This window comes from Bradyrhizobium sp. UNPF46 (assembly GCF_006658625.1).
Classification (GTDB): Bacteria; Pseudomonadota; Alphaproteobacteria; order Rhizobiales; family Xanthobacteraceae; genus Bradyrhizobium; species Bradyrhizobium nitroreducens.
In genome coordinates this window covers 1-56,792 of record NZ_LFJB01000043.1, presented here as the reverse complement: position 1 = coordinate 56,792, position 56,792 = coordinate 1, and the positions used below count along the sequence as shown (strand labels likewise).

Genomic DNA, 56,792 nt, shown 5'->3' with positions numbered 1-56,792 from the left:
GACCGTGCACATCTACGGCAAGGGCGCGCCGCGCCCGGGCCGCAAGATGGGCCACGTCACCGAAGTGCTTCCTACCACGGGCAAGTAACGGGGACCGCAGCAATCGCTGCGATCCCGCTTTGGGACTACGCCGTCTTCGCGCCTGCGACGACGCCAGCGGGCTCCTCGCTGAGCCAGCGATAGATCACCCCGCCCAGCGCGCCGCCGATCAGCGGTGCAACCCAGAACAGCCAGAGCTGCGCCGTCGCCCAGCCACCGACGAACAGCGCAGGGCCCGTGCTGCGCGCCGGGTTCACCGACGTATTGGTGACGGGGATGCTGACGAGATGGATCATCACCAGCGCTAGTCCGATCGCGAGCGGCGCGAAGCCCGCGGGCGCGCGGCCATGCGTGGCGCCCATGATGATGAACAGGAACATCATGGTCATCACCACTTCGGTCAGGAAGCACACGATCATGCTGTACTGGCCGGGCGAATGCGCATCATAGCCGTTGGACGCGAAGCCCTTGCTGACGTCGAATCCGGGAGCCCCGCTCGCGATGACGTAGAGGAGCCACGCCGCCACGATCGCACCAGCCACCTGGGCGATCACATAGGGCAGGATCTGCCCGGCGGGAAAACGGCCGCCGGCGGCAAGACCGACGGTCACCGCCGGGTTGAGATGGCAACCCGAGATATGGCCGATCGCGTAGGCCATGGTGACCACGCTGAGTCCGAACGCGAGGGAAACGCCGACCAGGCCGATTCCGACCTGGGGAAAGCCGGCCGCGATCACCGCGCTGCCGCAGCCTGCGAATGTGAGCCAGAAGGTGCCGATGGCCTCAGCGGCGTATTTCTTGATATCCATGTGTCGTCCCCTGCTTTCAAAGATTTCCGGAACAAAGCCCCGGAAACGGCCCCACCCTTGGCGTCAAATCTCCCAAATCAGGGCCGCACGGCGGTATTTTGCCTCATTTAATGGCTGAACTTGGCCCGAATCCCCGCCTGGCCGGTGGACATCGCTGGTTTTGTCTGATACATCCGCGCCCTCAAGGTTAAGGGCTTGCGCGTTTCGCCATCCCCTTCGTCTTACCAGAATTCAAATCCGATCCACTGAAGAGGATGCCGCGTGCAGGTTCTCGTTCGCGATAACAATGTCGATCAAGCTCTCAAGGCGCTGAAGAAGAAGATGCAGCGCGAGGGTATTTTCCGCGAGATGAAGCTCCGCGGCCATTATGAGAAGCCCTCCGAGAAGAAGGCCCGCGAAAAGGCCGAAGCCGTGCGCCGCGCGCGCAAGCTGGCCCGCAAGAAGCTGCAGCGCGAAGGCCTGCTGCCGATGAAGCCGAAGCCGGTGTTCGGCGCCGGTCCTGGTGGTGATCGCGGCGGTCGCAGCGGCCCGGGTGCTGGTCCGCGCGGACCGCGCTGATCTTTCCAATCTTGCAGGATTTCAGTTTCCGATGACGCGGGCCCCTGGCCCGCGTTATTGTTTGTGAGCGGTGCCTTTCTGGGACGGGGTACTGCCGATGCGGCACCAGCGCGAGCGAACCGTAAATGGCCTCCCCTTTTCCCGAGCGCGGCTTGGTGCGGCAACGCCGGATCTGGCAACAGCCGTTCGCGCTGGCTTTGATGGGGATGGCGCTGTGCGGCTGCTCGTTCGATCTGGGATCTCTGACGCCGGAGAAGGACAAGCCGCAGGAGGCCCCCAAGGCAGCGGCGCCCGCTGAGAGCGCGGTGAGTGCCGCCAACGTCACCGAAGCTCAGGCCCACACCGCAAAGGCCCAATCCCTGGCAAAATCAGGCGAGACCGCCGCGGCGCTCGACGAGTTCGATCGCGCCGTCGGGCTCGACCCCTACAATGCCCAGGCGCTCTATGGCCGCGCGCTGATCTATCAGAGCAAGAACCAGCACGACTTCGCGATCGCCGATTTCAGCACCGCAAACGGACTCACCCCCCAGAAGGTCGAGCCGCTGCTTGGCCGCGCGACCAGCTATCTCGCGCTCGGCAAGGTCAAGGAAGCGGCAGCCGATCTGGATGAGGCCTCCGAGGCCGATCCGCACAACGCGCAGGTCTGGACCACCCGCGGACAGGCCTATGAACGCCTGGGCGACAAGGCCAAGGCGGCGGCGTCCTACACCAGGGCCGTCTCGCTGCGTCCACGCGACGATGCCGCGCGCAGCGGTCTCGCCCGCGTCGGCGGCTGACGGTCCGGGCCAGCGCAGGCGCCGGCTTAATCGGGGGTGGCGCCCTTCGGCAGAACCGAGTGGAACATCGACTTCATGCCCGACAGCACGTCATCGGCGACATTGGTCTTCTTCGGCCGCGGCATGGAGCCACCGGCGTCGGCGCGCAGGTCGAGCGGCGGCGCGATCACCGGCACGGGAATGTCGGCCGGGGGCGTCATCCGATTCGGATCGTCGTTGCCGACCGAGGCCGTATAGGGCGGCGACGAACCACCATTGCCATAGCTCTCGGGCGAAGGCGTGGATACCGTGATCGGCGGCGGCAGCGGGCGGATCGCCGCGGGCTCCGTCGTGATGACGCGCGGAGCCTCGGGGACGCGGGTGGCTTCGCGCACTGCGGGGTCTGGGGTCCGCTCGGCCGGCTTGATCTCGGCAGCCTTTGCCTCGGCAGCCTTGGCCTCGGCAGCCTTCTCAGCAGCTTTGCCTTCCGGCGACTTGCGAAGACGCTCGATGGCGGCACGTGCCAGATCGTTGGCGTCGGGGGTCGCAGCCGGGGACGTCACGGCCGGGGCGGAATTGGCCTCCACCACCGGAGCGGTGGCTGCCGGGGTCGACTTCGCCGCGGCCTTCTCACGCGCCGGGGAGCGGCCATGCGAGGCGTTCTCGGCGGGCGTTACCTCCGCAGCCTTGGCCTCGGGCTTGTCGGCAGCGGCCTTGTCCGTCACGCCCTTGTCGGAAACGCTCTTCTCCGAGATGCCCTTGGCCTTGACGCCGGGCGTCGGAAGGTTGGCGGTGTCCGTCGGCTTGCCGTCCTTGCCTGCCTCGGCAGGCGCAACGACGGCCGAAGGGGTGTCCGGCGCCGGCTTGGCGTTGATGTAGTGGTTAACGATGTAGGCCCCGATGATCGTCGCGAGCACCGAGGGGAAAATATCCATCGAGATTTTAGCGAGGTATTTCAGCATTTCTCGGCCACTCCCCGCGCGATCAGATGCGGGAACTTTGGGGCATTGTAAGGGATCAACTGCGACGGATCGATGGCAAGTCTTAAGGCCGGAGTTACGGCTTTAGCTCGATCTCAAGGAACACGATCTCGGTTGAGGTTTCGTTAAGTACGTCGTGTTGGACGCCGGCCTTGCGGAAGTAGGATTTCCCGGCCGCGAGCTGCGCCTTGGAGCGCTCGCCGTTGGGCGCCACGATGGTCATTTCTCCGGCGGCGACGGGAACAATCACGTAGTCCATGCCGTGGGTGTGATGGCCGGTGGCGCTGCCGGGAGCGAGCCGCCATTCGGTCACCCGGACCTGCTCGTTGTCGACCTGGACCTCGGATCTGGCGGCAAGCATCGGAAACTCTCCTTCTGACGCGATCCGGGCCCGAAGGGCCGCGTGAAGCGCAAATTGGGTTCAGGGCACGAAAACCATGAAAACGTAGACGGCAAATACCACCATATGGACCAGCCCGAACAGGACGTTTGTTCTGCCCGTGCCGAAGGTCAGCATGCTCAGAAGGAAGGTCAGGAGCAAAAGCACGCTGCCCTGGGCGTTGAGGCCGAGCTTGAGCTCCTTGTCGAGCGCGTAGGTGGCGACGCCGACCGCCGGGATGGTCAAGCCGATCGTCGCCAGGGACGAGCCAAGCGCGAGGTTGATGCTCTTCTGGAGATCGTTCTTGCGGGCCGCCGCGACCGCCGCGACGCCTTCCGGCATCAGAATCAGGAGCGCGACCAGGAGACCGGCAAAGGCCGGCGGCGCACCGATTCGGACCGCGACGGCATCGACCACCAGCGAGAACTTCTTGGCGAGCAGCACGACCGCCAGCAGCGCAATCAGCAGCAGCACGACGCTGAGCGCGAGCATCCGGCCCGACAGATACGCCTCGCCGGCGCTCCCCCCGGGGCGCTCATGGACGAAGTAATCCTTGTGCAGGACGGTCTGGGTGTAGAGGAATACCCCGTACAGCGCGAGCGTGACGACGTCGACGAAACCGAGCTGAACCGAGGAATAGACCGGTCCCGGCGTCGTGGTGGTGTAATTCGGCATGATCAGGGTGATGGTCGCGAGCGCGAACAGGACGCTGAGATAGACGTTGGCGCCGGAGAGCTGAAAACCCTGCTCGCGATAGCGCAGGCCGCCGATGAAGATGCAGAGCCCGACGAGGCCGTTGCAGACGATCATGACCACGGCGAACACGGTATCCCGCGCCAGTTCCGGCGCCGGCTTGTCGCCCAGCATGATCGTGGTGATCAGCGCCACCTCGATGATGGTCACCGAAAGCGTCAGCACCAGCGTGCCATAGGGTTCGCCGACCCGTTCGGCGATCACTTCGGCATGATGAACCGCGGCGAATACCGTGCCGAACAGGATCACCAGCAGCACGGTCGCGAAAACGAGCCCGCTCAGCGAAAGCGTGAACGCGTAGTCCGTCGCGCTGACGGCCGCGAACATCAGCACCGCCAGCCCCGGAAAGAGCCAGGCCGACCGGGGCATCGGATTATGCGCGCTCATTCACCGCTTCCATTTGCTTCAATGAGCAGTAGCAAATCGGCCGGCAGATTCAATGCCAGCGCAGGATCGGGGCGACCGGCAGGAACGTCAGCAGCAGGAACAGCGGGATCAGCACGGCACCGGCGCGCAAGAGATAGCCGAAGAAGCTCGGCATCTCGATGCCGTTCTCGCTGGCGATGCTGCTCACCATGAAGTTCGGCGCGTTACCGATATAGGTGAGCGCCCCCATGTAGACCGCGCCCATGGAGATGGACGCGAGCGTGCCCGACATCTCGTGCATCAGCGTCTGCGGATCGCCGCCGGCGAGCTGGAAGAACAAGAGATAGGTCGGCGCATTGTCGAGGAATGCCGACATCAGGCCGGTAAACCAGAAATAGGCGACCTCGCGCGGCGCTCCGTCCGGCCCCGTCACGGCCGACAACAGCCAGGCGAATGCGCCATGATGGCCGGCATTGAGCATGGCGATGACCGGGATGATGGCGACGAAGATGCCCGCGAACAGCTTTGCGACCTCGCGGATCGGCTCCCAGGTGAAACCGTTGGCCTGCCTGTGCTCGTCCGGCGTCAGCCACACCGACAGTGCCGCAACGGCCAGCAGCACCACATTGCGGACGACGTCCTCCAGTTCCAACTTGGTGCCGAGAATGTCGAACGCAATGCCGGGCTTCCACATCGCCGACGCCAGCAGACTCACGACGATGGCCGCGATCAGCACCAGGTTGACGAGGCCGCGGATCCGCACCGGTTCCAAAGGGCCGACCTCGGGCGGCGACGGCTCGCTGCGGAAGCGCCAGATATCGACGGCGACGAAGATGGCGAGCAGCAGCCCGGCAACGATGGCGGTCTGCAGCCAGATGGTCCGCGTGGTCCAGAAGAAATCGACCCCGTGCAGGAAGCCGACGAACAAGGGAGGATCGCCGAGCGGGCTCAACGCGCCGCCGACATTGGCGACCAGGATGATGAAGAAGACGACGACATGGGCGTTGTGGCGCCGCGGCCGGTTGGCGCGGATCAAGGGACGGATCAGGATCATCGCGGCACCCGTGGTGCCGACGAGGCTCGCCCCCAACGTGCCGAGGGCGAGGATGCCGGCATTGGTCGCCGGCGTGGCCCTGATGTCGCCGGTAATGAGAATGCCGCCGGCCACGACATAGAGCGAGAACAACAGCACGATGAAGCCGAGATATTCGGCGAGCATGGCATGGACGAGCGCCGCCAGCGTCGACATGCCGCCGGCGAAGACGACGAGCGAGGCAAGGGCCAGCAGCGACCAGGCGGCGGCGATCTTGCCGTAGTGATGATGCCAGAATTTCGCAAACAGCAGAGGTCCGAGGGCGATCGACAGCAACAGACCGGTGAAAGGCAGCGCGTAGGGCCAGCGCATCGCCGCGCCGTCAAGCCCGGTCGCGGCGAAGGCGTTCTGCGGCAGCAGCACCAGGCAGGAGACCGCGAGCGCGGAACCGTAACGTGCGAACAAAGTGTCAACCGCCAATGAAATCTCTCGCTGTTTCGATCGCGCCATATTGATCGAGATCGTCGTGCCCGCCGCCTGCCATGCGAACGAACCGCTTGGGATCATGGGCGAGTGCGAACAGACGCTCTCCGAACACGATCGGAATGGCAAGATCATCGGTGCCATGCATCACGAGGAGCGGCACAGTGACGCGCGCGATGCGCCGGTCGGAACGAAACGGATCACGCATCAGAAGGCGGACCGGAACGAACCAGAACGATGAAGCCGCAATGTCGGCCGTCGACGTATAGGGAGCCTCCAGGATCAGCCTGCCAACGCGATGCTCCGAGGCGACGGCAACCGCCACGCCCGTCCCGAGCGAAAAGCCCCAGGCAACGATCCGTTCCGCCGCATAGCGGGCGGTGGTGAAGGCGTAGGCGGCTGCGGCATCGCGCAGCAGGCCCTGTTCGCTCGGCGAACCGCTGGAGCCGGCATAGCCGCGATAGGACAGCGCAACGAGGCCGGTACCGTCAGCCGTCATCGCCTTGAAGCGGCTGACGCCGCCGGCGAGAAAATCGCCATTGCCCGGAAAGTACAGGATCACGGGGCGCCCCGGCCTCGCCGGCACGTGCCAGACGATCACCTTCTCGCCATCGGAGCTGGTCAGAACATGCTCTTCCGCCTCGGCGAGGCCCGCCGCATCCGGTGCAGTGCGACCGACGGGCGGAATCGGAAACAGCATCTCGCGCTGCCGGACGTAGAGCACGACGAGACCGGCGCAATAGACGGTCACGAGCAGGATAGCGATCCACTTGACGATGGCGATCATTGTGCGGTCAGCCCCCGGTGCAGGCTCAGGGCTTGCGACGGCTCCGCAGCAATTTCATGACGTCGGGCCGGAGGCTCGCAGGAACGTCGCGACAGCCGCACGCCACCTTATGGGTGGCGTGCCATGCGACACGCTGCTCGCGCGTCGCTTTGGGCGGCATGCGATGCGACCGGTGCCATTCCTTGTTGATGGCCACGGTCCATTCTCTCGCGCGCTACATCGCCTTGACGATGTTCTCGGTGACCTTCTTGGCGTCGCCGAGCAGCATCATGGTGTTGTCGCGGTAGAACAGCGGATTGTCGATGCCGGCATAGCCCGAGGCCAGCGAGCGCTTGATGAACATCACGGTGCCGGCCTTCCAGACCTGGAGCACGGGCATGCCGTAGATCGGCGAGGTCTTGTCCTCCTCGGCCGCCGGATTGGTGACGTCGTTGGCGCCGATCACGAAGGCGATGTCGGCCTGCGCGAATTCGGAGTTGATGTCCTCGAGCTCGAACACTTCGTCATACGGCACGTTGGCTTCAGCCAGCAGCACGTTCATATGGCCCGGCATGCGGCCCGCGACCGGGTGAATGGCGTACTTCACCTCGACGCCTTCCTTCTTCAGGATGTCGCCCATTTCACGCAGCGCGTGCTGCGCCTGCGCCACCGCCATGCCGTAGCCGGGCACGATGATGACCTTCTGCGCGTTCTTCATGATGAAGGCCGCATCATCGGCCGAGCCGAGCTTGGCCGGCTTCTGCTCACCGCCGCCACCGCCGGCCGCGGCGGTCTCGCCGCCGAAGCCGCCGAGGATGACCGAGATGAAGGACCGGTTCATCGCGTGGCACATGATGTACGACAAGATCGCGCCTGACGAGCCGACCAGCGCGCCGGTGATGATCAGCGCGGAATTGCCGAGCGTGAAGCCGATGCCGGCCGCAGCCCAGCCGGAGTAGGAGTTCAGCATCGAGATCACGACAGGCATGTCGGCGCCGCCGATCGGGATGATCATGAGCACGCCGAGCGCCAGCGCCAGGATGGTGATCAGCCAAAAATCGACCGCACTGCCGGAACGAACCAGGCCGAAGATGAAGAACACCAGCGCCAATGCCAGCACGATGTTGATGATGTGGCGGAATGGCAGGATGATCGGCGCGCCGCTCATGCGAGCGGACAGCTTCAGGAACGCGATCACCGAGCCGGTGAAGGTCAGCGCGCCGATGGCGACGCCGAGCGACATTTCGACCAGACTGGAGGCATGGATGTTGCCGGGCGTGCCGATGTCGAAGGCTTCCGGTGCGTAGAACGCGCCGGCGGCGACCAGCACCGCGGCCATGCCGACCAGCGAGTGGAAGGCGGCGACCAGCTCCGGCATCGAGGTCATCGGCACGCGGCGGGCGATCACCGCGCCGATGCCGCCGCCGATCGCGACCGCGAGAATGACCAGCACCCACGCCACGCCGTCGGCCGGCGGATGGCTTGCGAGCGTGGTGGCGACCGCGATCGCCATGCCGATCATGCCGAACAGATTGCCCTGGCGCGACGAAGCCGGGCTCGACAGCCCGCGCAGCGACAGGATGAACAGCACTCCCGCCACGAGATACAAAAATGCAGAGAGGTTAGCGCTCATCTCAGGTCCCCATTATCCCATCAGCCCGAGTGGCCGCTTACTTCGACTTCTTCTTGTACATCGCCAGCATGCGCTGGGTGACAAGGAAGCCGCCAAAGATGTTGACGCAGGCGAAGATGAGCGCGACGAAACCGAAGCCGCGCGCCCAGCCCGAGCCGCTCGAAACCATGCCGACGCCGACCGCGAGCAGCGCGCCGACCACGATCACCGAGGAGATCGCGTTGGTCACGCTCATCAGCGGCGTGTGCAGGGCGGGGGTCACCGACCACACCACGAAATAGCCGACGAAGACGGCGAGGACGAAGATCGACAGCCGGAAGATGAAGGGGTCGACGACCTGTGCAGCATGCTCCATGGCGGGTCTCCTTAAGCCTTCGGCTGGAAGTTCGGGTGGATGACGGCGCCGTCTCTCGTGAGCGCAGTGGCCTTGACCAGTTCGTCGTCCCAGTTGACGGCGAGCTTCTTCTCTTTCTTGTCGACCATGGTCTCGATGAAGGAGAACAGGTTGCGCGCATAAAGGCTGGAGGCCGAGGCCGCGACGCGCCCGGCGACATTGGTGTAGCCGACGATCTTGATGCCATCGAGGTCGACGACCTCGCCAGGCTTCGCGCCCTCGACGTTGCCGCCGCGCTCGACGGCGAGATCGACCAGCACCGAGCCCGGCTTCATCGACTTGACCATCTCGCCGGACACGAGCTTCGGCGCCGGACGGCCCGGGATCAGGGCAGTCGTGATCACGATGTCCTGCTTCTTGATGTGCTCGGCGGTGAGCGCGGCCTGCTTGGCCTGGTATTCCTTGGACATCTCCTTGGCATAGCCGCCGGCGGTCTGCGCGTTCTTGAACTCCTCGTCCTCGACGGCGAGGAATTTTGCGCCGAGCGATTCGACCTGCTCCTTGGTGGCGGGACGCACGTCGGTCGCGGTCACGACGGCGCCCAGACGGCGCGCGGTCGCGATCGCCTGCAGGCCGGCGACGCCGACGCCCATCACGAACACTTTTGCAGCGGGCACGGTGCCGGCAGCCGTCATCATCATCGGGAAGGCGCGGCCGAAGGCCTCGGCGCCCTCGATCACGGCGCGGTAACCGGCAAGGTTCGCCTGCGAGGACAGCACGTCCATCACCTGCGCGCGGGTGATGCGCGGCATCAGCTCCATTGCGAAGGCGGAGACACCGGCATCGGCGATCGTCTTCAGCGCGGCCTCGTTGCCATAGGGATCCATGATGGCGATGACGAGCGCGCCGCGCTTGTACTGCGACAGCTCCGACGCTTCGGGACGCTTCACCTTGATGATGATGTCGGCATCCTTCAGTGCATCCGCACTGACGGTGGCACCGGCGGCGATAAATTCTGAATCCGGCAGGCCCGATTTGAGGCCGGCGCCCGGCTCGACGGCGATCTCGGCGCCCAACGCCCTAAACTTCTTCACCGTATCGGGCGAAGCGGCGACACGCGGCTCCGACGGATCGATTTCCTTGGCAACGGCGATCTTCATAGGTCCTCCGGCGGCGCGGGACAGCGCGCGCGCAAACTTGAGCGTTACTCCCGCGGCGTTCGATACCGGTTTTGGCACCGGCTTGGATGCAAATATTCTGGGCAGCTGCCGCCGCTGGCGTGTGCAGCTGCCGACAGATCAGGTCAGGAAGATCGCCATCAGGATCACGATGAGCGCGACCGAGGCCGTGCCGTACTTCACCAGCTTGATGAAGCCCTCGTAGGTCTGCTCGTGGGCAACGTAGTCGTTGCCGTCGGCGGTGCTGTACGCCACTTCGCTATGATCAGCCATGGAATGTCCCCAGTCGAAAGTTCAATTCTTAGGCTGGGATACCGCAAACTTTCGGGCAGGGCAACGGCAGGCGGGCGCGGTTTTCCTGCAAATCAGGCCATTTGGAATTCCAATTGTCACGAATCGGGCTCTCGCACTGCTCAGCCCCGATCGATCATCGTGGCGGCAAGGCTCGCGGTCTAGCGCTGGAGCGGTTGGAGGCCGAGCGCCGCGCGCACCTCGTCGACAGCCTTCTCCCCGGCCCCGGTGAACCGCGCCATCCGCGGGGCCGTGCCGGGACCGACCGCCACGGAGTGCTCGCCGGCCAGGAAGCCATGGGTCATGTGAAACCCAAGCGCGCGATAGACCTCGAACTGCTCCTCCGAGAAGAACTGATCCCCGGTGGTCTCATGGGGAAACGTGTCATTCCGCCGCGCATAGTCGCGGATGTAGTCGTTCTCGTCGCTGGAGAGCGAGGACTTGATATAGACGAGATAGCCCTTGTCATTGCCGCCATAGTCGATGACGCCGATCGCCACGTGAACGTGGTCCTTTGCCGCCTCGTCCGAGGCGGCGGCGGTCTGCGCGGACTTGCTGTCGGCATTCTCGGCCATGATGGCGCGCGTGCGGTCGCGAATCGGCGTCCAGGGCAAATCGATGCGGACGCCGAGATCGATGCGGGCATAACGCTGGAGCTTCATCAGAGAGGCGAAATTCATCGGTGCGTCGGCTTCGGCATCGACCGCGATGATCACCCTGCAGCGCCGGCGCAGCAGCTCGTAGACGCCGAGATTTTCGATGTGACCTCCGTCGGTGAGATAGACACCGTCGCTGTTCTCGTAGAGACGGCCCGAGATTTCCGACCACAGGAACAGCGGCGTGGAGCGGCGCTGCGGCCGGGCCGTCGCCCCGACATAGCGCGGATTGCTCAGCCAGTAGCCCAGCCGCACGTTGAGCAGGGCGAGCGTCGGCGTCAGCGCCTTGATCGAGTTCGAGCCCATGTTCGACGCCGCCGCCGCCCCCGAGATCGCCATGGCGGTGGCGAGGTCGAGGCTTTGCTCGAGGCGCTCGACGGCCGGGGTCCTGGCGTAGCGCGTCGCCTCGCTGCCGACATGGAGCGGCGAGAAGACGAAGAAGTCGGCATTGCGACCGCGCCGGTTGGCGAAGTCCGAGCCCTGGATGTTCAGCGCGGTGTTGATGAGGTGATAGGGCGCCCCCAGCTTCGGCGCGGCCGGTTGATCGCCCGGCACGGCGCCGTCATTAGCAACCGCGTAGAGCTCACTCAACTTCATGCGGTCGAGCGGCTTGAAATCACGCCCCTGGTCGAGGCTCGCCTCGGTACGCGCGATATTGCCGTCCGCCGATCGGTCTGGGTCGAACAGAAAGGCCTTGCTCAGCCGATCCCGGTACAGCCGGTGCAGCGAATTCGCGTTGGGCGTCAAGGACCAGGAGATCGCAAACAGCAGCAGGCCGACGAGCGCATACAGGATCACCACGGGCAGGCTGTGCGAATACCCCGAGCCTCCATCCGTCCAATGGAATTGTCTTGCGACATTGAGCGCGGCAAATCTGAGCCAGGCCGGCACGTGAGATACCGGCGTCAGCCATTCCATCGTCGCCGCCGGTGCGGCGGGCTGTGGCGTGATCTCGGCAGAGAACGTGCCCGCACCCGCGTCGAATGCGATCTTGCCGGCCAGATTGCCCGATGCGGGCACGGTCGATTTGTTGGCGGCAAGGCAGCTCCTCTGCCCGAGGTTGGCGAGAGGCGCCTGGCATTTCTCGATCGGGTCATTGGCGATGCCCCAATAGGACAAATAGAGATAGGCGACCCAGATGATCAGCGGCAGCGCGAGGCCCGCGATCCACAGCGCGACCTTGGCAGCGATCGCGAGCACCAGCGAGCCCCATTGCGAGGATACGCTGTTGCCCTTGAGGAATTCGGCGAATTGCTGCCTGAAGGCCATGACGAACACGCCGATCGGCGCGGCGATTGCAGCGAGGGACTTGATCCAGGTGACCGCGACGCCACCGACCGGGCTGCCGATCGCATCGCCGTCGACGACATCGAACATCTGCGAGAGCATGAACGGCTGGAACTCGAAGAACGCGATCACGGCAAGCAGCACCAGGAAGGTCGCGCCGGCGGTCGGCCAATGCGAACGAAACTCCTGACGCTTTTCGGGGCTCGCAAGTGATTGCTTGAGCGCCCAGACGAAGAACAAGCCGACGCCGATGATCGCGGTCGCAAGCGTCAGCGCGAAATGCTTGATTTGCAGGACGCGCGCGAAGTCGCAGGCGATGCCGAGCAGGAACGCGATGCTCGCGGCATAGGTGAGGAAGACGGTCGGGCCGATGCCGCGCTCGGCGCGCGCGAGCAGATAGGCAATTCCGCCGCAGGCGAGCAGCACCAGCGCGACGATCGTGCCGATCGCCGCGAAGCCGAAGCGGTCCGCGATCCAGCCGAAATGGTGCAGCTCACACTGCGGCAGAGCGCCGTCGGCGAGATCGACACCGAAGAAATTCGCAACCGTCAGGCAACTTCGCAGCGGCGTCGACCAGATCGTGACGGCGGCGAGCAGCAGCACGACGGGTAATGTCAGCCCGATATTGGCGATCAGGCCGCGCGCCACGATCGCGATCCCGGTCAGGAGGTCGCGGAAGCCGGCCGGGATCAGATAGTTGGAGTAATTCCTGATATGGCCGACCGACGGCGTATCGCTGATCTCACTGGCGGTCGCCGTGCCGCCGGCCGGCCGCTGGCCGAACACGAAACGCCCCGTCACCGTCATGGTCGTGCTGAGCGAGGTGCCGATATAACCGCCGCCCGACACGGTGGAGAGATAGTCGATCCGCCCGATCAGATCGTGGTGGTTCAACGCCTGGAGTACGCCGAGACACATGGCCGAGGAGCGGATGCCGCCGCCCGACAGAGCGAGCCCGACGACGTCGAGCATCTGGCAGGCTTCGACACCGCCTGGATCGATCTGCCGCGTCTTCCCGCGGCGCGTGTTGATCGCCTCGATCTCGTCGCGAACGATCTGCTGATGCTTCTCGCACCAGGGCGTTTCTTCCTCGAAGGCTGCGGCGTTCCACGCTGCTTCAGGTCGCGGGACCTGTCCCTGATCGGGCATGTGCGCCTCCCCAGCGGCAAATCACGATCAACAATCAAGAGTTGAAAAACACAACAAAGTATCTACGAGGTTAGTCTCGCCGCGAGCCCGAACGTTCAATACCGGCGAGCAGGATCTCGAGGCCGGTCTCGAATGTCGCGCGGAAATGCGCCGGCTGGAAATAGGGCGCAGCCGCTGCGAGATGCTTGAATTGCGCGGCGATGGTCTTGTCCGGAACCGGTTCCGCGGATGAAGGACCGCGTGCGTAGCCCGCCGTCTCATCCAGCGCCGCGCCCGTGAGGTAATAGCCGAGTTCACGAAAATAGATCGCCGCCTCGCGATCGGAAAAGCCGGCCTCGCGCAGGATGCCGATGATGCCGTCGATATAGGCGACGCCGGCGGGCGTGTTGAGCCGATGCACCGCGAAGAACGGAAAGAACGCCGGGTGCCTGAGCGCCATGGCTCGGAAGCCGTGAGCGGCCCGGCGCAGGCGCTCGCGCCAGTCCCATTGCGGCTCCATCACCACGCGCGCGTCCGCGAGCATCATGTCGATGAGCGCATCCATCAGATGCGCCTTGCTCGGAAAGTGATGATAGATGCTCATCGCCTCGCAGCCGAGCTCCTCGCCGAGCCGGCGCGTCGAGAACTTGGCCAGCCCCTCGCGGTCGACCAGCGTCATCGCGGCGGCCGCAATCCGCTCGCGCGACAGCCCCCTTCCCCCTTCACCTGCAACCCGACGCTTCCGCGGGGCGGGCGAGGTTTTCCGGCCCGCTTTGGCTTTTCTGCTCATGACATCCGAATCGAAAACACTTGCAACCTTACACCGCAAGGCGGTATCGTGGAACTAACTTACACCGTAAGGTTGGAGCGAAAGCGATGACCGCGATTGATCTGTTTGGCCTGCTGGTGCCGGCGACCTATCTCGCGATGCTCGCCATCGAGCGCCTGATCCCGGCACGACAGTTTCCGGACATTCCCTATTGGCGGCTCAGGGGTTTCTGCTTCCTGACGGTGCAGGGCCTGCTGGCCACCCTGACCCCGTTGCTGATCCCGGAGGCCTGGCTGGACCGGCACAGGCTGATGAACCTCACCGGCCTCGGCGTCGTCGGCGGTGCAGTGCTCGGCTATTTTGTGCTGTCACTCGTCAATTACGGCTGGCACCGTAGCGCGCACACCTTTCCCGTGATGTGGCGGCTGTTCCACCAGATCCATCACAGCCCGCAACGCATGGACATGTCCGGCGCGGCGCTGTTCCATCCGCTGGAGACGATCGCATTCTTTGCGATCGCGTCGGTGGTGACGACGCTGGTCCTCGGGCTCGATCCGATCGCAGCGGCTGCGACCGGCTACATTGCCGCCTTCTACGGCTACTTCCAGCACATGAACGTGCGGACGCCGCAATGGCTCGGCTTCATCATCCAACGGCCGGAAGCGCATTGCGTCCATCATCAGCGCGACGTGCATGCCTTCAATTACGGCGACTTGCCGATCTGGGATCTCTTGTTCGGCACCTTTCGCAATCCGGCGAGTTTCTCGGGCGCGGTCGGCTTCGACGCGCCGGCAACCAACCGGTTTGGTGCGATGCTGGGCTTCGTCGACGTGAACGAACCCGCGGCCGGGCAGAACAACCTCGGCCGCGGCCCCAACGCAAGCAGCTGACGCGAATGGTCTGCGCGCTCAGCCCATCGCCTCGAGCTCGTCGATCATGCCGGCGATGACCGCAAGACCTCCATCCCAGAACTTTGGGTCCTTGGCATCGAGCCCGAACGGCCGCAGCAGCTCGGAATAATGCTTGGTGCCGCCGGCGGCGAGCATGTCGAGATAGCGTTCGGCAAAGCCCTCGGCCGCGTTCTCGTACACGGCATAGAGCGAGTTCACGAGGCAATCGCCGAAGGCATAGGCATAGACGTAGAACGGCGAATGGATGAAGTGCGGGATATACATCCAGTAGTTCTCGTAGCCCGCCTTGATCTCGATCGCCGGACCGAGGCTTTCGCCCTGCACCGAAAGCCAGATCTCGCCGAGCCGCGTCGCGGTGAGCTCGCCGTTCTTGCGCTCGGTGTGGACCGCGCGCTCGAAGGAGTAGAACGCGATCTGCCGCACCACGGTGTTGATCATGTCCTCGACCTTGCCGGCGAGCAGCGCCTGGCGCTGTTTTGCATTCTTGGTCTGGGCCAAGAGCCGCCTGAAAGTGAGCATCTCGCCGAACACGCTTGCGGTCTCCGCCAGCGTCAGCGGCGTCGGCGCCATCAACGCGCCGTTCCTCGCTGCCAGCACCTGATGCACGCCATGGCCGAGCTCGTGGGCGAGCGTCATCACGTCGCGCGGCTTGCCCTGGTAGTTCATGAGCACGTAAGGGTGCGCGGACGGCGTCGTCGGATGCGAGAACGCACCCGGCGCCTTGCCCGGCCGCACCGGCGCGTCGATCCAGCGATCGGTGAAGAAGCGCTCGGCGATATCAGCCATTTTGGGCGAGAAGCCACGATAGGCCGTCAGCACCATGCTGCGCGCGTCCGGCCAGCCGATGGTATCGGTCGCCGCAAAAGGCAGCGGCGCGTTGCGATCCCAATAAGCGAGCCGCTTCTTGCCAAACCACTTCGCCTTCAGCGCGTAATAGCGATGCGACAGCTTTGGATAGGCCGCGCGGACCGAGGCGACCAGCGCATCCACCACCTCGCGCTCGACGCGGTTGTTGAGATGCCGGGAATCCGCGACGTCCTTGAAGCCGCGCCAGCGGTCGGAGATGTCCTTGTCCTTGGCAAGCGTGTTGGTGATCAGCGCAAAGGTACGCTCATTGGCCTTGAAGGTTTTTGCCAGCGCTTCCGCCGCGCTCTTGCGCTTTGAGCCGTCGCGGTCCTGCAACAGATTGAGCGTCGGCTCGATCGCGAGCTCCTTGGATCCGACCTTGAAACGCAATCCGGAGATGGTCTGGTCGAACAGCCGGTTGAAGGCGGAATAGCCGGTCTGCGCCTTTTCCAGGAACAGCTGCTCGAGCTTGTCGTCGAGCTGATACGGCTTCTCCTTGCGCAGGTCCTCGATCCACGGGCGGTAGTGCGCGAGCTCGGGGGTTTGCATCGCGCGGTTCAAAATATCGTCATCGACGCGATTGAGCTCGAGCGCAAAGAACAGAAGATGCGTGGACGCTGCCGTCAACCGCTCGGAGACATCGCCGTAAAACTTTGAAATCGCAGGGTCCACGCTGTCACCGGCATGGACGAGGCCGGCATAGGAGCCGAGGCGGCCGGCGAGATCGTCGATCGCCTCATAGCGTCGCACGGCTTCCGCGAGCCATTTTCCGCCATCTTCGTTTGCTGTCCCTGTCGCGAGCTTGCCCTTGTAGTCGGTCTCGAAGGCGACGCAGTCGGCATCCATCCTTTCGAGATCGCGTGCCACTTCCGGCGCATCGATCCCGGAATAGAGATCGGCGAGGTTCCACTCGGGAAGCTTGCCGGTCTTGCTCGCGGGCTTCGCGAGTGACGTTTTGGAGGACTTTGCCTTGGGTACGGATTTGGCTGCAGATTTCTTGGCGGCGGATTTCTTGACGGCAGATGTTTTGGCGGCAGGCTTGCGGAGAGCGTTCTTGGAGCGCGAAGTCATTGTGTGGGAAACCTGTGTTCAACAATCGCGACGGCGGGCGGGGGCATCAAGGTTTAAGAGTGCGTTAATCGGCTTCGGCCAGAGTGACCCGATTCGAGACAGATAGTAGTAGCGTGCGGGGAGCACCATGGCTGCCAGTATTTTGATCGCCGACGACGACGCCGTAGCCCGCCGGCTGGTCGAGAACATGGTGCAGAAATGCGGCTATGAGACGGTCGTCGTTGACTCCGGCGACGCCGCGATCGCCGCGCTCACGGCCCCGGACGCGCCGGCCATCGACGCCGTGATCCTCGATCTCGTGATGCCCGGCCTCGACGGTATGGGCGTGCTGGCAAAAATCCGCGAAGCGGGCCTCAGCGTGCCCGTCATCGTGCAGACCGCCCATGGCGGCATCGACAATGTGATCTCGGCGATGCGCGCAGGCGCGGCCGATTTCGTGGTCAAGCCGGTCGGTGTGGAGCGGCTCCAGGTCTCGCTTCGCAATGCTCTCAACGCCTCCGCGCTCAAGGGCGAATTGCAGCGCATCCGGCACAGCCGCGAGGGGCGACTGACCTTCTCCGACATCATCACCCGCGCCGAGGCCATGGCGCCGGTCATGCGCGCCGCGCAGAAGGCCGCGAACTCCGCCATTCCCGTGCTGATCGAAGGCGATTCAGGCGTCGGCAAAGAGATGTTCGCGCGCGCCATCCATGGCAGCGGCGAGCGCAAGACAAAGCCCTTCGTCGCGGTCAATTGCGGCGCGATCCCCGACAACCTCGTCGAGTCCATTCTGTTCGGCCATGAAAAGGGTGCCTTCACCGGCGCCACCGAGCGGCACATGGGCAAGTTCGTCGAGGCCCATGGCGGCACGCTGTTTCTGGACGAGGTCAGCGAGCTGCCGCTGACCGCGCAGGTCAAGCTGCTGCGCGCGCTCCAGGAAGGCGCAGTGGAGGCCGTCGGCGGCCGCAAGCCCGTCAAGGTCGACGTCCGCATCGTCTCGGCAACCAACCGCAAGCTGCTGGAGCGCGTGAAGCAGGGGCACTTCCGGGAAGACCTGTTCTATCGCCTGCACGTCCTGCCGCTGACGATCCCCTCGCTCCGGGCCCGGCGCGAAGACATCCCGCATCTGCTCCGGCATTTCCTGGCGCGCTTTGCCGCCGAGGAGAACCGCCAGATCACCGGCATCAGTGGCGAGGCCATGGCTCATCTCGCCCAGCTCGACTGGCCCGGCAACATCCGCCAGCTCGAGAACGCGGTCTACCGCGCGGTGGTGATGAGCGACGGCGACCAGCTCGGCCTCAATGATTTCCCCCTGCTCGCCTCGCAGCCACAACCCGTCAACGAAATTCCGACCGCGCCGCTGATGCTCGAGCCGGCGGCGACCCCGTCGGTGGTATCGGGTAACGAAATACCGATCGCTCCACTCCCCGCCGCGGGAACTCTGGCCATGCTGACCCCGACCGGCGATGTCCGTCCTCTCGACGACATGGAGAACGAGATCATCCGCTTCGCGATCTCGCACTATCGCGGCCAAATGTCCGAGGTGGCCCGCCGCCTCAAAATCGGCCGGTCCACCCTCTACCGCAAACTCGACGAAGCCGGGGTTCCCGGGCATGGCGGGAAAAGCGGCGAGGAGACGCACTGAGCCTCATGCGAACGGAGGTTCGCGAGACGAGGCCAGACCGGCTGTAAGCCGTTCGCATGACGACAGAATTCGACCGCGCCTTGAACCGTGACTTGGAAGTGACAGACACAGGGAAAAGCGCGCGGGGCAAGCGCACAATCCGTTGCCAAGAGGCCTCCTTGAAGTCAGTTTGGCGTGAGTTGTCCCGGTTAGCGCTGGCTGCAAAATCGGGGCCTGTATATCGTCTGCGTCAGAATCGTTGCGTGCAGGCGTGCAACTTTCGAGAGGCCGGCGCGATTTAGCCGAAGCTCATTAGGCGATAACGAAGCTGTTCCATGAGGGACAGTTCACCCGAGGGGTGCGACACAATGCGGAACTGTTTGAACCACCGTGCAGGCTTCGACCGTGTCTTGATGACGGTCGCGGCAACCTTCCTCACGGTGTCGGCCAGCTCAGCCCTGGCGCAGGATCAGGCGCGCAGCAGCGCCGCCGAGCTCGCGATCGAAGCCGCGATCCCGCGTCCCGAGCCGGCCAACGTCCCGCCCCCGACCGCAGCCGATATCAAGCTCGAGACTACCGCAACGGTGCAGGACTCCGCCAAGGTGTCGACGCAGGAGCCCGTCAAGGCTGACGCCGCACCGGCCCCGAACAAGGTCGAGACCAAGCCTTCCGACGTCGCCACCACGCCTGCCACCGAGACGCCGAAGAGCGAAACGGCCAAGACCGAGCCTGCCAAGACCGAGCCTGCCAAGACCGAACCTGCCAAGACCGAGCCCGCCAAGGCCGATACGGCGACGGCGACGCCCGCCGCGCCTGCGGTCCCCGCTGCGGCTCCGGCCGCCGAGCCGGTGAAGGCCGCGAGCAACGTTCCCGCCGCGGACCAGCCGGTCGCCGACAAGCTCAAGGACATGATCGGCGCCAAGACGTCGCGCTATTTCGACCGCAAGAACGAGCGCGCGGCGATCGAGAAATTTTACGGCGCACGCGACTTCGCGCCGGTCTGGACCCAGGGCGGCAGCCTGACCGCCGCGGCCAAGGGCGTCATCGCCCGGCTGAAGGACGCGGCTTCCGACGGCCTCAACCCCGCCGACTATGCGGTGCCGGATTTCGCCAGCGCCACCACACCCGATGCGCTCGCCGATGCCGAGCTGAAGCTCACCGCCAGCATGTTCGACTATGCGCGCCAGGCCCAGAGCGGCCGCATGCATTGGTCGCAGGTCTCTGGAGACATCCTCTATCCCGAGCATCCGGTCGACCCGAACGAAGTGCTCGCCAAGATCACCACCGCGACCGACGCCTCCGCTGCGCTCGACAGCTACAATCCGCCGCACAAGCTCTACAAGGAGCTGAAGGCCAAGCTCGCGGAGCTGCGCGGTCAGGGCAACGGCCCGGTGATCGAGATCGCCGACGGCCCGTCGCTCAAATACACCCCGGCGACCAAGAAGCAGGCTGAGATCGTCGTGGAAGATCCGCGCGTGCCGCAGCTCCGCGCCAAGCTCGGCCTTGCCGAGAACGCCAGCGACACCCGCTATGACGCAGCGGTCGCCGACGCCGTGCGAAAATTCCAGAGCGGCGCCGAGATGAAGGCGACCGGCATCCTCGACGACAAGACGGTCAAGGCGCTCAACACCCCGAAGCGCGACAAGCAGATCGACGTGGTGCTGGTCAACATGGAGCGCTGGCGCTGGCTGCCGCGCGACCTCGGTGCGCCCGCGCTGGGCGATGCCTATGTCATCCTCAATATTCCCGACTACACGCTGAAGGTGATGCAGCGCGGCCAGCAGGTCTGGACCACCCGCGTCGTCACCGGCAAGCCGGGCACGCATGCGACCCCGCTGCTGACCGAGACGATGAAGTACATCACGGTCAACCCGACCTGGAACGTGCCGCCGTCGATCGTCTACAACGAATACCTGCCGGCGCTGCAGCAGGATCCGACCGTGCTCCAGCGCATGGGCCTCAAGCTCGAACAGAACCGTGACGGCTCGGTGCACATCTCGCAGCCGCCCGGCGAGGCCAACGCGCTCGGCCGCATCCGCTTCAACTTCCCGAACAAGTTCCTGGTCTATCAGCACGACACGCCGGACAAGAACCTGTTCGCCAGGGAAGATCGCGCCTTCAGCCATGGCTGCATGCGCGTGCAAAATCCGGATCAATATGCGTCCGTGCTGCTCAACATCGCCATGCCGAACGATAAGTACACGCCTGAGCGCGTGCGCAGCATGTACGGCAAGAGCGAGATCGACCTGAAATTCCCGACTCCGATCCCGGTCAACATCACCTATCAGACCGCCTTCGTGGACGACGCCGGCAAGCTGCAATTCCGCAAGGACGTCTATGGCCGCGACGCGACCATGATCAACATCCTGAAGAACAACCGCGGCAAGGATCTCGAGGCCGTCGTTGCGCACTCGCAGCCGAGCTATTCGCGCCCGGCAACGACCCTGCCCTCGGGCGTTGCGGTAGCCAACAATGGCGGCGGCTTCGGCTCGTCCGGTCCGAACTTCTTCGAACGGCTGTTCGGGGCGCCCACCCCGCCGCCGGCCCCGGTCGGCCGCCGGCCGCAACAGCAGCGGGTGTTCACCCGTTAAGCCTCAGGCGGCTCGCTTTTGCGAATTCTGAAACAAAATCAACGGCCCCGTCCCCTGGATGGGGCCGTTTAACGTTAACCATTGTCTACCTGGGCCCGGGCAGCGGGCGTTTTTTTGCCACAGTCAACCGGTTAGGATTGTATTCTGACTTGGTTTGGGGGCGGGAAGGTCAACCTCGAATTAACCTTCTCGCTTTAAGAAAGCGTTCATCCTCTTTCGCGCGCTAACGGGGTTGGCGGGAGAGTCCATTTTGAACGCTGGTCGACTGGGTGGGCTCATACGTGCTGACTGGTCTCGCACGCCAATTCGCTGTGCTGTCGTTGTCCCATGCGGGAGTGAAGGTCGGATCCAGGATCGGCCTCGCTGCCGCATTGCTGCTGGCTGCCGCCGGCTCGGTTCATAACGCCGCCGCGCTGAACGAGACCAAGACGCTTTCCTTCCACCACACCCATTCCGGCGAAGACATCACCGTCACCTTCAAGCGCGATGGCCGCTACGACGAGGGAGCGCTGAAGCAGCTCAACCACTTCCTGCGCGACTGGCGCACCCAGGACGAGACGGTCATGGACCGTCGCCTCTTCGACATCCTCTGGGAAGTCTACCGCGACGTCGACGGCAAGCAGCCGATCCAGATCATCTCCTCCTACCGCTCCCCCGCCACCAACGCCATGCTTCGCCGCCGCTCCTCCGGGGTGGCGCGCTTCAGCCAGCACATGCTGGGACATGCGATGGACTTCTACATTCCGGGCGTGGCGCTGGAGCAGATCCGCTTCGCCGGCCTGCGCCTGCAGCGCGGCGGCGTCGGCTTCTATCCGACCTCGGGCTCGCCCTTCGTGCACCTGGACACCGGCAGCATCCGGCATTGGCCGCGCATGACGCATGACCAGCTCGCCCGCGTCTTCCCGGACGGCAAGACGGTGCATCTGCCGACCGACGGCGTGCCGCTGAAGGGCTATGAGGTCGCCAAGGCCGAGATCGAGCGACGCGGCAGCGGCGACGATGCAGGCAGCAAGCCGAATTTCTTTGCCGCGCTGTTCAAGGGCAAGTCGGCCGCGCCGGCCGCCAGCAGCGACGAGGATGACGAGGGCGCGCCTGCGCCTGCCGCGAAGCCGGCGGCGCCGACCGTCGCCGCAGCCGCAGCCAAGCCCGCCGAACCGGTACCGACGCCCCGTGCCAAGCCGCAGATCGCCAATACGATCCAGCTCGCCTCGGCCGATGCTCAGCTCGTCACGCCGCCCAAGCCGAAGCCCGCGCCGGTGGCTGACAAGCCCGCGGCCGGCAGCAAGCCGGAGACCCCGGCCGACATCATCAATGCCCGCGGCTTCTGGGATGACGTCCCCGCCACACCGCAGCAGGCGACGCCGGCGCAAATCGCGGCGCTGAAGGCCCGCCAGGCCCTTGCCGCCGCCACCGATCCGCAACCAACCGCCAGCGTGTCCAACGCGGCGCTCCAGGCGCTGGCTTTCGCGCCGGCCGCCTCCCCGGTCGACCGGGCCAATGTCGTCGCCGCCTCGGCGCCGATCCCGCGGTCCGCCCGCCCCCGCAACGTCGCCCAGGCGACCGAGATCAACACGGTGGTCGGCAAGAGCATCGACGGGATGGTCGCGACCGCGACCCGCCTCTCCGCCGCGAAGGGCGAGAGCGTCTGGCTCAAGATCGTGATGCTGTCGCCGAGCGCCAGCCGTGCGATGTCGGTGACGCTGATGGGCGAGCTCGATACCGCGGCGCTGCGTGGCTATTTCGTCAAGCCGCACAGCGTGATCGCGATGGGCTTTGCCGATGACCCGATGCAAGGCCTGTCCTGCGACAGTTTCTCAGGCAGTGCGACCGCAAAGCTCCAGACAACGTCGTTCGTCGTCCGCACCGCCGCGCTGCGCTGATAGACGCGGCTATCTCCCAGTATTCAGTCTCGTAGCCCGTACCGCGGCTTCTTCCCCCGCCGGTCGAGATGGTACGTCAGCGCCAGCGACAGGCAGATCGATAGCTCCAGCTTCGGCAGCTTGCCCGTCACCGGCAACAGCAATGCCCGGGTCTGCCGGTATTCAAACTGATCGGGAAAGCGCTCGCGAAAATCGTCGACCAACGTCGTCTTGCAGTTGAAGAGAATGGCGGCGTGGTCGGAATCCTTCAGACGTCCAAGCCGGATCGTCGAACCGCTGCCTGTCTCGGCGGTCAGATAGGCCGGCTCGCCCCATTTCAGGGTCTCGGTGAGCCGGCCGACCTCCTCGTGTGCCGCAGCCGTCGCGAAGACCAGCGAACGCACCTGGAGCAGCCGCTTGCCGATCGGCGCGGGAAGCGCACCGAGGGCACGGCTCACCTCGCGCGGCAGCGGCGGCGCGGTCACGGCGGTCTCCGTTCACAGACGAAGTGCAACATCGCCGGTTGTAGCGATGGAGCGGAAGCGTAATCCGGGGAAGCTTCCCTGCAGCAAGAACCCGGACTTCGCTGCGCTTGATCCGGGTTACGGCGGCAATGCCTGAGGCGCGGCGCCTCAGATCATCCCCAGCGCCTGCATGTAGGTCTCAAGAATCGTCTCGGCCTCGGCGCGCTCGTTGGGGTCCTGCTTGCGCAGGCGCACGATGGTGCGCAGCGCCTTGACGTCGTAGCCGTTGCCCTTGCTCTCGGCGTAGACGTCGCGAATGTCGTCGGAGATCGCCTTCTTCTCTTCCTCCAGCCGCTCGATGCGCTCGATGATGGATTTGAGCTGGTCCTTGGCAAATTTCGTCGCGGGCTCGTCGTCGCGGACGGCGGCGGTGGTGGCCATCTTGGTACTCCAAATGGAACTGGCAAAACGAGGTGACGCCGGCATCCTCACCGCGCGTGCTGGCTAGAACCCTTAGGGTTGGCGCCCCCCACGTTCAAGCAAGCATCACGCTCGTCCACAGCGCGCCCACACCTTCCTGAGGCGGGGCGAAGAAAGCTGTTGTGTGATGCGACTCAGGGCCGCGCGAACTCAATGCCCGTGGTCGTGGGGATGAACCTTCTTCATCGTCTCGATCTGCTCGGGCGTCGCCGTGCCCTGGTACTTCGCTTTCCAGGTCTCATAGGGCATGCCGTAGACCGCCTCCCGGCTCTCGTCCTTGCTCAGGGCCGCGCCTTGCGCGTCGGCGGCTTCCTTGAGCCAGTTGGACAGGCAGTTGCGGCAGAAGCCCGCCAGGTTCATCAGATCGATGTTCTGGACGTCGGTCCGGGTCTTCAGATGTTCGACCAGACGCCGAAAAGCGGCCGCCTCGAGCTCGGTTCTGGTCTTGTCGTCGATTGCCATGGCTGTATCCCTTGGTATCCCCTTGGAGTCTCCTTGGGCCTGACCCGTCGGGGTCACCCTTACGGGATCAGGTGGGCTCTGTCACAGATTTTGCCATATCCCGGCGCAAACCGGCCCAAGCCGGCGTTGCCCCCTCCGGGGTGGTTCCCGGGCCTACGCCAAATCGTCAATGATCTGGTATAGCTACCGCGACAATGATTGCCGAATCTCCCCGCCCCCCGCTTCGCCTGCTCGCCCGGTTGGTCCCGGTGCTGGTGATCGCCTGGCTGTGCCTCTTCAGCAGCCCGGCTTCTGCCGATTTCCGGCTCTGCAACAACACTTCGAGCCGGGTCGGCATTGCGCTCGGCTACAAGGACGCCGAGGGCTGGACCACCGAAGGCTGGTGGAACATCTCCTCGCGGTCCTGCGAGACCCTGCTGCGGGGAACGCTGGTCGCCCGATACTATTACATCTACGCGATCGACTACGATCGCGGCGGGGAATGGTCGGGGCAGGCCTTCATGTGCTCGCGCGACAAGGAGTTCACCATCCGCGGCACCGAGGACTGCCTCGCACGCGGCTACGACCGGACCGGCTATTTCGAGGTCGACACCGGCGAGCAGCGGGCATGGACGGTGCAGCTGACCGACGCCAATGAGCAGCCGGCGCAACAGCGCGTGCCTGGCCTGCCCGGTCCGGTTGGTCCGGGCGGAGTTCCGGGTTTGCCCAATGGCCCGCCCGGTGGTACGCCCCCCGCCGCGCCTGGCCTCCCGCCAGCCGCCGCCCCGCCCCCGTCTGGAAGTAAGCCATGAGGCGTCTTCGCCGTATCAAGATTCTCGCGACCCTGGGACCCGCCTCTTCAGACCTCGCGATGATCCGCCGCCTGTTCGAGGCCGGCGCCGACCTGTTTCGCATCAACATGAGCCACACCTCGCATGACAAGATGCGGGAGCTGGTGGCGACGATCCGCAATGTCGAGTCGAGCTACGGCCGGCCGATCGGCATCCTGGTCGACCTCCAGGGCCCGAAGCTCCGGCTCGGCGCCTTCGCCGAGGGCTCGGTCCAGCTCCAGAACGGCCAGACCTTCACGCTTGATTCCGACAAGGCGCCCGGCGATGCCACGCGCGTCCATCTTCCGCATCCGGAGATCCTGGCCGCGCTGCGGCCCGGCCACGCGCTGCTGCTCGACGACGGCAAGGTGCGCCTGATCGCCGAGGAGACCTCGAAGGAGCATGCGGTGACGCGTGTCGTGGTCGGCGGCAAGATGAGCGACCGCAAGGGCGTCAGCCTGCCCGACACCGATTTGCCGGTCTCCGCCATGACGCCGAAGGATCGGGCCGACCTCGAGGCCGCGCTGGTCACCGGCGTCGACTGGATCGCGCTGTCCTTCGTGCAGCGCGCCGACGACGTGCTCGAAGCCAAGAAGATGATCCGCGGCCGCGCCGCCGTGATGGCCAAGATCGAGAAGCCGCAGGCGATCGATCGCCTTGCTGACATCATCGAGGCCTCCGACGCGCTGATGGTGGCGCGCGGCGACCTCGGCGTCGAGCTGCCGCTGGAGCGCGTGCCGAGCCTGCAGAAGCAAATGACGCGGATGGCCCGCCGCGCCGGCAAGCCAGTGGTGATCGCGACGCAGATGCTGGAATCGATGATCCAGTCGCCGGTGCCCACCCGCGCCGAAGTCTCCGACGTCGCCACCGCCGTCTATGAGGGCGCCGACGCCATCATGCTGTCGGCGGAATCGGCGGCCGGAAAATTTCCGGTCGAGGCGGTCTCGACCATGAACCGCATCGGCGAGGAGGTCGAGCGCGACCCGATTTATCGTTCCGTGCTCACCGCGCAGCGTCCGGCGCCGGAAGCCACCGCGGGCGATGCCATCGCGGACGCCGCGCGGCAGATCGCCGAGACCTTGGACCTGCCCGCCTTGATCTGCTGGACCTCATCGGGCTCGACCGCCGTGCGCGTGGCGCGCGAGCGGCCGAAGCCGCCGATCGTGGCGATCACGCCCAACATCACCGCAGGACGGCGGCTTGCCGTCGTCTGGGGCGTGCATTGCGTGGTGGCTGAAGATGCTCGCGACCAGGACGACATGGTGAGCCGGGCGGGCCAGATCGCGTTCCGCGACGGCTTCGTCCGCGCCGGCCAGCGCGTGCTCATCGTCGCCGGCGTTCCGCTCGGCATTCCCGGCACCACCAACATGGTGCGCATCGCGTCCGTCGGCCCCGAGGGCGACGCGGACATGTAGGCCCGCTGGCGCGGCCAAAACCAAAATCTCGAAAACAACCCCATGCACAGTAGCCGGCATCTTCGGCGATCGTGCGCGGGTTTTGTGAAAAGGTGTGCTCAGGGAATGACCTGAGCGGGGCCAGGCCGCCACCGCCGTCGCGCGGCGATTTTACGCCCCCACTAGCGCCTTCGTCGTCGGCAGCAGTGTCTGCTGCACCACCAGACCACGGGCGCGGGCGTCCATGACGCCGACGGCGCGCAGCGCCAGCAGCGTCACGGTCTGCACCGCATCGCGCATCTTGACGGGATCATCGAGATTGTCGGGCGCGAGCGGGCCGACCAGGGCCTCGTGCAGCGCGCCGAGCAGAGCGGTGGCGGCGAGCGCGGTGTCCTGCGCCGGCAGGTGGCCGGCACGCACCGCAGCGTCGATCCTGGCCGCAATCTCGCCGGCAATCTCCCGCCGGCTGGCGAGCCTGGAGGCGCTGACATCGACATCGACAGGCTCGGCCAGGATGCCCCAGGCCAGCCGGCGCTGCGACAGCGTATGGACAGCTACCGTCGTCACGGCCGCGGCCAGTGCCGAGGACGGCCCCGGCGCGGCATCGGCAGCCCGGCGGATCGCCGCGAGCTCGTCGCGGGAGACCTCTGCAATAAGTTCGGAGATCAGCTCGGCCTTGGAGGGGAAGTAACGGTAGACCGTTCCAGCCGCGACATTGGCCCGGACCGCGACCGGGGCGATCTGCACTGCCGCCATCCCGCCTTCCGCCGCAGCCTCCCGCGCCGCCGCGAGAATCGCGCTGCGCCGCGCCGCAAGGCGCTTAACCACTTGATGCGTCCGCCGATAAACCATGGCGCGCTTCCTGTCCCACACGCCTGCCGCACGCCCTGCGGCCGAACGCTTCGTCACGTCAAAAGATGCAAATCGCCCCGCAAGGACTGAACAACTATTCAGGGTAGATGACAAGATGGGAAATGCGTGGCGCGCCACGGCGGCCGGACTGGAGCGTCGCCCCTGGTCGTGAAGGCCTCGCCACGAGCTGCCCAAGGGGACTGGCGAGGTTGCTGGGCTCCAGGAGACGAGCTGCTATTGCGCGATGTCCGCCTGGAAAGACCGCCGCTCGATCTCAGCCCCTTTTCGGCGGAGGACAAAGGTTGCCGTATAGGTGCCGGGCGGCCAGACGGAGCCTCCGCGCTTCCTTCCGGCCGAGATGAAATATTGGGCCTGGTCCCGCGGCAGCTTCGGTGCGCGGTACTCCGCGATGACTTGCCCCTGAGGTGACCTCAACTCGATGGCCTGCTCGTCTTCCGCCTGAAGTCCGATTGCGCGAACATACGCAACCAGAGCGGCAGAATGAGAGCCGGGCGGAGATTGCTTCACCTCTCCGGTCTCGATCTCGTCCATGGTCATCGCTCGATCAGCGAAGCCGACGTTGATGATCTCGGTCGGCCGATAGTTCGAAACGGACTCCAGCGCGGGCTGCCACAGCGAACGACCGCCGCTGCACTCGCCTTTCGCCCCTTCGGCAAAGGGATCCACGACGACCCCGTCATGCCTCACCGTGAAATGCAGGTGTGGAAACTCGGCGTTTCCGGACAGACCCACCAGCCCAAGTGCCTGCCCGGAGCTTACCCTGTCACCAGGTTTAACTCTGACACTTCCTTTGGCCATGTGGCAGTACTGCGTGCTCCAGCCATTTCCATGTTCGACGACCGCGCCGTTGCCGCATTCCTTGCCGGCTATTGCGGCTTTGCCGACGACCTTGACCGATACGTCATCCATGCCGTCGCGCGTGTGGGCAACGCGCCCGGGGGCGGCGGCAACGACTTCGACGCCACTTCTCTGAACGTCCAGATCGGGCAGCCGGATGTCGGTGCCATCGTGACCGTCATAGGTTCGGTGACCGCATCGAAAGTCCGAGATCTTGTCGGAGGCATCATGGTCGACGTAGTTCTGGATGAAACAGGTCGTTCCCAGGCTGCAAGCCACCGGCCAAGCGAAAAGCTGCAGCTCGGAGCCGCGAGCCACCGACGCGCAAGTGATGACCGAGCAGACCACCAATACAGACACAAGCGCTCTCATCCGATCCGTCCGCTCTGACGAAGGGGCGCGCGACAAAGTGTGGTCTGGAAGCGAGACTTTCATTCCTGATGTCCCAAGAACCTTGGCCAACATCGGTACACTGTGAAGCCAACAGTACCGGGAAGGATCACCCACGAAGGCGACGATCCATCCCTATCAGCCGGATTTGTGCCGCTCAAGCCAAGCCCGCATCTCTCGTGCGATGAAAACGAATCCCAAGCAGCCTATCAGAATGAACAGCAGATGAAGCCCAAACAAGCCGACGAAGTTGAATGGATGGTCGGCAAACGTGATCAGCTGATGGTGACTGCGCTCGCCTCTGCTACGAAAATTCGCCCAGAGCGTTCCGGCAGAGTGCCACTGGCTCAGCCTGTAGACGCTATGCACCCCCGCTATAATCGCTATTACGGCACCGACGAACGGCATGGGGACGTGCAATCTGACCTTCACGGGTCTCACTTGGTGTTTGGCTCCTGGGCCTCGAGGAGCAGGTCATCGCAGAGCATCGTCGGAACGAGGCCTCTTCGTCCGCGCCCCACGTTCGTATCGGCGCAGCTGAAGATCGATATCATTGCGCGAAGTTTGCGCGCCCGCCAAGCCGTCAAATTCGTCGTGCTCAGAATCGTTCGGGACTCGGCATATGTCGTCTTCCCCAATTTTGCCGAGAGGTTCGCGAAGGAACCGACTTCGAAAGTGGTGGCAAATTGCCGCAAGCAAAACGAGCGCGATCTCATTCGCTGTCTCACTGCGGTCATTGGCAGACGAGTCGACCGCGATTGAACAGCGATCGAATGAGCGTCTTCAAATGCTTGGACTTGCAGGTTCCAATTTGATTTGAATCTTCGCTGCTTCGCGTGTCAGCGCGCCACGTCCCCGGAAAAGCAAGAGGTTGTGTGGCGCTCCTTTACATCTCGAAGTTCTCATGTAGTGTCCGCAACCGGACGTTGATGTCGGCCCGCGCGCAGTGTGCAGGCGGCATCGATGTTCGGGGACCGTGGTCGTGACTGGCGTTTGGAATACGTTCAGAGACTGTTTGCGCGGCGCAGGTTCATTGCGTGCTCACCAAGGCCACCCGGCCAATTTATCGCCAGGTAATGTCGAGAGTTTGAACTGCTCTTCGCTGCTGCGAGGCCGCGGGCGATGCTCTCATGCGCGAACGGAGTGTGCGACATGAAGTGGCTCATGAGCTGCACAATCCCAATCGTTTCTTTTCTTTTGCTAACATCCGATGGCGCGGCCGCCACTGAACTATTCTCGGTGCGGTGTGAAGGTGGCGCTCCGGTCCGCCCCTACTTCGCGACGTTCGACATCGATGCAAAGGCGGTCGTATTTGAAACGCCACCGATGAATGTCGAAGCATATTCCGGGATAAATCTACGCGCTGGAGAGATCATTTCCACGGAAAATGGAAAAGTCGGATTCGTCATTTCCGTCCTGCCAGGAAGACTCGACCTGATCTTCGATCGCAATCAAAAGACGATGACTTGGCCAGGACTAGACGACCCAACCTTCCGGCCGACATTGATACACCAATGTACCATTACCCCGCCGAGAAGCATTTTGAGCTTCCGGGTCCGCGATCCAATTCAGCACCCGATCTCCGTCCGCTGTGAAGACGCGGGGTATATGTATTTCACGATGGATGCTGCTTCGAAACAAGCGCTCTTCGAGCGCGGTAAGGAAGGAAGGCTCTACGAAGGTGAGGTGACGGATGTAGGCCAGGATGAGATCGTGCTGTCGATGAATTTCGACATTCCTCGCCAGGTCGTATGGAGCAAAAGTCATCAGACCATCACGATCGAAGGCATTGAGGGCGATGCATCACGGCCGCGGGGCGTCATGCAATGTCAAGAAGTCGCGCCTCGAACGATGATCGTCTACCACGCGAGACTCTGGCGACGTTGAGCACGGGCTTCGGATAGGCCGGTTGCGATAGTCTCATCCGTTTCAATCAATCGAGAGATAAATAGAACAATTAGCTGGCCGTGTCTCGGCCTGTCGATGAATGACGTCACTACAAACTAATTTGGGAGAAGAGTCATTGAATCCTCCGAGATCTGGCTGGCGAATGTCATGCCGGGTCAGATCACATTCGCGGACGACTTCATCCTGAGTTGACCGCCGCATCGGCCGTGCTCTGCATGTGGGCGCCGTGGCCGGTGCGCGGCCTTGGCGGCATCTCGGCCGCGCTCAACCTGCTGATGATCGTTGGCGACGCCGGTGATCGGCGCGCATGACATCATCGACGTCGCTGCCGGTATCGCGCTCGCCGAGGCCTCGATCTGGGTCGCGACATTCTACCTCGACCGGACTGGCAAGCATCGCCCAAGAAACTTGAGAGGTCGACCTGACAAGCCGGCCCAAAGAAAAGAGCCCCGTCGAGGACGGGGCTCCCGGAAATCTCTAGATCCGTCCGCTCTTACTTGAGGCTGGACGAGATCGAGGTGAACTTGGTGTTCAGCGTGGTGCCGAGGTTGTTGACGACGGTGATGATCGCCAGCGCGATGCCGGCGGCGATCAGGCCGTATTCAATGGCGGTGGCGCCGGATTCATCCTTCACGAAACGCGCAACGAGGTTCTTCATAGAGTGCTCCAAATGAGTACACGAGGCTACAACTGATCTGGTCTTTTCGGCTTCCCAGCGCCGCCCGACCATGGAACCGAACGTAGAGGCAAAGAATTGCGCCGCAGTTAATTCGACTGCGTAAAGACCGAGCGGTTTGTGCGTATTCGGCGATGGTAAATCGAAATCTAAAACAATCCGTTAAATTGTCGGGACATGAAGGCGGCCTGAGGCTGCTGGTTTACCCGAAGTTATGACCGCCGTGGTCCAATGCCGCCCGCTCGAACCGAAGCGCACGGGATGAATCGCTCGTCGCGCTTCGGGTGAGAACAACAGAATGACGAGGCGGCATGTCCCTTTCCTTTGCCAACAGCATCGCGGTGCAGAGCCGCGCGAGGGCTCTGGTGCCGCTGTGCGTCGGTGCCGGCGCCTACCTGTTCTACCTCTTTGTCGGCGACACGCTGCTTTCTGACTCCGACTCGTTCTGGCAGATCAAGATCGGGCAATGGATCCTCGACCACGGCGCCATGCCCACGACCGACTTCTATTCCTTCACGCGAACGGGCGCCCCGTGGATCTCGACGTCCTGGCTGTCGCAAGTGCTGTTCGCCTGGTCCCATGCGCAATGGGGCTGGGCGGGTCCGGTCATCATCACCGCGATCGGGATCGCGCTCACGGTCGCCATCTTCGTCTATCTGCTCGACGCGCAGATCGAAGCCCCGCGTGCCGTGCTGTTCGCGATGCTGGCGCTGCTGCTGTCGATCCACCACGTGCTGGCGCGGCCGCATATCCTGGCGCTGCCCGTCATGGTGGCGTGGGTGGGCCTGTTGATGGCGGCTGCCGACCGCAGGAGCGCGCCATCCTGGTATTGGCTGCCGCTGATGGCGCTCTGGGCCAATCTGCATGGCGGCTTCGTGCTGGGACTCGCGCTGATCGGCCCGATCTCGCTGGAGGCGGTCGAGCATGCCGAGAAAGGACGACGGCTCCAGCTCTTCACGCGCTGGGTGCTGTTCGGCATCGCCGCGCTGATCGCGAGCTGCTGCACGCCCTATGGCTGGCGCACGCTTCAAGGCGCGACCAACATCCTCGGCCTCGGCGAATTGCTCTCGCTGATCTTCGAATGGATGCCGGCGAACTTCGCCACGTTCAACGCGTTCGAAGGCGCCCTGCTCGGCCTGATCGCATTCGGCTATTATCGCGGTCTCGTGCTGTCGGCGCCGCGGATCTTCCTGATCCTGTTTCTGACCTGGAGCGCGCTGACCCATGTCAGAAGCATCGAGGCCTTTGCATTCCTGGTGCCGCTGGTGCTGGCAAAGCCGCTCGGCCAGATGTTCCCGCGCGCTCCAGCCGACGCCACCGGCGCGGACCGATGGCCGGCCCGCTACGTCACCGTCACAGGCGCGCTGATGATCGTGGCGGCAAGCTGGACCTCGACGGTGCTCTACATGGGACACCACCGCTTCGCCTTCACGATGGCGCAGACGCCCGTTGCGGCCGTCGACCTGCTCGAGAAGCTCAAGCCGCAGCGCATCTTCAATGCCTATCAGTTCGGCGGCTATCTGATCTCGCGCGACATTCCCGTCTTCGTCGACGGACGCGCCGAGCTCTACGGCGAGAAATTCGTCATGGACTTCTTCAAGGCGACCGAGGGCAAGAAGCCCGAATTGCTGCCGCGCCTGCTGGATGAGTACAAGATCGACGCGACGCTCCTGGTCGCCGATGCGCCGGGCCCGCAGATCCTCGACCAGCTCAAGGGCTGGAAGCGGATCTACACGGACGATATCGCCGTGATCCACGTGCGAGACCCCGCAGACGGCGCGACCGCGGCGCCGTCGAAGTGAGGAGCTGCTTCGCGGGCTGGAAAACGAGAGACATGCTTTCAATGGTGACGCCGGCGCGAGCTGGCACGCCACGCCGAGACCTCAGCGACCCCATGACATGGCTCCTTCCAGCAAGCCGCCTCTGACAATTCCGGCTCATTCCGGCTCGGAGCGAACCGTCGCGATCATCGTTCTCGCGGTGCTGGCGGCGGTCTCGTTTCTGCCGGTGCTGCTGACCCCCATTCCCGCGATGGTCGATTATCCCAACCATCTCGCCCGCATGTACATTCTGAGCCAGAACGGCGCCCCCGATGCCAATCCGCATTACGAAGTGGCGTGGGCATTCTATCCCAATCTCGGAATGGATCTGCTGGTCCCGCAATTGGCGCGGCTGACGGGCGTCGAGACTGCCACGCGGCTGTTTCTGCTGCTGAGCCAATTGCTGATCGTAGGCGGCGCGCTTCTGCTCGAATGGGTCCGGAAGGGACGGGTCCATCTCGCCGGCTTCGCTGCGCTGGCCTTTCTCTACTGTCTGCCGTTCAGCTGGGGCTTCGTGAATTTCGAGTTCGGGCTGGGCCTCGCACTGTGGGGCATCGCCGTCTATCTGATGCTGGCGGACGGCCCCTGGCCGCTGCGCTTCGCCGCCAATCTGCTCTTCGTCACCGCGCTATATGTGGCGCATTTCTTTTCGCTCGGCATTTACGGCGCGACGCTTGGTGTTTTCGAGCTGTCGCGTATCCGCGGCCGGCAGATGTCGTACCCCGTCGCGGCCGCGCGGCTTGGCGCGCTGGCTCTCCCGGCACTTGCGCTGTTTGCGATCATGCACGTCACGGCAGGCTCGATCGGAAGCGAGGGCACGAGCTGGTTCCCCGGATTCAAGCCGGTCTGGCCGCTCCGCATCATGAACGGCTACAATCTGACGGTCGCGGCCGCGACAGGGCTGGCGCTGATGATCGCGTTGCTGCTCGCCGCACGGCGCGGCGTCCTCAGGCTCGAGCCGGCCGGGATCTGGCTCGCGACCGGCTTTGCGCTGCTCTATCTGGTCATTCCCTCAAAACTGTTCGGGACCTCGTTCGTCGATCTTCGCGTGATTCCGGCTGCGGCTCTGATCCTGCCGGCCTTCTGCTCGCTGTCGCTGCCGAACCGGGCCTGGGGAATGGCTGCGCTCGCTGGGATCAGCGGCATCATACTGCTCAATCTCGCCGTCGTCCTTTCGGTCTGGCTGCCTTACCGCGCCGACTATGCGGCCATCATCGCCTCGTTCCAGAAGATCGATCGCGGCTCGCGCGTTCTCGTCGGAAGCATAGGCGACAATGGCGATCCGCCCTTCGCCGACCTCACCTCCTATCCGATGTATTATGCGCCGACGCTGGCCGTGCACTATGCCAACGCATTCGTGCCCAACCTGTTCACGGAAACGGGCAAGCAACCCGTGCGGCCACGTGAGGCCGTGCGCAATATTGCCATTCCCTATGGAGGTCCGGTGCCGTCGGACCTGCTTGCCGCGATCGCGACGGGCCGGCCGCCGGCAGACGCGCCGCCGTTTGTCCGCACCTGGTACCGGGACTTCGACTTCCTCTATGTGCTGGGATCGCCGGCCGCAAATCCGCTGCCGGATCTGCTGGAGGTGCTGGAGACCTCGGAACGATTTGTCCTCTACAGGATCCGCCGCAAGCCCTAGGCCGAAGCCGCGGCCGCCCGAGAGTGGTTAACCACCATCCCGATCCTCCCTCCCCGCGATGCCCGGGGCCGTAGACACTTAATGGTTGCGGCAAGGCGACCTTAACCACCGGCTCCTAGACTTCCGCCCCTGCAACCCAGCCGGAATCCCTCGCATGGCGGCCAATTCCAGATCGATCCGCTACAGCCTCGTCATCCCCGTGTTCAACGAGGAAGCCGTGCTGCCGGTCCTCCTGCGCCGGCTGGACCAGGTCATGTCCCGGCTCGACGGGCCGGCGGAAGCGATCTTCGTCGACGACGGCAGCCGCGATTCCAGCTCGATCGTGCTGCGGGCGCTCGCCGCGCGCGACGCGCGCTTTCGCTACATCGGTCTGTCGCGAAATTTCGGCCATCAGATCGCCATCACCGCCGGCATGGACGCCGCGCAAGGTGACGCGATCATCGTCATGGATGCCGACCTGCAGGACCCGCCCGAAGTGATCGAGCAATTGATCGCGAAATGGAAGGAAGGCAACGACATCGTCCACGCCCGCCGCCTGTCGCGTGAGGGCGAAAGCCGCTTCAAGCGTGCGACCGCGCATCTGTTCTACCGGCTGCTCGGAAAGATGTCCTCCGTCGGCATCCCCGCCGATGTCGGCGACTTCCGCCTGATCGATCGCAAGGTGCTCGACGCTCTCATGCAGATGCCGGAGCAGGATCGCTTCGTGCGCGGCATGATCGCCTGGCTCGGCTTCCGGCAGGCCGAAGTCGCCTTCCATCGCCTCGAGCGCGCCGCGGGCGAAACCAAATACCCGCTGTTCAAGATGGTGCGCCTCGCGGTGAACGCCGCACTCGGCTTTTCCGACCTGCCCTTGCGGCTTGCGATCTGGTGCGGATTGACGGTCTCCGGCCTGGCGCTGCTCTACGGCGGCTGGGTGGTCCTGTTGTGGCTCGGCAAGGACAGCCATCTCGTGACCGGCTGGTCCTCGACGATCGTCGTCGTGTCGCTGCTGTGTGGCATCAACATGCTGATGACGGGCATCGTGGGGCTCTATGTCGGCCGCATCCATGCCGAGGTGAAGCGCCGCCCGCTCTACGTGGTGCAGACGCGCGTCGGTTTCAGTCGCGACGAGGCGGCGGCGACACCGGCGATCCACGCCGTCAACGAGTGACCCTGCGCATGACCGAACTCTTCGACGGCTACCACGACAACTACCGGGACGTGGTCCAATCCTCGATCGACTTCTCGGGCCTGCCGCATGATTTCTTCATGCGGGCGAAGGCCGATCTGCTGAGCGATCTGATCGCGCAGCGGCTGGGCACGGAAAGGCCCGACATGCTCGACGTCGGCTGCGGCGTCGGCAGCCTTCACCCGCTGCTGCACGGCATGGTGGGCCGCCTGAGCGGCATCGACGTGTCCTCGGCCAGCCTGGCGCAGGCTCGCGCGCACAACCGCGAGGTCGACTACCGCGAGTTCGACGGTCGCACGTTTCCGTTTGCCGATGGCAGCTTCGACCTGGTCACGGCCATCTGCGTGATGCACCATATCGTGCCGGCCGAATGGGCGCAGTTCGTCGCCGAGATGCGCCGGGTGACGCGCCCCGGCGGGCTTGTCTGCGTGATCGAGCACAATCCGTACAACCCGCTGACGCGGCTCGCCGTCGCGCGCTGTGAGTTCGATCGGGATGCCGTCTTGCTCGGTGCCGGCACGACGCGGAAGTTGATGGCTACGGGCGGCCTGCGCGAGATCGGCGCGCGGCATTTCCTGTTGCTCCCCTGGGACAGCAAACCGGCGCGGAGGCTCGAGGGGGCCCTGAGCAGCATGTGGCTCGGCGGCCAATACGCCGCCTTCGGCACCGCTTGAGTTATCTTTGCGGCGTATCTCGCCGCTTGTGCACGACCGCCACATCGTCGCTGTAGACGCGCTGCCACGCGGGCAGCCGGTCGAGCATCGCAACCGCCGGTGTGCGCGGTGAGAGCATCGTCGCGCCGATGTCGTATTCGTCGAGCAGCTTGAGGAGATCTCCGAGGTCGATCAGCGCCAGCGCACGATTGTAGCGGTCGATGAACGGCCCCCCGTACAATTCGCCACGACCGTCGATGAAGGTGGGAATGCCGGCATAGATCAAATAGCCGCCGAACGAATAATCGTTGAGCACGCGCCCCGCTTTGGCGAGGTCGGTTTGGGCGATGGCGGCCGTCGGGGTGATGTTGGGCGCCGGCCGGATGTCGCGCGCCAGGGCCAGTCCGCTGATCGCCGCCAAGGCTGCGACCGCGGCCAGGCTCAAGCCGCGCGAGGAGCCGTCGCTATCGATCCGGCTCGGCCCGCCGAACGTCCGGCCCAGCGGGGCCGCCAGATAGAGCGGCGCCAGCATGGCCAGCAGATCCGCATTGCGGATCTGCGCCAGCGCGAAATGGAGCAGGCCGATCACCACGAGGGCCCGCACCACCGGCAGCGTCACGCCGCGCGACAGTGCGAAGATGCCCCCCAGCAGCAGCAACTCGAAGCCGCCGACATGACTGAAATCCTGCGGCCGCCATTCCCCGATCCAGGCCAGGGCGGAGCCGAGGCCGAGCGTCTTCAGCGGCATTAGCAGCGGTTCCGGCCCGTGCGGCGTCAGGCAGGACGCTGCGAGGGCAAGCGCCGAGAATGGCAGCCAGCGCAGCAGCACGCGCGGCCATTCGCTCCGCTCTTCACGCAGCAGCGCCTCGAGCACCGCCGGGCCGATCAGCCCGAGCGCCAGCACCACGCTGCCGTGCAGATTGGTCCACAGCACCAGGAGCGGCAGCGCCCAATAGGGCGGAGGCCCGCCGCGGTCCATGCAACGAACCAGCGCCGCCGCCCAGGTCACCATCAGCGGCAGCGCGAGGACATGTGGCCGCGCCAGCATGTGCGGCGCCAGCAGGACGAGGGCCGCGATCACCATGAGCAGCGTCAGGGTCGGCGAGAGCTCGCGCAGCAGGAAGAACGTGAACAGGCCGAAGGCGAGCGCGATCGCCGCGGCCGCGATGGCGACGACGCCCGGCCAGCCGGCAAATGCATAGACGGCGGCATAGATGACCTCCGACAGCCATTCGAAAGTGATCCAGGGCGCGCCATGCATCGAAAAGGAGAACGGATCGCTCGTCGGCAGGGTGCCGTGCGCGATGATCCAGCGTCCAACCTCGATGTGAGAATAGCTGTCGGGATCACCGAGCAGTCGCGGCCCGGCGAGCAGCAGCAGAGCGTAGATGCAGAGCCCCACGGCCCAGGGGAGCACTGCACGAGCCGAAAACGGTTGAACCGCGCTGTGGACGACCTGCTCAGTCATGGCGGGCCAAAGTAGGACGCAAGCGTTAAGGTCGTCTTTAATGTTTCGCGCATTTGCCGCGAGGCGAGTCGAGGAGCGCCGCGCCGGGCACCCTGCCTGCGAAACGCCAGCCAACAAAAAACGCGGCGTTTCCGCCGCGTTTTTCAATCTCGTCCGTCGCTCGCGATCACGCCTGCGGCTGCGGCTCCAGGCCGGGATCCGCATCGGGCCGCGGGCGCGGCGACTTGCCGGCCGGGGGCACTGCGGAGGCGCGCGGCGTGGTGGGCTCGAGCACGGACTCGCGGTTCGGCTTCTTGCCCTTGAGCAAGTCGACGATCTCGTCGCCGGAGAGCGTCTCGAACTCGAGCAGGCCCTTGGCCAGCGCTTCGAGATCGGCGTGCTTCTCGGTGAGGATGCGGGTCGCTTCCTTGTAGCCTTCCTCGACCAGACGGCGGATCTCGGAGTCGATCTTCTGCACGGTCGCCTCAGAGGCGTTCTGCGTGCGCGAGACCGACATGCCGAGGAACACCTCGTCCTGGTTCTCGCCGTAGGACACCGTGCCGAGCTCTTCCGACAGACCCCAGCGCGTCACCATCATGCGGGCAAGGCGTGTGGCCTGCTCGATGTCGGAAGCGGCACCCGAGGTCACCTTCTCGCGGCCGAATATCAGCTCTTCGGCGACGCGGCCACCCATCATGATGGCGAGGCGCGAGGTCATCTGCTCCAGAGACATCGACAGCTTGTCGCGCTCGGGGAGCTGCATGACCATGCCGAGCGCACGGCCGCGCGGAATGATGGTCGCTTTGTGGATCGGATCGGTCGCGGGCACGTTGAGGCCGACGATGGCGTGGCCGCCCTCGTGATAGGCCGTCAGCAGCTTCTCTTCCTCTGTCATGACGAGCGACTTGCGCTCGGCGCCCATCATCACCTTGTCCTTGGCCTCTTCGAACTCGGCCTGGGTCACCATCCGCTTGTTGCGGCGGGCGGCGGTCAAGGCGGCTTCGTTGACGAGGTTCATCAGGTCGGCGCCGGAGAAGCCCGGGGTGCCGCGCGCGATGGTCTTGAGGTTGATATCGGGCGCCAGCGGCACCTTGCGGACATGAACCTTGAGGATCTGCTCGCGGCCGACGACGTCGGGATTGGGCACCACGACCTGGCGGTCGAAGCGGCCCGGACGCAGCAGCGCGGGATCGAGCACGTCGGGGCGGTTGGTCGCGGCGATCAGGATCACGCCCTCGTTCGCCTCGAAGCCGTCCATCTCGACCAGCAGCTGGTTCAGCGTCTGCTCGCGCTCGTCATTGCCGCCGCCGAGACCGGCACCGCGATGACGACCGACCGCATCGATTTCGTCGATGAAGATGATGCAGGGCGCGTTCTTCTTGGCCTGCTCGAACATGTCGCGGACGCGGCTCGCGCCGACGCCGACGAACATCTCGACGAAGTCCGAACCCGAAATGGTGAAGAACGGCACGTTGGCTTCGCCCGCGACCGCGCGCGCGATCAGGGTCTTACCGGTGCCGGGAGGGCCGACCAGCAGCACGCCGCGCGGAATGCGGCCGCCGAGGCGCTGGAATTTGCCGGGATCGCGGAGGAATTCGACGATCTCCTGCAGGTCCTGCTTGGCTTCGTCCACGCCGGCGACGTCCTCGAAGGTGACGCGGCCATGCGCTTCGGTCAGCATCTTTGCACGCGACTTGCCGAAGCCCATCGCCTTGCCGGCGCCGCCCTGCATCTGCCGCGACAGGAAGATCCAGACGCCGATCAGCGCGATGAAGGGCAGCCAGGAGACCAGCAGCGAGACGAACCAGGGCACGTTGTCGCCCGGCGGCTTCGCGGTGATCTGGACCTTGCTGTCATAGAGGCGCTTCACCAGCGTCGGATCGTTCGGCGCATAGGTCTGGAAGCTGGAGCCGTTGGTGAAGGTACCGTGGATGTCCGGCCCCTGGATCACGACGTCGCGCACATTGCCGCGGTCAACCTCGCTCAGGAGCTGGGAGAAGGCGATGTCCTGCGAGGAGGCCCGCTGACCCGGATTCTGGAAGAGCGTGAACAACGCCAACAGCAACAAGACAATGATGACCCAGAGGGCGAAGTTGCGCAGATTGGCGTTCATCGATCTTCCTTCGTGGTCGCGCGGATCGCGGCCTGGTCCTTCAGGAGTTACCTTCAGGTGTTACTTGGGCAAGCTAGAGAAAATCCCCAAGGAATCCTCTCGGTTAGACGCATACAATTTAGGTGCCGCCCGGGTCGCTGCCAAGGGAATGAGATGGGACTATTTAGCCCATCTTAGAGCGATTCCCGCTGAAATAATGGCGCCTGGGGCTGGGTTTTTCCGGCCTGGTTAAGGTGTCCTGACGGCACCGGGCCGAAATGGCTGGTGTCATGATCCGCCCTCGTCCCGAGCTTGTCCGCCCTTGCGGCGCCTGGCCGGCGCCGGTGCGATCTGGATACGCCCGCCGGCAAGGCTGATCAAGGCTCCCGCAAGAGTCTGCTTCAAGGCAGGGCGACGACCGGGGCGAGCGCGGAGACTAGCCGCAATGGCCTGATCCAGCACGGACATCAGGGTTTCGACCTTGCCGAGTTCCGCAGGCCCTTCATGCCCGAGCGCGTTGATGGCCCGCAGCAGGAGCCGCAGCCGGACCTCCTCCGGCAGGGCCGCGAAGGCCGAAGCCTCGAAGCTTCGAGCGCCCGCCTGCGACGCATCGCCGCGATCCCGCAAACGGAGGAAGCGCTCGGCGCCGTCGGCCAGCACCTCGACCGCCGCATTGGCCCGCGCCAGCCGCGTCGCGAGCCGTGCCAGATTTCTGCTATCGCCACCCTCGGCCGCGAGAAGCGGCAGCAGCGCGCGCAGCCGTGGCCGGGTGAAGGCGGTGTCGCGGTTGGTGGGGTCGTCGGCAAAGTCGACTTTCGCCCGCCTCAAGGTCGCGATCAGCTGCGCCTTCGCCACGTCGAGCAGCGGACGCGCCAGCATGATCCCGTCGCGCTCGCTGAGCGGAGCCATGGCCGACAGCCCCGCAAGTCCGCTGCCGCGGAACAGGCGCATCAACAGGGTCTCGGCCTGGTCGTCGCGGGTATGGGCGGTCAGCACGTGGCTGGCGCCGACGGCACGCGCGGCCTCTGCGAGCAGGCGGTAGCGGGCTTCGCGTGCGGCGGCCGGCAGCCCCGTCCTCGGCTTGGCGCCGCGCCAGCGCAGGGTCCGGTGCGGCAATCCGAGCTCAGTGGCGAGCCGCTCGACCTCGCGCGCCTCGCGCGCCGCCTCGCGCCGCAGGCCATGATCGATCGTGACGACGGTGAGACGCGGTGCGCGCGCAAGGCTGCGCTGCCAGCGCGCCATCAGCCACATCAGCGCGACCGAGTCCGGCCCGCCGGAGACGGCGAGCACCAAAGCGGGCGCATTCTTCAGGCCGGCGAAGAGTCGGCTCGCCTCGCGTGTCGAGATCGGAGAATTGTCATCGTCTGACATGACGCTGCCCCGCAATCGCCAGCGGATGGCTGCAATGTTTAGCGCAGCTCCATCCGCATTGTCAGGCCCCCGGACGTCAGCACTTCACCCGTTTCTGCTCGCGGTCGACCGCGGCTTTGACGCCGGCGGAGGCGCGCGGATATTTGCGGCCGACCTCGCCGAAGGCGGCGCAGGCGGCTTCCTTTTCCTTCAGCGCGGCGAGCGACTGTCCGAGCCGCAGCAGCGCATCCGGGGCCTTGGCCGATTTCTCGTATTTGGTTGTGACGGCGAGGAAAGCCTCCGCGGAGTCGCGATATTGCTGGCGCTGGAAGTAGCTCTCGCCGAGCCAGTATTGCGCGTCCCCGAGCAGCGGATCGCTCGGATATTTCTGCGTGAAGTTCTTCATGGTCTGCTCGGCGAGCGCATAGTCCTTGCGCTGCATGTAGCCGATGCCGAGGTCGAACTCGTCGCGCGGCGTCGCCGAGGGCGGCAGCGTCGTCAGGGCCGGAGCGCCGGCAGGCGCCGGATAGCCGGATTGGGCCGGCGGATAGCCGGGCTGCGCCGCCGGGGGCGCGGCCTGTTGCTGATAACGGGGGGCGGTGTTGGCGAGATCGAGCGGCTCGCCGGCGCCGCGGCCGCCGGGCGCTCCGGACGGCATCGGCTGCGCGCCGCCGCCGAGCGCGCGCGGCGCACCCGGCGCGTTCGGGTTCTGGTTCGGATCGAAGGCATCGCCGCGGCGGCGCGTGCCGGGGGCGCCCGGCGCCGGCTGCTCCTGAACGATCGGCGCGGGAGACGCTATCTGCGGCTGCTCGTAATTCGGCTGCACGGCCTGCTGCTGCGGCTGCTGGCGATAGCCGGGCGCGACCTGACCTGGTCCGATCTGGGCGGGCGGCATCGCCGCGACGTTGGGCGCCTGTCCGGGCCCGCCTTGCGCGCCGCCCTCGAGCGCCCGCAGCCGCTCCTCAAGCTGGCGATTGCGGTATTGCAGCTCCTCGTTCTGGCCGGTGAGCTGGCGCAGCTGGTTCTCCAGCCGCTCGATCCGCATCTCGGGATCATCATCGGTCTGGGCGAAGACGGGCGTGAACAAGGGGAGCAGCGCGGCGATGGCCACGGTGCCGGTAAAGACCTTAAATCTGGATGACATCTTGCCCTGACGACGAAAGCGAAATGGCCTGCGACGGAACATGTGACGCGCCACACATTGAAGGGGAGTACGCCAAAAATGTGTCTGGTACCACGGGGATTCTGTCACAGAATGCTGAAACGAAACCGGCGCCCGAGAGGGCGCCGGCATAATCGGTCTGTGAAGATGAACGGGGCCTGACCGAACGTCAGGAGCTCGCGTTCAGCACGGTGACGGCGCGACGGTTCTGCGACCAGCAGGAGATGTCGTTACAGACGGCGACCGGCCGCTCCTTGCCGTAGGAGATCGTGCGCATGCGATTCGCATCGATGCCGCGCGAGGCGAGGAACGAGCGGACCGACTGGGCGCGGCGGGCGCCGAGCGCGATGTTGTATTCGCGCGTGCCGCGCTCGTCGGCGTGACCTTCGATGGTGAAGGAGTAGCGCGGATAGGTCTGGAGCCACTGCGCCTGCTTCTCCAGGGTCACGATCGCCTGCGGGGTCAGATCGGTCTGGTCGCTTTCGAAGAACACGCGGTCGCCCACGTTCACCACGAAGTCCTGCTGGCTGCCCGGCGTCGCCGCATTGGCCATCGCATCCGTCGCAGCATTCTTGTTGGCGCAGGCCCCCATCGACAGGGCGACGGCGAGCACCGCGGCCAGCTTCAATCCCTGGAGGATACGCATAGGATGTTTCATTCCGGAGCCTCCACGCTCACGTTCGTCCACTGCTGTCCGGTCTACAGGGGGTTGGTTAAGCGAACGTTCCGTCAACCTTGACGGAACCTTGCCTCGGCCGATCAAATGCCCCCAACCGGCGAAAAGCACCCATCATGGTTAATGGGTTGTAAATGTGGCGCGAGGGTGAAGGCAAGCCGTGGAAGCCGGCAAAACACCGGTTTCGGCCGGAATTTTGGGCCGTGCTCCCGGCAATACCGCCGCCATGGAGCCGGTTGGAAAAGGGATTGGCGCCGGACCTCAGGCTTGCGCCGTACTCGCGACCAGCACCGGGCGGGGCGCCGCGGTGCGGACGCTCCCGCGGTCGAACAGCATCCGCCGCTCGAAGGCGCTCGAACGCATGATCGGAAAGCGCGTCAGGACCCGCTCTCGCAGGCTCCGGAAATCAGACGCCATCAAGGCGACCTTCTTCAACACGTTCGGAAACGAGCGCGGTTCCGTGATCGCCTCGTGCAGGAAGACCCGGCGGTAGAACGCTTGATGTTCCGCCCGGACCTGCGCAAGTCCGGTATCGGCATTGAAATGCTCGCACGCCAGGTAAGCGAGGCGCAGCGTGACGTAGGGCAGCTCGGGGAACCGCCGGGCCTGCTCCGGGTCGGCAACGAAACGCGCCGGATCGACGAAAACCTCACCGCGATCGAGACGCGGGTGAAGCACGTCTCCGAACAACTCGGTCGCATAGGACATGCGCTGGTCCGACGTCAGGATGTGCAGGCGGACGGAGCTGCAGAGTTCGCCATCGACGTGAATTCCGAACGTCCATGCGTTCGGCGCGTCGTCATAGCGGTCGCTGACGCGACGCGACTCCGACGGCAGGATCAATCCGCCCTGCAGATAGGCCCGATAGCGCATCTCATAGAGGCGGTCCTTGTCTTCCGGAGTTTCGATCAGCCGGTAGTCGACCCGATCAAAAATCCCTGCCCCCCGCATGAAAAGCGGAGCGCGCGGCTCGGCCGGGGATTCCATCTGACACTCCACACACGTCAACAACTTCCGCGAGTTCTAAAACATTAACGCCTCCTTAACCGAATTGCAAAGGCTTGAATCGATTACAGTTAACCCCCCGTGCGACTACGGAGACCCTGTAACGAGCTGAAATGACGGGAAATCTCGAGAACCGAAGTCAGGCGAAGGAGCGCGACGAGATCGCAACGACCTGACCGTCGAGCATGCGTCGACCATGCGAGGCATTGAGCAACTGGCGCACCCGCACCGCGGGCACCGGCCGGCTGAACAGATAACCCTGTCCCTCGGTCACCGTCCCGTCGGCGCTGATCAGCTCGAGCTGCTCGTTGGTCTCGATGCCCTCGACCACGACAGCCATGCCGAGGTCGGCCGACAGTCTCGCCACGCCGCGCAACAGCATCAGCGGCCGGTCCGTGTCGATGCCTTCCAGGAAGGAGCGGTCGATCTTCACCTTATGCATCGGGAAATTGTGCAGATAGCTGAGGCTGGAATAGCCGGTGCCGAAATCGTCGAGCGAGATGCGTACGCCGAGCGCGTGCAATTGCGACAGGATGTCGTGGGTGAGCTGGGTGTTGCGCAGCAGCGAGGACTCGGTGATCTCGATCTCCAGCCGATGCGCCGGCAGACCCGACACTTCGAGTGCGTAACGGATCTCGCTCAACACGTCGCGCTGGTGGAATTGCTGCGGCGAGAAGTTGACGGCGACGCTGACGTTCTCCGGCCACTTCATGCATTCCATGCAGGCGCGGCGCAGGATCCAGCGGCCGAGATCGACGATCAGGCCCATGTCCTCGGCGACCGGGATGATGTCGACCGGCGAGACCGTGCCGCGCACCGGATGATTCCAGCGCAGCAGCGCCTCGCAGGTGGTGATCTTGCCGGACTTCAGGTTGACCAGCGGCTGGTAGAACAGCTCGAATTCCTCGTTGGCGAGCGCCTTGCGCAGGTCCAGCTCGAGGATGCGGCGCGCCTCGACGGTCGCCGCCATCTCGTCGCGGAAGAAGCAGAAGGTGCCGCGGCCGTCCGCCTTGGCGCGATACAGCGCCATGTCGGCGTTCTTGAGCAGCGTGTCGGCGCTGGCGCCCTCCGGCGAGGTCAGCGCGATGCCGACGCTGGCGCCGATCTCGACCAGGTGATTGTCGATGCGGTAGCGCTCGCTCAGCCGTTCGACGATGCGGCGGGCAAGCGCGGCGGCGTCCTCGGGCGAAGAGATGTTCTGCTGGAACACGACGAACTCGTCGCCGCCGAAGCGGGCGACGAAATCCTCGGGGCGCAGCATCTCGCGCAGACGGTTCGCGACGGCGCACAGCAGCTGGTCGCCGCAGGGATGACCGAGCGTGTCGTTGACCTGCTTGAACTGGTCGAGGTCGACGAACAACAGCGCCGAAAGCCGCTCGGAATGATGCGAAGCTGCCAGCAGCCGTTCGATCTCGTCGCGGAAGCTGACGCGGTTGGGCAGCGCCGTGAGTTCGTCATAGCGGGCGAGATGGCTGATCTTCGCCTCGGCACTCTTGCGTTCGGTAATGTCCTCCAGCAGGACGACTGCACCTCCGTCCGACATCGGCTGAATGGTCCATGACAGCGTACGCCCGCGTGCGGAGTCCGGGTCCGGGGTCACGATCTCCTTGTTCCGGAGCTCGCGAATGCCCTGCAGGATCAGGTCCCCATTCTCCTTCGAGAGAGTCCCGGCCTCGACGCAAGCCGCGATGATCTCCGGCGCGCTGGCGCCATCCTGCACGAAATCGCTCGGCAGGTTCATCATCGCGCCGAAACGATGGTTCACGACGGCGAGCCGACCGTCGACGTGGAACATGCACAGGCCGTGCGGCATGTTGTTCAGCGCGGTGTCGAATTGGCCGGCGAGCGCTGCTTCGCGCTCGCGCGCGACCAGCGCGCGCATGAATATCCTGTGCAAATTGGCCGAGATTCCCATCAGTGAGAACAGGAAGGCAGCGCTGACCACCGACATCGCCACGTAGAACGGCGTTCCCCGCAGCGCCAGGGCGATCACGATCGGGACGAAGACGAGGCTGACCTGCAGCTGGAATATCCATTGGCGGCCATAGGCCCTGCCCGCGCCGCCCGCCGCGATGCCGGTCGTAACCGACAGGGCGATCATATGGGCAACGGCGTCGTCGCTGGCCAACAGGGTGGTCGAGCACCACGTCCCGATCGCTGCCGCCTGGATCATCGCGCCGATCTGATAGCGCTTCTGCCAGCGCGCCGCTTCCGCGGCCGTCAACGTCGCCTTGCGCTTCTGATACAGATGTAGATCGAACGCGCGGATGACGCCGGCGAGGGCCAGAAGCCCGACGCAGGCCCAGATCAAAGGCTCCGCGGTCTTCAAGGCCGTCAGCGCCGCCCCGATCGAGACGAACACCAGCCCAGCCAGCAGCGGTCGGGGAGCTTCGAACAAGGAATCGATCAACGCCGCCGAAATCGTCGGCGAGGCCTGTCCAGGTGCTCCGCTTTGGCTTGCGAACTGCATTGGTGTTTGTACGCGCGTCCTGTTTGGCGCGTACTTTTACCCAGCCCAGATGAAGCCTTTCTGAGGGAACATCGTTAAAGTCGAGTTGTTTTTCGGTATCGACGAACCGATTTCTGCTTAAATATCAAGCAGCTAGGCAAGGCTTGCCGAGCGCAAGGTGAAGAAAGGATTGCTTTCCTCACCGAATGCGAAAAAATCCGCGCGCCTTTTCGAAAACATCGCGCGTTTCCAACGCGCGGATCTATTGGCCCGCCGTCGAGGACAACAGCGGCGACCATGCCGGGTCGGAGGCGAAGCCCGGCGTCGGCACCTTGAGCTCGTTGCGACCGGAGATGTCGACGCTGTAGAGCGACGGTCCGCCATTGCCGCCGGGATCGCGGAAGAACATCAGCACGCGGCCGTTCGGCGAGAAGGTCGGGCCTTCGTTGTGGAAGCCGGAGGTGAGCAGCCGCTCGCCGGAGCCGTCAGGCTTCATGACGCCGATCGAGAACTGCCCGCCGCCCTGCCGGGTGAAGGCGATGTAATCGCCCTTCGGCGACCACACCGGCGTCGAATAGCTGGCGTTGGTGTCGTCCTTGGAGAACGAGATGCGCTGCGCCTGTCCGCCGCCCGCCGCCATCACATAGATCTGCGACCGGCCGCCGCGATCGGACTCGAAGCAGATGCGGGTGCCGTCGGGCGAATAGGACGGCGAGGTATCGATCGCCGGCGTGTCGGTGAGACGCGTGGTCGAGCGCGAGCGCAGATCCATCACGAACAGGTTGGAATTGCCGCCCTGCTGCAGGCTCATGATGACGCGCTGGCCGTCCGGCGAGAAGCGCGGCGCGAAGGTCATGCCCGGGAAGTTGCCGACGATCTCGCGCTGGCCGGTCTCGATGTTGAACAGATAGACCTTCGGATCGCCCTGGCCGAACTCCATATAGGTGATCTCTTGCGAGTTCGGCGAGAAGCGCGGCGTCAGCACGAGGTCGGCGCCGCGGGTCAGATAGCGCACATTGGCGCCGTCCTGGTCCATCATCGCGAGCCGCTTGACGCGTCGCTCCTTCGGCCCGCTCTCGTCCACGAACACCACGCGGCTGTCGAAATAGCCCTTCTCGCCGGTCATCCGCTCGTAGATCTGGTCGGAGATAATGTGGGCGATGCGGCGCCAATATTCCGGCGAGGTGAAATATTGCTGGCCGGCGAGCTGCTGGCCGGAGACCACGTCCCACAGGCGGAATTCGGCCTTCAGCCGGCCGTCGGGCTGGCGCGTCATGCGGCCTGTGACGAGGGCCTGCGCGTTGAGCGTCTTCCAGTTCTGGAATTGCGGCGCGACGTCCATGTTGTTGATGCGCTCGATGAAGGCGGCCTGGTCGATCGGCGCGAACAGGCCCGAGCGCTTCAGATTGTTGGTGATGACCTGCGTGACGCCGTTGCCGACGTCGCCGTCCGACGGCGAGCCCGGCAGGAAGTTGGTGATCGCGATCGGGATCGGCTGGAATTCGGTCGGGTCGATACGAATTCGGCCCTGCGCGAAGGCCTGCCCGCTCCCGAGCATCGCGAGCGTCGATCCGGTCAGGGTCATGAAGCGGCGGCGGTTCATCGATCGGACGTCATTCATTGCAAAATTCTTTTGTTCGGATGTCACAACATATCTTTCAGGCCGAAAGTCATGGGAATGAGCTTCCAGCTCTCGTACTGCTGCTTCGGCATGAACGAGTAGACCTGACACTGCACGATGGCGCGCTTGGCGCTCTCCGCCACCGCCTGGGCGATCGACCGCGACGGTCCCCTCACCGCGACCACGATGGGTTCGGACGCCAGCGATCCGTCGATCTTCATGGGAATGTCGATGTCGGCTTCGTACTGGTCGGCATCCTGTCCGTTATAGGTCGGCGTGAAGCAGCGCTTGACCGCGCCCTGGAACGCACCGCGCCAGGTCGCAATGTTGTTGGCAGCAGTCCCGGTCGCCGCGCCCAGCGACGCCGACGCATTCAGCGCCGAGCCGGTCTGCTCGTGCCGGGTCGCGGCGCGCTTGTCGAGGTCGCGCTGGATCTGCGCGGGATCGAAGCTGCGCTCCTTCGGCTTGGGCTGCTGCTGCGGCTGCACCGCCGCGACCTTCTGCTCCACGGGCTTGGGCGGCGGCTTCTTCGTCTCCAGCTTCTTCTGCAACTCGGCGATAGGATCTTCCTTGGCCGGATCAGGCTTCTTCTCCTGCGGCTTCGGCTCTTCCTTCGGCTTCGCCTCGGCGACGGGCTTCGGCGGCTCGGGCTTCTTCTCGACCGGCTTCTCGACCGGTTTCGGCGGCGGGTCCGGCTGCGAATTGGTCTTGATCAGCTCTTTCTTCTCGGTGACCTTGCCGACGGCGTCTTCCTCCGGCTTCGCTTCCGCGATCTTCTCGACCTTCGGCTTGAGCTCTTCCTTCTTGCCGGTCTTCTGACCCGCCATCATCTTGGCGAGCTGATCGGTGGAGATGATGTCGATCGGAAGCGACTCTTCCGGCGCGATGTAGGCCTTGCTGCTGAAGGTGACGAGCCCCCATCCCAGCACGAGGACGTGGAGGGCAATCGACGCAACGAGTGTCTTGTCGACGTTCACCTTCACTGCCTTAAGACCCCTGATCCGCTTCCGTGACGAGGGCGAGCTTCTTGAACCCGGCGCCGGACAACTGGCCCATCACCTTGGCCACCGTGCCGTAATCCGCCTTCTTGTCAGCGCGCAGATAGATGCGCTCCTCCAGCCCGCCGCGCGCATCGGTGATCGCCTTCAGCTTCGGGATGAGCTCATTCAGTGCGATCTCGGTGTCGTTGATGAACACCTTGCCCTTGATGTCGACCGACATCTGGATCGGCTTCTGGTCGTTGTTCTCGAGGCTCTTGGCCTGGGTCTGCGGCAGGTCGAGCGGCACGCCGACCGTCAGCATCGGCGCCGACACCATGAAGATGATGAGCAGCACCAGCATCACGTCCACCATCGGCGTGACGTTGATCTCGGCCACGACGGGCTTGCGCCGGCCGCGGCGACCGCCGCCTCCGGACGAACTCGCAACGTTCATGCCCATGGTCTGGTGCCCAAGTTGCCCTTCACACTATACACCCCGCGGTCAGCCCCGCTCGTCGATCTGACGCGACAGGATGGCGGAAAATTCATCGGCGAAGCCTTCCAGCCGCTGAGCCTGCCGGTTCACCTCGGACGTGAACTTATTGTAGAAGATAGTGGCAGGAATGGCGGCGATAAGGCCGACCGCGGTCGCAAACAGCGCCTCCGCGATACCCGGCGCGACCACTGCCAAAGAGGTATTTTTCGACGCCGCGATCGACTGGAAGCTCGACATGATGCCCCAGACCGTGCCGAACAGGCCGACGAAGGGGCCTGCGGAGCCGACGGTCGCGAGCACCAGCAGGCGGCGCTCCAGCCGTTCGACCTCGCGCGCGATCGAGACGTTCATGACCTTGTCGATGCGCATCTGCAAACCCGCGACCGAGCGGGCATGGCTCTCGAACGACCGCTTCCACTCGCGCATCGCCGCCACGAAGCAGGCCGCCATCGAATGCGTCGGCTTGGCCGAAAGGGTGCGATAGAGCTCCTCGATCGATTCGCCGGACCAGAACGCCTGCTCGAAACGGTCCATCGAGCGGCGGGTGCGGGCAAACAGGAAGATCTTGTCGATCGCGATGGCCCAGACCCAGACCGAGCAGGACAGAAGTCCCAGCATCACCGCTTTCACGATCCAGTGAGCCTGCCAGAACAGCGCGATCAGCGACACGTCCGCGGAAGCGGCAACCGGAAGGGCTGACTGAGCCACGTCGGCCGGATTCATAAGCAGTATCCTCTCAAGGCGATCGTTTACCCGATGTGCCGGCCAGCAAATGGCTACCGGTTCCCCAATGGCCGCGCTAGCACCGGCGCGGCCGGCAAGCCCGCTCAAAGCCTTTGTCTTTTGGGGTGCAGGGGCTCGTCCAAAGCCGGCCGTCTGCATTCCCTGCCAAGATGTCAAAACTATGGGCCTTTGGCCCCGGGCTTTGACGGTCCCTGGCTTCGGGCTTTGGGCGCGATTGTCCGTCCTTACCAGAGCCCGCCGTTGGTTAATGCGGGGTTACCAGAGGTGAATTTGGCTGCGGGAAAGGTAGGCAGCGCAGGCGGTTGGGGGTGTTTGGAGGGCGGGGTACCGGAGTTCCAGGGCGTCCCGATCGCATTGGCCTGGAAACCACGCCCCACCCGGAAAAATCATCCCCAAAATCACGTTCCGCGAAGTCTCGCCGTGATCATCCCCCCAAAAGGCGACCGCCGCCATGGCGCCTCAGGCCGCCGAGGCGGGCTCGGGGCAGTTGGTCAGTCGCGCAGGATTTCCAACTGCGGTGCAGCCATTGGGGACGTCGGCGATCACGACCGTGTCGGCGCCGATCCTGGCGAAATCGCCGATCCGGATATCGCCCAGAATAGTCGCCCCGGCGCCGATGAAGACGCCGCTGCCGATGCGCGGTGAGCGCGTCGGCAGCTCATTGCCGCGGCCGATGCTGACATTCTGAAGGATGGTGACCTCGTCGCCGATCCCCACATTGGCGCCGATCACGATGCCCGTGGCGTGGTCGAGATAGACTGACGAGCCGATGCTGGCCGCCGGATGGATGCTGACCTGCAGGACGTTCGACGCCTCGTTCTGAAACAACAGCGCGGCATCGCGCTGGTCATGATGCCAGAGCCAGTTCGAGACGCGCCAGGCCTGCAGCGCGACATAGCCCTTGAAATGCAGCAGAGGCGCCAACAGGCCGGCGATGGCGGGATCGCTGCGCACGATGGCCTGCAAGTCGCGGCCAGCCGCTTCAATCAATTCCGGCGCATCGCGAAAGGCATCGCGGGAAAAGCCCGTGAAGCGCGCCTGTTCGGCGGCGGTGCCGCCAAGCCTGCGCCCGATGAGATCGGCCAACGCCGCCGCAAGGCCGTCATGGGCGAGAACGGCCTCGGCAAGCGACCTGCCGAAGATTGGATCGGATGCGACTGCACGTTGCGCCTCGTCGCGTATGTTCTGCCAGAGGCGATCGTTCGTCGCGGTCACGGCTGCCGTCATCGCCGCCTTCCATGCTGTGGAGTTTCCTTCACCGCGCGACTATAGGCCACGGGGTGGCCCGCGCGCCACGCATCATGCCGCAGCCCCCCGTGAGGCTACGAGCTTGCGTGCCGGGTATCCGCAACCATATATAACCCCGATAGTCCCGCAAGTTTTCGGCCGACGCTGCTTTGGCCGGGATGTCCATGCAAGGCAGCTCGTTCAAGCCCCCGCGGTGGTCCGCCATCCGCGGGTTTTTCGTACCCGGCCGCTCTCAGCGTCGCGGAGACGAAATCCCGGATTCCGCTACTCGAGGTTACGCCAAGACATGTTGCCCAACGCGCGCACCGACGACCGCCACGACGACGTCATGTATCCCTCCGCCATACCGTTCGTGCTGGTCCATCTCGGCTGCTTTGCGGCGATCTGGTCGGGTGTCACCTGGCAGGCCGTTGCCATCTGCATCTCGCTGTACGTCGTGCGAATGTTCGGCATCGGTGCCGGCTACCACCGCTATTTCTCGCATCGGGCGTTTGCCACCGGCCGCGTGTTTCAATTCATCCTGGCCTGTCTTGCGCAAAGCACCGCGCAGAAGAGCGTGTTGTGGTGGGCGGCCAAGCATCGGCATCACCATCTGCATTCCGACACCGAGCTGGACGTGCATTCGCCGCGTCAGCGCGGCTTCCTGTACAGCCATCTCGGCTGGATCTTCTACCGCGAGCACGACGCGACCGACCTCGTGAAGGTCGGCGACCTCACGGTCTATCCCGAGCTGATGTGGCTGCACCGGCTGGAGCTGCTGCCGGCCTTCGTGCTTGCAGCGCTCTGCTTCCTGGTGGCGGGATGGCCGGGTCTGATCGTCGGCTTCCTGTGGAGCACGGTGCTGGTCTATCACGCGACCTTCTGCATCAACTCCCTCGCCCATGTGCATGGACGCAAGCGCTACGTGACGGGCGACGATTCCCGCAACAATTGGCTGCTGGCGTTGCTCACCTTGGGCGAGGGCTGGCACAACAATCACCACGCCTATCAGAGCAGCGTGCGACAGGGCTTCTACTGGTGGGAGATCGACGTCACCTATTACGTGCTGAAAGCGTTGTCCTGGTTCGGCATCGTCTGGAACATGAAGGCGCCGCCCGAACAGGTGCTGCGCAACGAGCAGCCGCTCGGCGCCCGCGTCATCAACCGGGCAGCCCGCGAGCTTGCCGGGCGGTTCGATGCCCACGCCCTGGCACAGGCGATCTCGTCGGCGCTGCACCGGGCCGATCCGACCCAGCTGCAATTGCCGACGCTGCACGACATTCTCAATCGCGCGCATGAGGGCGTCGACGCACTGACCCATCTGCATCTGCCGAAGATACCGACCCGCGACGAATTTCTCGCCGAAGCCAAGGCGATCTTCGCGCGAACGCGATCCCTCAACGAGATCGTGGACCACGCCTATGAACACTTCCTGGCTTCGGTTCGCGCGCAGCTCGTGACGGTGCGCTGAACCGTTTCTCGTCGAAGCAGATCGGTGCCGGTCATGCCACTGGGCGCGTGCGTTGCACGCGCCGGCAACTGAAAGCACCGCGCCGATCCCAAGGCGCGATGAGATCTGGATGAATCATCATCGCGCTTTCGGTTGTTGTTCGCGCATGATCGCTCCGGAAAACCGCGTCGCACTTTTCCGGATCATGCTTCAGAGTTCGACCTTCAACCGCTTCGCCGTTTGAGGCCCGACCTGGCCGTCGACGACGAGTCCTTTGGTCGCCTGAAAAGCCGCAACCGCCGCGACCGTCAGTTCGTTGTATTCACCGTTGATCGGCCCCGGATTAAACCCCAGCTCCTTCAAGGCGCGCTGAATATCGCGCACCACGGACGCCTTCATGCCCGGGCGCCCGAGCGCATAGAGCTGGGTCGGCTCGGCCACATCGAGATCTTCACCCGCCTCCCCGTAAGTGAAGTTTGGAATCAGGACGCCCGTATCCCAGTTCCGGCCCGTTACTTTGCCGCGACGAACGCCATAGGCCGTGCCCATCGCCTCCACGGTGCCGCCCTTGCCGTCGCACACGACGATGTGCCCCATCATGCCTGGCCCGGGCGGGTAGCGAAGCAGAATGCCTCCGACCGTTGCCGCGGCCTGCTTCCACGGAATGCGCTTTCCGAGCTTCTGTGAATCGCTCTTCCAGGCGCCGGTATAAGCCTCGACCGTTGCAGGATCGCCGTTGTCGTCAACGCAGCCGTATAGTTTTTCGCCGACCTGATACACCAGCCAGGACATGAACTCCGCACAGTCCCATGGACCGTGCCAGTTCTTGTTGTTCTTGGGAACGCAGACGTTGACGTATTTCTCGCCAATGCGGGTCTCGGCCAGCTTCAGCATCTTTTCGCCGTCGGTCATGCTCATTTCCTTTGCGTGATGAAACTCGCTAGAATTCGGCCCTCAATCTCCAGACATCCATCTGCGAAGCTCCGACGGAATGCGCGATCATTGTTGAGATATTGATCGACCTCATCGGGTTGGTTGCGCTGTGATTGCCGACGCCGAAAATCTCGAGAAGGCGCGCTGCGGTCTTGTATCTGAGGCTCTTGAACAGGACCGTACCGCGACCCGTCTCGTACAGGGCTTAGGCGACGAAGTGCGCCATTCAGTCAAATATCATCGCATGAAACGGCCCGAGACTACGCACGGCACCCTGTGGTTGCAAGAGGAGATTGGATTTCGGAGTAGGTCGCATCGCCGCACAGAGGCGACATCCGAGGCGACGTCCAGCCATCGACGACCGGTTGCAGACGCGATCAATTGCACTTCCGCGCGCGGACACTCGAAGCGGATCCCCAAAAACCAAACCGCCCGCCTGCGGGTTGCGCAGACGGGCGGCTCGGGGCCATCAGGATTTTGGGGGCATGCGCCTGAAGGCTTTGAGAGGCATCAGGCTCGAAGGTCAGCCCTGCTGCTGATCGGTCGGCGGCGGGGTCGGACGCGTCTTGTGCTGCGCCATGAACTGGTCGAACTCTTCCTTGTCCTTGGCGTGACGCAGACGGTCGAGGAAGTTCTTGAACTCGACCTGCTCCTCCTCGAGCCGCTGCAGCGTTTCAGAGCGGTACTCGTCGAAGGCGCGGTTGCCGGAGGACGGCGGGCCGAAGCCAAAGCCGAAGCCGCGGCGCTCCATTCGACCGCGCATGCGGTCCATCTTGTACTGCATCCGCTCCATCTTGTTCTGCCAGCGATCCTGGTGGCTCCAGCACGACATTCTTCTGCTCCCGAGTGTGAAAAAGAGAAGGGCAAGTCCGATCGGCCACCAGATGATGAAGCCGAGAATGGTCACGGCGATCCAGCCGGGATGCCAGGGCGTATCGAGCATGCGGGGACGCTCGTACTGCTGGTATTGGTCCGAAGGGCCGCGCCAGCGATTGACGTCAGCGGTGTAGGCCATTTCCCATCTCCATCACGGCACCAGCGCCGTTGTGAATGTAAATAACATTTACATAGCTAGACGATCCCGCGATTTTGTCAAGCTGGCCGCCAGACACGCCCGCGTGATTATTTGCGCAATCTTATTTCGGCTTGCCCCAGGGGCCGCCCGGCGGCACGCCCGAACCGGAGGACGCCTCCGGTGGCACAGGCGGCGGCTCGGCGCCTTTCGCCGGCGGACGGCGGTCCGTCGGGAAACCGAGACCGCGCAGATAGATCAGCACCTCCGCCTCGAGCAGCTCATCCGGCGACATCGGCAGCTTTCGCCGCGCGGCATCGCCACGCGAGAACAGCGAGGCCACGCCGTGCGCCATCGACCAGATGTGCAGCGCCATCATCATCGCCGGCGGACGCGGCGTGCCAGGCGGCGACAGTGCCGCAAGCCGCTCGGCGGCGGCGCGAATGATGTTGAAAGCGCGCTCGCTCGCGGCCTGCAGCGCCGGATTGGCGTCGACCGGCACGCCGGATTCGAACATCGCGTTGTAGAAGGCGGGCTCCTCGCGGGCGAAGGCGAGATAGGCCTTGCCGACACGCTCGAACGCAGTGACCGTGTCGGGGCGCCCGTCGTCCCAGGCCGCAGTCAGGCGTGCCTCGAACTGCTCGAAGCCGCGCTGCGCAATCGAGGACAGCAGTTCGTCGCGGTCGCGGAAGTGCCGGTAAGGCGCCGCCGCGCTGACGCCGGCCATGCGTGCCGCATCGGCGAAGGTAAAGCCGGCCGCGCCCTTCTCGGCGATCAGCCCGAGAGCGGCCTGCAGAAGTGCTTCCTTCAGATTGCCGTGATGATAGCCGCGCTCGGCGCGGCGCTGCTCCTTGCGCCAGCTCATGTGAACGATCTTTACATGAGCCGGCGGCGAAGGTCACTAGCCGGAATCGGGCGTGATTAACCCCATATTCTCCGCGGTCATTCCGAGGCGGCTCATCAAACCGCCGCCCGGAAGGACGATCACTTACATCTGTGGAATCGGCAGCACGGGCATGACCTCGATCGCTTCGCCCGGGAAGATCGCAAAATGCGGATGGTTCTCGAACAGCTTTGCCGCCGCCTCCTGCGAGGCGGCCCGCACCACCGTGAAGCCGGTCAGGGCATTGCTGATCTCGGTGATGCCGCTTCCGTCGATCCTGCGGGTCTTGCCGAGCGGGCCGCCCAGCTCGACGATGACATCCCGGTGCTTCTCGACCCAGCCGTGCCAGGCGGCCATGCCCTCCCGCTCCCTTACCTTCCGTTCGGCCTCTGGCATCGCATGCCAGGCCTTCATCTTTTCGCCGCTCGTGCTGCCAAGATAGACGGCGAGGAATTTGTGCTCGGTGCTCATCGGTTCTCTCCTTTGGTGATACGTAGACGGCCGCGAGCTCATCGCGGTCATTCTGGCTAGAGCGTTTTCGAGCGAAGTGGACACCGGTTCGCGTGAAGAAAACGCGTCAAAACAAGAATCTAGAGCTTCGGTTCTGATTC

At 64.5% G+C, this 56,792-nt stretch carries 52 protein-coding genes (1 of these 52 running past the window's edge); 17 read left to right on the top strand and 35 right to left on the bottom strand.

The annotated features are described in order from the left end of the window. Positions 1-88: the 3' portion of a 5-(carboxyamino)imidazole ribonucleotide synthase gene (locus UNPF46_RS18100; RefSeq protein WP_100179443.1), read on the top strand. Its footprint begins 1,019 nt before the window's first position; 88 of the gene's 1,107 nt are visible here — the last part of the coding sequence; its start codon lies beyond the left edge, outside the window; it ends in the stop codon at positions 86-88. 37 nt (positions 89-125) lie between these two features. On the opposite strand, the gene aqpZ is transcribed toward UNPF46_RS18100, so the two are convergent. Continuing rightward, positions 126-848: an aquaporin Z gene (gene aqpZ, locus UNPF46_RS18095; protein WP_094976898.1), complete on the bottom strand. Its 723-nt coding sequence runs from the start codon at positions 846-848 to the stop codon at positions 126-128. Between the two features lie 261 nt (positions 849-1,109). Here aqpZ and rpsU point away from each other — a divergent pair, with 261 nt between their 5' ends. Both rpsU and UNPF46_RS18085 read left to right on the top strand, forming a co-directional pair. Next, complete coding sequence (gene rpsU / locus UNPF46_RS18090) at positions 1,110-1,406, top strand: 30S ribosomal protein S21 (protein ID WP_014492442.1); 297 nt, start codon at positions 1,110-1,112, stop codon at positions 1,404-1,406. 125 nt (positions 1,407-1,531) lie between these two features. Beyond that, entirely contained in the window at positions 1,532-2,182 is a 651-nt protein-coding gene (locus tag UNPF46_RS18085; protein WP_100179442.1) for a tetratricopeptide repeat protein, read from the top strand. Positions 2,183-2,208: 26 nt separating this feature from the next. Here UNPF46_RS18085 and UNPF46_RS18080 read toward each other — a convergent pair whose 3' ends face one another. The 11 genes from UNPF46_RS18080 to UNPF46_RS18030 form a co-directional block, all read right to left on the bottom strand. After that, the gene (locus UNPF46_RS18080) at positions 2,209-3,123 is read right to left on the bottom strand and encodes a hypothetical protein (RefSeq protein ID WP_142250893.1); all 915 of its coding nucleotides are present in this window, start codon (positions 3,121-3,123) and stop codon (positions 2,209-2,211) included. Between the two features lie 94 nt (positions 3,124-3,217). Then, complete coding sequence (locus UNPF46_RS18075; RefSeq protein WP_100179440.1) at positions 3,218-3,502, bottom strand: cupin domain-containing protein; 285 nt, start codon at positions 3,500-3,502, stop codon at positions 3,218-3,220. A gap of 60 nt (positions 3,503-3,562) precedes the next feature. Next, positions 3,563-4,660, bottom strand: coding sequence for a calcium:cation antiporter (locus tag UNPF46_RS18070; protein ID WP_100179439.1), 1,098 nt, complete (start codon positions 4,658-4,660; stop codon positions 3,563-3,565). A gap of 49 nt (positions 4,661-4,709) precedes the next feature. Then, on the bottom strand, positions 4,710-6,044 hold the full coding sequence (locus UNPF46_RS18065; RefSeq protein WP_174719348.1) for a sodium:proton antiporter: 1,335 nt from the start codon (positions 6,042-6,044) through the stop codon (positions 4,710-4,712). Positions 6,045-6,141: 97 nt separating this feature from the next. Further along, a complete protein-coding gene (locus UNPF46_RS18060; RefSeq protein WP_142250895.1) occupies positions 6,142-6,939 on the bottom strand; it encodes an alpha/beta hydrolase in 798 nt (265 codons plus the stop codon). A gap of 217 nt (positions 6,940-7,156) precedes the next feature. Further along, on the bottom strand, positions 7,157-8,554 hold the full coding sequence (locus UNPF46_RS18055; protein ID WP_142250891.1) for an NAD(P)(+) transhydrogenase (Re/Si-specific) subunit beta: 1,398 nt from the start codon (positions 8,552-8,554) through the stop codon (positions 7,157-7,159). Positions 8,555-8,591: 37 nt separating this feature from the next. Beyond that, complete coding sequence (locus tag UNPF46_RS18050; protein WP_024337650.1) at positions 8,592-8,909, bottom strand: proton-translocating transhydrogenase family protein; 318 nt, start codon at positions 8,907-8,909, stop codon at positions 8,592-8,594. A gap of 11 nt (positions 8,910-8,920) precedes the next feature. Beyond that, complete coding sequence (locus UNPF46_RS18045; protein WP_100179436.1) at positions 8,921-10,048, bottom strand: Re/Si-specific NAD(P)(+) transhydrogenase subunit alpha; 1,128 nt, start codon at positions 10,046-10,048, stop codon at positions 8,921-8,923. A gap of 138 nt (positions 10,049-10,186) precedes the next feature. Further along, positions 10,187-10,339 carry an aa3-type cytochrome c oxidase subunit IV gene (locus UNPF46_RS18040; protein ID WP_018317799.1) on the bottom strand — a complete coding sequence of 51 codons (153 nt, stop codon included), beginning with the start codon at positions 10,337-10,339 and terminating at the stop codon, positions 10,187-10,189. Positions 10,340-10,518: 179 nt separating this feature from the next. Continuing rightward, positions 10,519-13,449, bottom strand: coding sequence for a patatin-like phospholipase domain-containing protein (locus UNPF46_RS18035; protein ID WP_142250890.1), 2,931 nt, complete (start codon positions 13,447-13,449; stop codon positions 10,519-10,521). A gap of 70 nt (positions 13,450-13,519) precedes the next feature. Then, positions 13,520-14,218 carry a TetR/AcrR family transcriptional regulator gene (locus UNPF46_RS18030; protein ID WP_142250889.1) on the bottom strand — a complete coding sequence of 233 codons (699 nt, stop codon included), beginning with the start codon at positions 14,216-14,218 and terminating at the stop codon, positions 13,520-13,522. Between the two features lie 86 nt (positions 14,219-14,304). Here UNPF46_RS18030 and UNPF46_RS18025 point away from each other — a divergent pair, with 86 nt between their 5' ends. Beyond that, positions 14,305-15,087 carry a sterol desaturase family protein gene (locus UNPF46_RS18025; RefSeq protein ID WP_142250888.1) on the top strand — a complete coding sequence of 261 codons (783 nt, stop codon included), beginning with the start codon at positions 14,305-14,307 and terminating at the stop codon, positions 15,085-15,087. Positions 15,088-15,105: 18 nt separating this feature from the next. On the opposite strand, the gene UNPF46_RS18020 is transcribed toward UNPF46_RS18025, so the two are convergent. Further along, positions 15,106-17,025, bottom strand: a complete 1,920-nt coding sequence (locus tag UNPF46_RS18020) for a M3 family oligoendopeptidase (RefSeq protein ID WP_142250887.1) — start codon at positions 17,023-17,025, stop codon at positions 15,106-15,108. A 127-nt stretch (positions 17,026-17,152) separates the two neighbouring features. Here UNPF46_RS18020 and UNPF46_RS18015 point away from each other — a divergent pair, with 127 nt between their 5' ends. The 3 genes from UNPF46_RS18015 to UNPF46_RS18005 all read left to right on the top strand — a co-directional run bounded on the left by UNPF46_RS18015 (position 17,153) and on the right by UNPF46_RS18005 (position 23,099). Next, positions 17,153-18,649: a sigma-54-dependent transcriptional regulator gene (locus UNPF46_RS18015; protein ID WP_100179431.1), complete on the top strand. Its 1,497-nt coding sequence runs from the start codon at positions 17,153-17,155 to the stop codon at positions 18,647-18,649. A gap of 347 nt (positions 18,650-18,996) precedes the next feature. Further along, on the top strand, positions 18,997-21,219 hold the full coding sequence (locus UNPF46_RS18010; protein ID WP_142250886.1) for a L,D-transpeptidase scaffold domain-containing protein: 2,223 nt from the start codon (positions 18,997-18,999) through the stop codon (positions 21,217-21,219). Between the two features lie 281 nt (positions 21,220-21,500). Beyond that, positions 21,501-23,099, top strand: a complete 1,599-nt coding sequence (locus UNPF46_RS18005; RefSeq protein ID WP_246668687.1) for a peptidoglycan L,D-endopeptidase MepK — start codon at positions 21,501-21,503, stop codon at positions 23,097-23,099. Positions 23,100-23,122: 23 nt separating this feature from the next. Here UNPF46_RS18005 and UNPF46_RS18000 read toward each other — a convergent pair whose 3' ends face one another. From UNPF46_RS18000 to UNPF46_RS17990, 3 genes are all read right to left on the bottom strand, one after another. Then, positions 23,123-23,563: a DUF1801 domain-containing protein gene (locus UNPF46_RS18000; protein WP_142250884.1), complete on the bottom strand. Its 441-nt coding sequence runs from the start codon at positions 23,561-23,563 to the stop codon at positions 23,123-23,125. Between the two features lie 147 nt (positions 23,564-23,710). Continuing rightward, positions 23,711-23,983, bottom strand: a complete 273-nt coding sequence (locus UNPF46_RS17995; protein ID WP_142250883.1) for a DUF2312 domain-containing protein — start codon at positions 23,981-23,983, stop codon at positions 23,711-23,713. Between the two features lie 189 nt (positions 23,984-24,172). After that, positions 24,173-24,484 carry a DUF1244 domain-containing protein gene (locus UNPF46_RS17990; protein WP_142250882.1) on the bottom strand — a complete coding sequence of 104 codons (312 nt, stop codon included), beginning with the start codon at positions 24,482-24,484 and terminating at the stop codon, positions 24,173-24,175. A 194-nt stretch (positions 24,485-24,678) separates the two neighbouring features. On the opposite strand from UNPF46_RS17990, the gene UNPF46_RS17985 reads away from it, so the two are divergent. After that, complete coding sequence (locus UNPF46_RS17985; protein WP_100179425.1) at positions 24,679-25,275, top strand: DUF1036 domain-containing protein; 597 nt, start codon at positions 24,679-24,681, stop codon at positions 25,273-25,275. After that, on the top strand, positions 25,272-26,708 hold the full coding sequence (gene pyk, locus UNPF46_RS17980) for a pyruvate kinase (RefSeq protein WP_100179424.1): 1,437 nt from the start codon (positions 25,272-25,274) through the stop codon (positions 26,706-26,708). The genes UNPF46_RS17985 and pyk overlap by 4 nt, the downstream gene beginning before the upstream one ends. A 150-nt stretch (positions 26,709-26,858) precedes the next feature. Here pyk and UNPF46_RS17975 read toward each other — a convergent pair whose 3' ends face one another. Both UNPF46_RS17975 and UNPF46_RS17970 read right to left on the bottom strand, forming a co-directional pair. Beyond that, positions 26,859-27,539, bottom strand: coding sequence for a TetR/AcrR family transcriptional regulator (locus UNPF46_RS17975; RefSeq protein WP_100179423.1), 681 nt, complete (start codon positions 27,537-27,539; stop codon positions 26,859-26,861). A gap of 234 nt (positions 27,540-27,773) precedes the next feature. Then, complete coding sequence (locus UNPF46_RS17970) at positions 27,774-28,757, bottom strand: M23 family metallopeptidase (protein ID WP_246668686.1); 984 nt, start codon at positions 28,755-28,757, stop codon at positions 27,774-27,776. Positions 28,758-28,871: 114 nt separating this feature from the next. Here UNPF46_RS17970 and UNPF46_RS17965 point away from each other — a divergent pair, with 114 nt between their 5' ends. The 3 genes from UNPF46_RS17965 (at position 28,872) to UNPF46_RS38545 (ending at position 31,006) form a co-directional block, all read left to right on the top strand. Continuing rightward, the gene (locus UNPF46_RS17965; protein ID WP_142250880.1) at positions 28,872-29,549 is read left to right on the top strand and encodes a hypothetical protein; all 678 of its coding nucleotides are present in this window, start codon (positions 28,872-28,874) and stop codon (positions 29,547-29,549) included. Between the two features lie 390 nt (positions 29,550-29,939). Then, on the top strand, positions 29,940-30,674 hold the full coding sequence (locus tag UNPF46_RS17960; protein ID WP_142250879.1) for a hypothetical protein: 735 nt from the start codon (positions 29,940-29,942) through the stop codon (positions 30,672-30,674). A gap of 209 nt (positions 30,675-30,883) precedes the next feature. Continuing rightward, entirely contained in the window at positions 30,884-31,006 is a 123-nt protein-coding gene (locus UNPF46_RS38545) for a hypothetical protein (RefSeq protein WP_283811670.1), read from the top strand. Between the two features lie 182 nt (positions 31,007-31,188). Here UNPF46_RS38545 and UNPF46_RS17950 read toward each other — a convergent pair whose 3' ends face one another. Beyond that, positions 31,189-31,353, bottom strand: a complete 165-nt coding sequence (locus tag UNPF46_RS17950; protein ID WP_097659833.1) for a Flp family type IVb pilin — start codon at positions 31,351-31,353, stop codon at positions 31,189-31,191. A gap of 329 nt (positions 31,354-31,682) precedes the next feature. Here UNPF46_RS17950 and UNPF46_RS17945 point away from each other — a divergent pair, with 329 nt between their 5' ends. The 4 genes from UNPF46_RS17945 to UNPF46_RS17930 all read left to right on the top strand — a co-directional run bounded on the left by UNPF46_RS17945 (position 31,683) and on the right by UNPF46_RS17930 (position 36,675). Further along, positions 31,683-33,173 (top strand): hypothetical protein, encoded by a 1,491-nt coding sequence (locus UNPF46_RS17945; protein WP_142250878.1) that lies wholly within the window; start codon positions 31,683-31,685, stop codon positions 33,171-33,173. A gap of 97 nt (positions 33,174-33,270) precedes the next feature. After that, positions 33,271-34,833, top strand: coding sequence for a hypothetical protein (locus UNPF46_RS17940; RefSeq protein ID WP_142250877.1), 1,563 nt, complete (start codon positions 33,271-33,273; stop codon positions 34,831-34,833). 154 nt (positions 34,834-34,987) lie between these two features. Then, positions 34,988-35,983 carry a glycosyltransferase family 2 protein gene (locus tag UNPF46_RS17935; protein ID WP_142250876.1) on the top strand — a complete coding sequence of 332 codons (996 nt, stop codon included), beginning with the start codon at positions 34,988-34,990 and terminating at the stop codon, positions 35,981-35,983. A gap of 8 nt (positions 35,984-35,991) precedes the next feature. Beyond that, positions 35,992-36,675: a class I SAM-dependent methyltransferase gene (locus UNPF46_RS17930; protein WP_181769993.1), complete on the top strand. Its 684-nt coding sequence runs from the start codon at positions 35,992-35,994 to the stop codon at positions 36,673-36,675. Between the two features lies 1 nt (position 36,676). Here UNPF46_RS17930 and UNPF46_RS17925 read toward each other — a convergent pair whose 3' ends face one another. The 12 genes from UNPF46_RS17925 to UNPF46_RS17870 form a co-directional block, all read right to left on the bottom strand. Beyond that, on the bottom strand, positions 36,677-38,122 hold the full coding sequence (locus tag UNPF46_RS17925; RefSeq protein WP_142250874.1) for a hypothetical protein: 1,446 nt from the start codon (positions 38,120-38,122) through the stop codon (positions 36,677-36,679). Positions 38,123-38,288: 166 nt separating this feature from the next. Continuing rightward, positions 38,289-40,214 (bottom strand): ATP-dependent zinc metalloprotease FtsH, encoded by a 1,926-nt coding sequence (ftsH, locus tag UNPF46_RS17920; RefSeq protein WP_097659839.1) that lies wholly within the window; start codon positions 40,212-40,214, stop codon positions 38,289-38,291. 267 nt (positions 40,215-40,481) lie between these two features. Further along, the gene (gene tilS / locus UNPF46_RS17915; protein ID WP_100181411.1) at positions 40,482-41,564 is read right to left on the bottom strand and encodes a tRNA lysidine(34) synthetase TilS; all 1,083 of its coding nucleotides are present in this window, start codon (positions 41,562-41,564) and stop codon (positions 40,482-40,484) included. Positions 41,565-41,640: 76 nt separating this feature from the next. Beyond that, positions 41,641-42,687, bottom strand: coding sequence for a tol-pal system protein YbgF (ybgF, locus tag UNPF46_RS17910; RefSeq protein WP_181769992.1), 1,047 nt, complete (start codon positions 42,685-42,687; stop codon positions 41,641-41,643). A gap of 187 nt (positions 42,688-42,874) precedes the next feature. Then, complete coding sequence (gene pal, locus UNPF46_RS17905; protein WP_097659842.1) at positions 42,875-43,363, bottom strand: peptidoglycan-associated lipoprotein Pal; 489 nt, start codon at positions 43,361-43,363, stop codon at positions 42,875-42,877. Positions 43,364-43,642: 279 nt separating this feature from the next. Continuing rightward, positions 43,643-44,368 carry an N-acyl amino acid synthase FeeM domain-containing protein gene (locus UNPF46_RS17900; protein WP_100179412.1) on the bottom strand — a complete coding sequence of 242 codons (726 nt, stop codon included), beginning with the start codon at positions 44,366-44,368 and terminating at the stop codon, positions 43,643-43,645. A gap of 157 nt (positions 44,369-44,525) precedes the next feature. After that, positions 44,526-46,856 (bottom strand): putative bifunctional diguanylate cyclase/phosphodiesterase, encoded by a 2,331-nt coding sequence (locus tag UNPF46_RS17895; RefSeq protein ID WP_100179411.1) that lies wholly within the window; start codon positions 46,854-46,856, stop codon positions 44,526-44,528. Positions 46,857-47,097: 241 nt separating this feature from the next. Next, positions 47,098-48,438 carry a Tol-Pal system beta propeller repeat protein TolB gene (tolB, locus tag UNPF46_RS17890; RefSeq protein ID WP_174719347.1) on the bottom strand — a complete coding sequence of 447 codons (1,341 nt, stop codon included), beginning with the start codon at positions 48,436-48,438 and terminating at the stop codon, positions 47,098-47,100. Between the two features lie 41 nt (positions 48,439-48,479). Continuing rightward, entirely contained in the window at positions 48,480-49,439 is a 960-nt protein-coding gene (gene tolA, locus UNPF46_RS17885) for a cell envelope integrity protein TolA (protein WP_142250872.1), read from the bottom strand. A gap of 4 nt (positions 49,440-49,443) precedes the next feature. Further along, positions 49,444-49,896 carry a protein TolR gene (gene tolR / locus UNPF46_RS17880; RefSeq protein WP_142250871.1) on the bottom strand — a complete coding sequence of 151 codons (453 nt, stop codon included), beginning with the start codon at positions 49,894-49,896 and terminating at the stop codon, positions 49,444-49,446. Positions 49,897-49,938: 42 nt separating this feature from the next. Continuing rightward, complete coding sequence (gene tolQ, locus UNPF46_RS17875) at positions 49,939-50,655, bottom strand: protein TolQ (protein ID WP_018641591.1); 717 nt, start codon at positions 50,653-50,655, stop codon at positions 49,939-49,941. Positions 50,656-51,135: 480 nt separating this feature from the next. Then, positions 51,136-51,903, bottom strand: a complete 768-nt coding sequence (locus UNPF46_RS17870) for a serine acetyltransferase domain-containing protein (protein ID WP_142250870.1) — start codon at positions 51,901-51,903, stop codon at positions 51,136-51,138. A gap of 307 nt (positions 51,904-52,210) precedes the next feature. Here UNPF46_RS17870 and UNPF46_RS17865 point away from each other — a divergent pair, with 307 nt between their 5' ends. After that, entirely contained in the window at positions 52,211-53,374 is a 1,164-nt protein-coding gene (locus tag UNPF46_RS17865; protein ID WP_142250869.1) for an acyl-CoA desaturase, read from the top strand. A 189-nt stretch (positions 53,375-53,563) separates the two neighbouring features. Here UNPF46_RS17865 and UNPF46_RS17860 read toward each other — a convergent pair whose 3' ends face one another. The 4 genes from UNPF46_RS17860 to UNPF46_RS17845 all read right to left on the bottom strand — a co-directional run bounded on the left by UNPF46_RS17860 (position 53,564) and on the right by UNPF46_RS17845 (position 56,652). Further along, the gene (locus tag UNPF46_RS17860) at positions 53,564-54,265 is read right to left on the bottom strand and encodes a peptidoglycan-binding domain-containing protein (protein ID WP_181769991.1); all 702 of its coding nucleotides are present in this window, start codon (positions 54,263-54,265) and stop codon (positions 53,564-53,566) included. A 544-nt stretch (positions 54,266-54,809) separates the two neighbouring features. After that, positions 54,810-55,301 (bottom strand): DUF2852 domain-containing protein, encoded by a 492-nt coding sequence (locus UNPF46_RS17855; protein ID WP_100179404.1) that lies wholly within the window; start codon positions 55,299-55,301, stop codon positions 54,810-54,812. Positions 55,302-55,422: 121 nt separating this feature from the next. Then, positions 55,423-56,163, bottom strand: coding sequence for a TetR/AcrR family transcriptional regulator (locus UNPF46_RS17850; RefSeq protein ID WP_100179403.1), 741 nt, complete (start codon positions 56,161-56,163; stop codon positions 55,423-55,425). 123 nt (positions 56,164-56,286) lie between these two features. Continuing rightward, positions 56,287-56,652: a YciI family protein gene (locus tag UNPF46_RS17845; protein WP_142250867.1), complete on the bottom strand. Its 366-nt coding sequence runs from the start codon at positions 56,650-56,652 to the stop codon at positions 56,287-56,289. Positions 56,653-56,792 lie beyond the last annotated feature (140 nt).

Bases quoted from the DNA above. Each gene is read 5' to 3' on its own strand.
- aqpZ (WP_094976898.1), bottom strand. From the start codon at position 848: ATGGATATCAAGAAATACGCCGCTGAGGCCATCGGCACCTTCTGGCTC.
- UNPF46_RS18085 (WP_100179442.1), top strand. From the start codon at position 1,532: ATGGCCTCCCCTTTTCCCGAGCGCGGCTTGGTGCGGCAACGCCGGATC.
- UNPF46_RS18080 (WP_142250893.1), bottom strand. From the start codon at position 3,123: ATGCTGAAATACCTCGCTAAAATCTCGATGGATATTTTCCCCTCGGTG.
- UNPF46_RS18075 (WP_100179440.1), bottom strand. From the start codon at position 3,502: ATGCTTGCCGCCAGATCCGAGGTCCAGGTCGACAACGAGCAGGTCCGG.
- UNPF46_RS18070 (WP_100179439.1), bottom strand. From the start codon at position 4,660: ATGAGCGCGCATAATCCGATGCCCCGGTCGGCCTGGCTCTTTCCGGGG.
- UNPF46_RS18065 (WP_174719348.1), bottom strand. From the start codon at position 6,044: ATGCGCTGGCCCTACGCGCTGCCTTTCACCGGTCTGTTGCTGTCGATC.
- UNPF46_RS18055 (WP_142250891.1), bottom strand. From the start codon at position 8,554: ATGAGCGCTAACCTCTCTGCATTTTTGTATCTCGTGGCGGGAGTGCTG.
- UNPF46_RS18050 (WP_024337650.1), bottom strand. From the start codon at position 8,909: ATGGAGCATGCTGCACAGGTCGTCGACCCCTTCATCTTCCGGCTGTCG.
- UNPF46_RS18045 (WP_100179436.1), bottom strand. From the start codon at position 10,048: ATGAAGATCGCCGTTGCCAAGGAAATCGATCCGTCGGAGCCGCGTGTC.
- UNPF46_RS18040 (WP_018317799.1), bottom strand. From the start codon at position 10,339: ATGGCTGATCATAGCGAAGTGGCGTACAGCACCGCCGACGGCAACGAC.
- UNPF46_RS18035 (WP_142250890.1), bottom strand. From the start codon at position 13,449: ATGCCCGATCAGGGACAGGTCCCGCGACCTGAAGCAGCGTGGAACGCC.
- UNPF46_RS18030 (WP_142250889.1), bottom strand. From the start codon at position 14,218: ATGAGCAGAAAAGCCAAAGCGGGCCGGAAAACCTCGCCCGCCCCGCGG.
- UNPF46_RS18025 (WP_142250888.1), top strand. From the start codon at position 14,305: ATGACCGCGATTGATCTGTTTGGCCTGCTGGTGCCGGCGACCTATCTC.
- UNPF46_RS18020 (WP_142250887.1), bottom strand. From the start codon at position 17,025: ATGACTTCGCGCTCCAAGAACGCTCTCCGCAAGCCTGCCGCCAAAACA.
- UNPF46_RS18015 (WP_100179431.1), top strand. From the start codon at position 17,153: ATGGCTGCCAGTATTTTGATCGCCGACGACGACGCCGTAGCCCGCCGG.
- UNPF46_RS18010 (WP_142250886.1), top strand. From the start codon at position 18,997: ATGCGGAACTGTTTGAACCACCGTGCAGGCTTCGACCGTGTCTTGATG.
- UNPF46_RS17995 (WP_142250883.1), bottom strand. From the start codon at position 23,983: ATGGCCACCACCGCCGCCGTCCGCGACGACGAGCCCGCGACGAAATTT.
- UNPF46_RS17990 (WP_142250882.1), bottom strand. From the start codon at position 24,484: ATGGCAATCGACGACAAGACCAGAACCGAGCTCGAGGCGGCCGCTTTT.
- UNPF46_RS17985 (WP_100179425.1), top strand. From the start codon at position 24,679: ATGATTGCCGAATCTCCCCGCCCCCCGCTTCGCCTGCTCGCCCGGTTG.
- pyk (WP_100179424.1), top strand. From the start codon at position 25,272: ATGAGGCGTCTTCGCCGTATCAAGATTCTCGCGACCCTGGGACCCGCC.
- UNPF46_RS17975 (WP_100179423.1), bottom strand. From the start codon at position 27,539: ATGGTTTATCGGCGGACGCATCAAGTGGTTAAGCGCCTTGCGGCGCGG.
- UNPF46_RS17960 (WP_142250879.1), top strand. From the start codon at position 29,940: ATGAAGTGGCTCATGAGCTGCACAATCCCAATCGTTTCTTTTCTTTTG.
- UNPF46_RS17950 (WP_097659833.1), bottom strand. From the start codon at position 31,353: ATGAAGAACCTCGTTGCGCGTTTCGTGAAGGATGAATCCGGCGCCACC.
- UNPF46_RS17945 (WP_142250878.1), top strand. From the start codon at position 31,683: ATGTCCCTTTCCTTTGCCAACAGCATCGCGGTGCAGAGCCGCGCGAGG.
- UNPF46_RS17940 (WP_142250877.1), top strand. From the start codon at position 33,271: ATGGCTCCTTCCAGCAAGCCGCCTCTGACAATTCCGGCTCATTCCGGC.
- UNPF46_RS17935 (WP_142250876.1), top strand. From the start codon at position 34,988: ATGGCGGCCAATTCCAGATCGATCCGCTACAGCCTCGTCATCCCCGTG.
- UNPF46_RS17930 (WP_181769993.1), top strand. From the start codon at position 35,992: ATGACCGAACTCTTCGACGGCTACCACGACAACTACCGGGACGTGGTC.
- UNPF46_RS17925 (WP_142250874.1), bottom strand. From the start codon at position 38,122: ATGACTGAGCAGGTCGTCCACAGCGCGGTTCAACCGTTTTCGGCTCGT.
- ftsH (WP_097659839.1), bottom strand. From the start codon at position 40,214: ATGAACGCCAATCTGCGCAACTTCGCCCTCTGGGTCATCATTGTCTTG.
- tilS (WP_100181411.1), bottom strand. From the start codon at position 41,564: ATGTCAGACGATGACAATTCTCCGATCTCGACACGCGAGGCGAGCCGA.
- ybgF (WP_181769992.1), bottom strand. From the start codon at position 42,687: ATGTCATCCAGATTTAAGGTCTTTACCGGCACCGTGGCCATCGCCGCG.
- pal (WP_097659842.1), bottom strand. From the start codon at position 43,363: ATGAAACATCCTATGCGTATCCTCCAGGGATTGAAGCTGGCCGCGGTG.
- UNPF46_RS17900 (WP_100179412.1), bottom strand. From the start codon at position 44,368: ATGGAATCCCCGGCCGAGCCGCGCGCTCCGCTTTTCATGCGGGGGGCA.
- UNPF46_RS17895 (WP_100179411.1), bottom strand. From the start codon at position 46,856: ATGCAGTTCGCAAGCCAAAGCGGAGCACCTGGACAGGCCTCGCCGACG.
- tolB (WP_174719347.1), bottom strand. From the start codon at position 48,438: ATGAACCGCCGCCGCTTCATGACCCTGACCGGATCGACGCTCGCGATG.
- tolR (WP_142250871.1), bottom strand. From the start codon at position 49,896: ATGGGCATGAACGTTGCGAGTTCGTCCGGAGGCGGCGGTCGCCGCGGC.
- tolQ (WP_018641591.1), bottom strand. From the start codon at position 50,655: ATGAATCCGGCCGACGTGGCTCAGTCAGCCCTTCCGGTTGCCGCTTCC.
- UNPF46_RS17870 (WP_142250870.1), bottom strand. From the start codon at position 51,903: ATGACGGCAGCCGTGACCGCGACGAACGATCGCCTCTGGCAGAACATA.
- UNPF46_RS17865 (WP_142250869.1), top strand. From the start codon at position 52,211: ATGTTGCCCAACGCGCGCACCGACGACCGCCACGACGACGTCATGTAT.
- UNPF46_RS17860 (WP_181769991.1), bottom strand. From the start codon at position 54,265: ATGACCGACGGCGAAAAGATGCTGAAGCTGGCCGAGACCCGCATTGGC.
- UNPF46_RS17855 (WP_100179404.1), bottom strand. From the start codon at position 55,301: ATGGCCTACACCGCTGACGTCAATCGCTGGCGCGGCCCTTCGGACCAA.
- UNPF46_RS17850 (WP_100179403.1), bottom strand. From the start codon at position 56,163: ATGAGCTGGCGCAAGGAGCAGCGCCGCGCCGAGCGCGGCTATCATCAC.
- UNPF46_RS17845 (WP_142250867.1), bottom strand. From the start codon at position 56,652: ATGAGCACCGAGCACAAATTCCTCGCCGTCTATCTTGGCAGCACGAGC.